Genomic DNA, 55,676 nt, shown 5'->3' on the forward strand with positions numbered 1-55,676 from the left:
CGCGGCGGTCGGCGCGGAAGCACGGCACTACTACCACCGTGCCCGCAGGCTGGCGGGGAGCGACCCCGTCCTCCTCGCCCTCGTCAGGGCGCTGACCCCGGACATCGACTTCCCCCGCCCGTCCGTGCCGGAGCCGCTGAAGCTCTTCGACAACCTGGCCTTCCTGAGCGCGGGCTGGGTCTCCGCCATGGCGGTGCTGACGGACGACGGGATCGTGCTCATCGACGCGCTCACCTCTCCGGCCGAGGCCGAGAGCATCCTCGTCCCCGGGCTGCGCGCGCTGGGAGCCGACCCGGAGATGATCAAGTACGTCGTCGTCACCCACGGCCACGCGGACCACTTCGGCGGCGCGCGGTTCCTCGCCGACCGCTACGGAGCACGGGTCCTGATGACGCCGGCCGACTGGGACCTCGTCGCCCGGACCCGGCCGGACAACGCCCCCGTCCGCGACCTGGAGATCGCGGACGGGCAACGGCTCTCGCTCGGCGGGACGACGATCCAACTGCACCGCACCCCCGGCCACACCCCGGGCACCGTCTCGCTGATCCTCCCGGTGCGGGCGGGCCACGAACGCCACACGGCCATGCTGTGGGGCGGCACGAACCCGCCCACCGAACTCGCGGAACTGCGCACCTACCTGGCGTCCATCCGCTCCTTCCGAAAGCGGACCCGGCAGGAGAACGTGGACGTGGAACTGTCCAACCACCCCAACGACTACGGTCTCCAACGCGCCGAGCAGCTTCGGAACCAGCCCGACGGAGTCAACCCCTTCGTGCTCGGCCGGCCGCGGACGCAGCGGTACCTGGCGGTGATGGACCTCATGCTGCGTGGGCGGATCGCCGACGCCGAAGCGGCCCAGCCCTCGGGCGGCGCCCTGCCGTAGAGAGGTCGCTCCGCAGGTTGACGGTGCGTCCCGGGACCGCGGAGAGGGCGCCTGAGAGCGCTTCCGAGGGGCCCCATCAGACCGGGCCGCAGAATGCTGCACTGGCTGGCGTTCACGCTCAGTTACTGCTTTTCCTTGGTGGCCGGAGTCGCGCTTGGAGTGTGGTTCGCCGCGCTCGTTTCCTGAGCCACTGGCCCCTCGCCGGGGCAGGGCGGGCGGGGTGTGGCGTGATCTCGTCGGTGGGGGGTGGCGCGGGGTTTGCCTCGGAGCGGGGGGTGGGCGCACGGTGGGCAGGGCCGCTTGAACGCGACTCGGGAGGTTCTCGTGACCAACCGCATCTATCAACCGCGGGCCTTCGACCTGGTCGGTGACCCGGTGCAGGTGGCCGGCGTCGGCCGGGGCTTCGAGACCGTGCTCCACTACCGCATCGGGGACGGCCACGACGAGGTGAGCGGGACGTTCCACGTCGGAGGCGGAACCGGCGAGCACGCGCAGTTCCAGCTCCAGGTCGACCTCGGGGACGCGGAGCTCCGGCAGGACCGGGTCTTCGTGCAGGTCTTCGAGCGCAGCGCCCGGGACGGCAGCGAGGTCAACAAGGTGACCGTCCCGGCGATCTACGGGCCGCGCATCGTGCCGGGGTACCTCGGGTACCGCGAGCACGAGGTCGAGAAGGGCGACACCCTGTCCGGCCTCGCCAGGACCCACTACGGCGACGCCGACCGGTACCGGCGGATCGTGCGGGCCAATCCCCAAGTGGAGGACCCCGACCGCATCTTCCCCGGCCAGATCCTGCAGATTCCCATCGGCTCCCCCTGAGAGCACGCCGTGTGCACACCCCTGAGGCCGCCGTTCGCGCCCCGCCGGGGGCGCGGACGGCGGCCTCCCGTGCGCGGCGCGGACCCCCGGCGACGCCCGGCAGAGGCGGCCGGGAACGGCCGTGAAGGCCGGTGCGGCCGCGAGTCGGCGGGCACGGCCGGAGGAGGGCGGGAGCGGGCGACACGGGTGGGCGCGAGCAGCACCGCCGGGCGCGAACACCCCCGCCGCGAAGCGGCGGCGGCACGGGCGGCACGGGCGGCACGGGCGGGAATTCGGCGGGCACGGCTGGGGGCCGGTGAGCAGCGCTGTGCCCGGCCGGGAGCCGCTGGCCACCGCCGGGCGCGGTCGGGAGCCGGTGGGCGCCGCTGGTGTGGTCGGAGCCGGCGGAAGCGGCCGGGGGCCGAGGGGTGAACAGTTGCTGACCGGTTGTCAACGCCTGTTCTCCGGCGGTGGTTTCGGTCCTAGGTTGGCCCTCCCACTGCTCGTTGACGGGGGAGGCGGTCGTGGGGGGTTTTCCGTGGGAGGTCCTGCTGGCGGTGCTCGGTGTGGTCGTGCCGATCTTCGCCGCGCTGTACGAGTTCGTGGTGGTGGGGCGGAAGCGGCTCGGCTACCGGGTGCAGATGGACACCACCGCGACGGACGAGGTGCACTCGCAGTACGCGGACGCGTTGCAGGAGCTGCGGCAGGCGGACGGCCGGTCGCTGGTGGACCCGTCCTTCGTGCTGCTGCGCGTGGAGAACAACGGGGCCACGCACATCGACACCAGCGACTACGCGGTGCTGGACGACGACAAGGTCGGGGTCCGCGTGCGCTTCCCGGGGCGCCGGGTGGCCGGGATGGTCGTCACGGAGCTGAGTGACGCCTTCCTGCGGCACTCCTTCGGTCCGGAGTCGGGGCTCAGCGTGCGGGACGGTGTGATCGAGCTGCCGAAGGTGCCGCTGAACCGGTCGGCGCACTACAAGGTGCTGGCGGTGCTGGAGCGGCTGCCGGAGGAGCCGGTGCCGCCGGACGGGGAGTTCCGCGCGCCGGAGGTCGTCGGCGGGATCAAGGGCGGCGTCGGCAACGGCGGCGTGCAGGAGACGCGAAGTCAGACCGGCACGTCCAAGCAGGCCGTGGCGCTGGTGGGCTTCCTGGTGCTCGTCGTCCTGGGCCAGTTCGCCGTCTCCCTCGGGCGCGAGGGGCAGGGGGCGCCGCTGGACTGCGCGGAGGGGCGCCTCACCCTCGTCGGCTCCACCGCCTTCTCGCCGGTGCTGGAGGACGCGTCCGCGGCGTACGCGGGCACCTGCCCGGGCGCCGCCTTCACCCTGCGGACGCGGGGCAGCACCGAGGGCCTGCGCGCCCTGGAGAGCGCGGGCCGGGAGGCGGAGGGAAAGCCTCCGGCCATGCTGGCGTTCAGCGACGGGGCCAAGGGGGAGGGCCACCCGGCGCTGCTGCCGCGTCCCATCGCGTTCTCCTTGTTCACGCTGGTCGTCAACGAGGACGCGGGCGTGCGCGACCTGTCCCCGGAGCAGATACGGCGGCTGTACGCCGGCGAGGTGGGCAGTTGGTCGGAGTTCGGGGGCGCGGACGTGCCGGTGCGGCTGGTGGGCCGGTACTCCGACTCCGGCACCCGCAGAACCTTCGAGCAGCAGGTCCTTCAGGGCCGCCGGGAGCCGGGCGACACCTCGGACGACTGCCGCGAGCCCGCGCCCGGGGCGCCGCGGGGCGTCATCCGGTGCGCTCGCGGCTCCACGGGCGAGGTGCTGGACGCCGTCGCGCGGACGCCGGGCGCCCTGGGCTACAGCGAGGCCGGGGCGGCGGAGGCACACGAGGGCGTGCTGCCGGTGCGCATCGACGGCCACGCGGCCACGCTGGAGAACGCCGACCACGGGGCGTACCCGTTCTGGGAGACGGAGTACGCCTACACCTACGGCGAGCCGGCCGCGGACTCGCCCGCGGCGAGCTTCCTGCGCTACCTGACGAACGAGGTCGGCCGCGACGTGATCCGCGCGCACGGCCACCGCCCCTGCGCGGAGCTGCGCAACCCGGTGCTGTGCCGTCCGACGTGAGCCACCCCGCCGGGACGGCGCCGACACCCGGCCGAAGCGTCGCCGACGCCGGCCGAAGCGGCGGCGCCGACGCCCGGCCGCACCGGCGCGGCCCCGGGGCGTCCGACGTGAGCCACCCCGCCGGCGCGGCACCCCGGGTCAGGCCCAGCGCGCCAGCATGCGGGCGACGGCGTCCACGGCGTGCCCGGCGCGCTCGGGGTCGTCGCGCACGCCGCGGCTGAGTTCCAGGTGCACGAAGGGCACCCCGTGCTCGGCCGCGGTGCGCCCCTGCCGGTTCGTGCGCCCCTCCAGCTCGCACCGGCTCGCCCAGGCGCGGCAGACGTCCAGGCCCCGTTCGCGCAGGGCGTCGGCGAGCGCGCGGGCGTCGGGCAGGGCGTCGTCGCCCCGGCCGGTGGAGACCACGGCGTCCTCGCCCGGCACGGAGTCGTCGGCGAAGCCGTGGAGCTGCACGCCGGGCAGGCCGCGCCGGACGAGTTCGCGGCACACGGCGTGGAAGACCGTGTCGCGCCGGTGTGCGGCGTCGGCCTCGCCGTCCCGGCCGGCGTCGCGGTGGGTTCCGGCGAGGACGAGGACTCCGCCCGGCCGGGACCGCAGGACGTCGACGCCGAGGTCCTCGGTGGCCACGTCGGCCACGGGGTGGGGCACCTGTACCGACCAGTGGACGGCCGCGCCGAGGTCCACGTAGACCCGGCCCCAGCCCCGGGTCGCCTCGCCCCCGTCGGCCGCGTCGGCCACCTCGGCCGTGCGGCGCCCGGTGGCGGAGTCGGTGAAGGTGCGGACGGTGAAGTCGACGTCGGCCAGGCGGCGGGCCGCGCCGTCGAGGTCGCCGTCGAGGACGTGGCCGACGCCGTCGGCCACGGCGTCCCGCTCCGCACGGGCGGGCCCCCGGTAGCCGTCGCGCGCGGTCATGCCGGAGGTGAAGCCCCCGACCCGCTCGGCGAGGTCGGCGCGGGGTCCCGCGGCGCTGCGGCCGGGCCCGCTCCCCCGGTCCGCGGTGCCGGACTGGCAACCTGTGAGAGTTGCCACAAAGGTCACCAGGACGGCCACCACCAGCGCTGTTGTCGGGATCGTTACCTTCGCTGTCCGGGGCGCACTCATGTTCGTAGGAAGATACCCCGGTGAACAGAAGTACCCGTGCCACCCGACTCGCCCGTGCCGCCGCCTGCGCCCTGCTGGCGGTTCCCGTCGCCGGCTGCGGCCTCGTCGGCTCCGACGAGGCGGGCGCGAGCGGGGAGGCGGAGCCGACGTTCACCGTCGCGGCGGGCGGGGACATCCTCCTCCACACCCAGCTCGTCGAGCAGGCCCACCAGGACGCCGGCGGCCAGGGATACGACTTCTCCGAGATCATGGCAGGCATCGAGCCCGTCATCAGCGAGGCCGACCTCGGCATCTGCCACCTGGAGCCGGTCCTGGGCGAGCCGTCCGGCCCCTTCCAGACCTATCCGGACTTCCTCGTGCCGCCGCAGGTCGCCACCACGATCAAGGACATCGGCTACGACACCTGCTCGACGGCCTCCAACCACACGCTCGACCACGGCCCGGAAGGCGTGCACCGCACGCTGGACGTGCTGGACGAGGCGGGGGTGCGGCACACCGGGTCCGCCCGTGACCAGGAGGAGGCGGACACCCCGCTCGTCATGGACGTCAACGGCGTGCAGGTGGCGCAGCTCTCGTTCGCCTTCGGGTTCAACGGTCGCGAGGTGCCGGAGGACCAGCCGTGGCTGGCCAACGAGACGTCGTTCGACGCGATCGCGGCGGCCGAGGAGGCCGCGCGCGCGGCCGGTGCCGAGGTGGTGCTGCTCAGCATCCACTGGGGGCGCGAGCACCAGCCGGGTCCGAGCAGGTCGCAGCTCAAGCTCGGGCGGCGCATCGCGCAGGACACCGGCATCGACCTGGTCATCGGCCACCACGCGCACGTCGTGCAGCCGATGGAGAAGGTGGACGGCACGTGGATCGCCTACGGGCTGGGGAACCAGCTCGCGCGGCACGACGTGCCCACCGGGCTGACCGAGGAGGGTGCCATCGGCTGGTTCGAGTTCACCCGCGCGGGTGACGGCTGGGCCGTCGAGGCCCGCTACGTGCCCACTCTGGTGGACATCCCGCCGGACCCGGAGGCGGGCGCGGCCGGGCTGGCCGGTGACGAGGCGGCGGAGCTGCCGCCGGGCCCCACCGACCACCGGCTCGTGGACGTCGTCGACCAGCTCGCCGACGGTGAGGGGCTGACGGCCGAGCAGCGTGCCCGTTACCTGCTGGCCTACGAGCGCACCCTGGGCACGATGCTCAACCGCGGCGCCGCGCGCGACGGGCTGGGACCGCTGAAGGAGCTGCCCGCCGGATGAGGCGCGGCCCCACGGCGGCTCGCGGGCGTGGCCCCGCCAGGGGCTGCTCAAACCCTTTGACGCCTCGTCGTGTCCGAACTGTTACTCGTGCGGGGCACAACCATTCGACGCCCAGCGCCGTCTAGGCAGCGGAGCCCACGCGGCACGCCCCGCCCCGGGGCATTCCCGCACGTCCACACATCTGAGCAGGAGAGGAGCGCCCTGGTGGCCGCTTCGCAGTCGAGGCGACGACAGAAGGCCCGCCGGCGGGCCGACATGTCGTTGCTGGGCGGTATCCGACCGCCCATCGCCGCGTTGTCGGCGCTGCTCCTCTCGCTCGTCGCGGTGACCGCACTGTCCCTGGGCAGCGTCTCCCAGGGGAAGATGTCCGACGCCGTCCTCACCTCGCAGCAGCACTTCGCCGAGGACGGCGCCATCGCGCTGCGGGCCTCGCTGGACGAGAGCGTCACGGACCTCACCCGCGCCGCCGCCCTGTTCAGCTCCTCCGCCGAGCCGGCGGCGCCCGACGCCGTGCTGGACAAGATCGGCAGTGTCTACCAGAAGTGGCGCGGCACGGCGATCATCGAGATCCGCTCCGGCAAGCTGCTGGCCGCGCGGGGCGAGAACCTGCCGCTGACGGTCATCGACCGCGGCAAGCTGTCCGAGGAGAACGGGCTCAGCCCGCGCATGGTGCGGCTGGCCAACGGCGAGACGCGGCTGCTGAGCTTCGCCCTGCTGTCCTGGGACGGCGAGCCGCAGCAGTTGCTCGTCGCCTCCAGCAGCCTGCGCTTCCCCGGCATCAGCCTGGGCCAGTTCCGTTCCATCGCCGTCATCGACTCCACCGGCGAGGTGCTCAGCAGCGACGGCATCCCCGAGCCCGAACAGGTGCTCACCGACCTGCAGCGCGAGCAGGTCAAGGAGCAGAACCGGCAGCTCGCCGAGTTCGCGCGGGAGGCGTCGGCCCGGGCCGAGCGGCATCCGCTGACCACGAAGGAGCCCGGCTCCGGCGGCTTCCCCGGCGTGAGCGGCAGCCTGCTGGGCGACACCTACCGCGGCGAGCAGGCGGCGGCCGGGTACGCGGCCCTGGCGGCGCCGCAGCCCGGCGAGGGGACCTCCGCGACGAGCCTGGGCCTGACCGTGGTGGCCATGGTCAACGTCGGGATCGACCCGACCCGCACCACCGAGCCCCTGGCCGGGCTGGCCGCCGCCGGCGCGCTGCTGCTGATCGGCGCGCTGGCGGTCGGCGTCCTGCTGTCCACCGTGCAGCGCCCGATCCTGCGCATGTTCCTGGAGAGCCGCCGCCTGGTGCGCGGGGACCTGCGGCGGCCGGTGCGCGTGCCGACCTACGGGGAGGCCGCCCGCATCGGCGCGGCCCTGGAACGGCTGCGCCAGCAGCTCCTGGACGACGGCGAGCAGCGGCCCCCCGCGCCGCGCCGCCCCCGCGGCCGGCTGCGCCGCGTCGGCACCCGCGGCGTCCTCATCGCCTGCGGCGCCCTGCTCGCCGCCTGGGCCGCGCCCATCACGCTGCTGCTCAACCAGGCCGACACCACCGCCGTCATCCCCCAGCAGCTCGTCGACGACCAGCGGGAGCGGACCGACACCCTCACCGACCGGGTGCGCCGGGCGTTCAACGAGGGCCACGCCGACCTCATCTCCGTGGCCACCCTCATCGGCGACGAGACCTCGCGCGAGGACATGACGACGGTGCTGGAGCGCACGGCCACCGAACACCTGCGCTACGCCTCCCTGTACGTCCTGGGCGCCGACGGGACGGTGCTGGCCGAAGCCGGCGACGCGCCCCGGCACCCGGCGGGCGAGGGGCCGGGCACCACGCCGGTCACGGTGCTCAACGACAGCGGGAAGGAACCGGTCATCGTCGGCTACGCCGAGATCCCCGGCCGCGAGGGGGCCGCGGTCGTCGGCGAGTTCCGCGTCGACTTCCTCAACTCGCTGCTCAAGCGCCCCGGGCTCGGTGAGATCCGGGTGGTGGACGCCGAGCGCCGCGTCGTCGGCGGCAACACCGGCTACCTGGCCTTCGAGTCGCTGCCGACGGAGCGGCTGGACGCGCTGGTGGAGGGCACGGCGCAGCAGGTGGGCATGAGCCCGCGGCCCAGCGGCGTGCTGTACCGGGACGGCTCCGGCTCGCAGATCGCCGCCGCGGCCCCGTTCGTCGGCGGCGGCGCCGCCGGTGACCTCGGGTGGACGGTGGTGAGCTGGCAGCCGGCGGACGTGCTGGCCATCCCCGAGTACAAGCTGGAGAACCGCACCGTGCTGGCCGGGCTCCTCGTGCTCACCGCGACCGTGGCCTGCCTGGGCTGGCTGCACATCATCGTGGGCCGGCCGCTGCGGGAGCTGGCCCGGCAGGCCGAGCGGCTCGCCGAGGGCGACCGCCGCACGGTCCTCTACCCCCGCCACCACGACGAGGTGGGCGCCGTCACGCGCAGCCTGGAGCTGCTCCGGCAGCAGCTACACGAGCGAAACCGCCGGGCGGACGCCGTCCCGGCCGGAGGGAACTGATCGGCCGTGCTCTTCCTCTATTCCGTCCTGGTGATCGCCTGCGCGATCCTGCTGGTGGCCGGGGTGCTCGAACAGCGGCGCCACTTCACCAACCTGGAGCTCATCCCGTCCCGCGTGCTGGTCAACGGCATCCGCGGCAAGAGCTCCATCACCCGGCTGTGCGCGGGCGCGCTGCGCGGCGGGAGCCTGGTGACCGTCGCGAAGACGACGGGGACCGCCGCGCGGTTCATCCACCCGGACGCCACCGAGGAGCCGGTCTACCGGAAGTTCGGCATCGCCAACGTCGTCGAACAGGTGGGCATCGTGCGGCGGGCTGCCGCCTACCAGCCGGACGCGCTGGTGATCGAGTGCATGGCCGTCATGCCCGCGCTCCAGGAGATCAACCAGAGCAAGCTCATCCGCTCGACGATCGGCGTGCTGTGCAACGTCCGTGAGGACCACCTGGAGGAGATGGGCCCCACCCTGGACGACGTCGCGCGCTCGCTGTCCCGGTCGATGCCGGAGGACGGGATCTGCGTGACGGCGGAGAAGGAGCGCTTCGCCATCCTCCAGGAAGAGGCCGACGCCCGGAACTGCCGGCTCGTCTACGCCGACCCGGAGACGGTCACCGACGAGGAGCTGCGCGGCTTCAGTTGGTTCACCTTCAAGGAGAACGTCGCGATCGCGCTGACCGTCGCCGAACTGCTGGGCGTGGAGCGGCAGACGGCGCTGCAGGGCATGTACGACGCGCCGCCGGACCCGGGTGTGCTCTCCGTGGAGCGCTACCGCACGCCCGAGGGCCAGCGGCTGCGGTTCGCCAACGTCTTCGCCGCGAACGACCCCGAGTCGACGCTGATGAACATCAACCAGCTCCTGGACCTCGGAGCGATCCGCCGGCCCCTGCACGTGCTCATCAACTGCCGCCCGGACCGGGTGGAGCGCAACGGGCAGATGGGCGAGATCATCCCCGACCTGGAGCCGGACTCGGTGTTCCTCATCGGGCACCCCACCAAGAGCGCGCTGGACGCCATACCCGCCGCGTGGCGCGAGCGCGCCGTCGACCTCGGCGGTGACCGGCGGTCCCCCGAGGAGCTCATGGCCGGGATCTTCGCGAAGCTGGGCCCGGAGGCGTCGCTGGTCGCCATCGGCAACATCCACGGGCAGGGCGAGGTGCTCCTCGAACACCTCGCGGAACTCCCGGCGGACGACACGGCGGACGACGCCGTGACCGGCCCCGCGGACGACACGGCGGCGGGCGCGGCGGGCGCGGCGGGTCCGATGGGCCACGCGGTCGACGACACGGCGCCGCAGCCGCGGGTGGCCGTCCCGGCGCACGCGCACCACGGGAACGTGGAAGCCGACGGCGCGCCCTACGGGGCCCACGGGGGCGGCCCCGCCCACCACCACGAGCCGTACGCGCCGTACCTGGACCCGTACGCGCCCTACCCCGAGGCCTACGAGGCGCGCTACCAGCCCTACCCCCTGCCGGACCCGCACGGTGACCCGTCGGCGCACGGAGGGCCGGCCGCACACCACGGTTACGAACCGCAGGAGCCGTACCAGGCGCAGGGCGCGCACGAGCCGCGGTTCCCCCACGAGCCCCAGCACCCGCACGAGCCGCAGCACCCGCACGAGCCGCAGTTCCCGCACGAGCCGCGGCACCCGCAGCTCCCGCCGGCGGCGCACACGCAGGAGCACGAGCCGCAGCACCCGTACCAGCCGCACGACCCGGGCGCCCAGGACGAGGCGCCACACCACCACAGCCCGCACCCCGATTCGTGGCACCGCCCAGGAGAACCCCGTTGATCCCCGCCGTCCTCACCCCCGAGATCGCCGCCATCGGCATCGCGCTCGGGCTGCTGTTCTCGCTGGTCTGCTACCTGACGACCAACCTCTCCCCCGGTGGCATGATCACCCCCGGCTGGCTGGCGCTGACGCTGGTGGAGGACCTCCAGCACGCGTCCATGGTGGTCGGCGTGACCGTTCTCACCTACGTCTGCACGCTGCTCGTCCAGCGGCACGTGATCCTCTACGGCAAGCGGCTGTTCGCCGCCGTCGTCCTGATCGGCGTGGTGCTCCAGGGCACGCTGACCATCGTCCTGCAGCGCGAGTTCCCCCTCATGTACTCCAACCAGACCCTCGGCTTCATCGTGCCGGGGCTCATCGCCTACCAGCTCGTGCGCCAGCCCAAGGGGGCCACGATCCTCGCCACCGGCTCCGTGACGCTCATGACGTACGTCGTCCTGACCGCCGGAATCCTGCTCGGTTTCATGCCCACGTCCTAAGAGCCACGTCGCACGCGACCACCCGCCGACCCAGACCGGGAGCTGACAGATCCGATGAGTGCCACGACCAAGCGCAAGTCCCGGCCCGTCCTGCACGCGGCCACGGTCCTCGCCCTGCTCGGGGCCAGCGGGTACCTCACCGTCGCCCTGCGCGCCGACGAGCAGGCGAAGGTGCCCGCGGTCGCCGCCGTCACGGACACCCCGAACCTGAAGAACGCGGGGGTGGGCCAGGACACCGGGGAACGGACCTGGGAGCGGCTGAAGAACCCGGACCGCAGCGTGCTGCGCAGCGAGGACGGCCGGGTCCTGGCCACCTTCACCGACGGCTCCCGCACGGCCACCCTCACCGGCCCGAGCCGCACCTTCACCGAGCCGACCTCCACCCAGTCCCGCGTGGTGACCGAGAACTGGGTGCGGCTGATGCCCGAGCACTGGCGCAAGGGGGCGGAGAAGGAGAAGTGGTTCAAGGACTGGTTCGGCGAGTACTTCGGCAGCGAGGAGGACGACCTCTTCGCCATCGCCTTCCAGTACGTCGAGGGCGCCCCGGTCAAGAAGGACGACGAGGGGCTGGCCTACGCCGGCGACGCCGACTTCGGGCCGCTGAACCCCGAGGGCGAGGAGGGCGCGGACCTGCGCCTGGAGCAGTCGGACTTCTACGACTACCTCGGCATCCCCTACACCTTCCGCGACGGCACCACGCTCCAGCCCGAGGCGGCGCGCCACCGCGCGATGGACTGCTCGGGGTACATCCGCGCCGTCTTCGGCTACCGCGCCCGCTACCCGCTGGCGCCCTCCGACGAGACGGGCGACGGCCTGCCGCGCACCGCGAACGGCATGGCCCGCTCCGACCTGGGCACGGACGTCATCGAGCTGGGCGGTAAGGCCCCGAGCTACGAGCGCCCCGCCAACATCGACGTCCTGCAACCCGGTGACCTGGTGTTCTTCTGGCTGGACGAGCGCACCGAGTCGCGGCTGGACCACGTCGGGATCTACCTGGGCCACGACACCGACGGCCACAAGGTGTTCATTTCCAGCCGCGAGGAGGTCAACGGCCCGACGATCGGGGACAAGGGCGGCACGTCCCGGCTGGACGGCAACGGCTACTACGCCACGGCCTTCCGCAGTGCCAAGCGCCTGTAGCGGGGTGTCGCGCGGCGTAGTGCCGGGCGGTGGGGTGGCCGGATCTGGTCGGTGGGTGTCCGGGTCGGCTCCTAGCATGGCCGCATGGCAGCACTCGACAGCGACTCCCCCGACGTCGTCGCGGACGTCCCCGGCCAGGTGACCGGTCAGGCGCCCGGCGGCGTACCCGACGGCGCGCCCGGCGGCGCACCGGCCGACCTCTTCGGCGACGGCCCGCCGGACGAGCCGGAGGAGGCGTACGGCGAGATGTACGGCGAGATGCCCGACGAGGTGTTCGACGGGGCGTTCGACGACCTCCCGGCCGACCCCGGCGGCGGGGCGGCGGGCGCCCCCGCCGGGGCGGCGGACTCCCTCTTCGACGCCGCCGGGCCGGGCGGTGCGCCGGGGGCCCGGGGCGGTGACGCGCTGAGCGTGCTGCGCCGCGTCTTCGGCTACGACGCGTTCCGCGGGGAGCAGCAGGAGATCATCGAGCACGTCGTCGCCGGTGGCGACGCGCTGGTGCTGATGCCCACCGGCGGCGGCAAGTCGCTGTGCTACCAGATCCCGGCGCTGGTGCGGGACGGCGTCGGCGTGGTCGTCTCCCCCCTCATCGCGCTCATGCAGGACCAGGTGGACGCCCTGCGCGCGCTCGGCGTGCGGGCGGGCTTCCTGAACTCCACGCAGGACTTCGAGGAGCGCCGGCTGGTGGAGGCGGAGTTCCTGGCCGGGGAGCTCGACCTGCTCTACCTCGCGCCCGAGCGGCTGCGCAGCGAGGCGACGCTGGCCCTGCTGGAGCGCGGCACGGTCTCGGTGTTCGCGATCGACGAGGCGCACTGCGTGGCCCAGTGGGGCCACGACTTCCGCCCGGACTACCTCACGCTCTCCCAGCTCCACGAGCGCTGGCCCGAGGTGCCGCGCATCGCGCTGACGGCCACGGCGACGCAGGCCACGCGCACCGAGATCGCCACCCGGCTGAAGCTCCAGGACGCCCGGCACTTCGTCGCCAGCTTCGACCGGCCGAACATCCAGTACCGCATCGTGCCCAAGGGCGAGCCGAAGAAGCAGCTCCTGACGCTGCTGCGCACCGAGCACGCCGGGGAGGCGGGCATCGTCTACTGCCTGTCGCGGGCCTCGGTGGAGAAGACGGCCGAGTACCTGACGCGGCACGGGGTGGAGGCGGTGCCGTACCACGCGATGCTCGACGCCCGGGTGCGCGCGGAGCACCAGGCCCGCTTCCTGCGCGAAGACGGCCTCGTGGTGGTGGCGACGATCGCGTTCGGCATGGGCATCGACAAACCCGACGTGCGCTTCGTCGCCCACCTGGACCTGCCGAAGTCGGTGGAGGGCTACTACCAGGAGACGGGCCGCGCGGGCCGGGACGGGCTGCCCTCCACGGCGTGGCTCGCCTACGGCCTCCAGGACGTGGTGCAGCAGCGCAAGATGATCGGCGGGGGCCAGGGGGACGCCGCGCACCAGCGCCGCCAGGGAGCCCAGCTCGACGCCATGCTGGCGCTGTGCGAGACGGTCGAGTGCCGCCGGGTGCGCCTGCTCGCCTACTTCGGCCAGGAGTCCGGCCCGTGCGGCAACTGCGACACCTGCCTGTCGCCGCCGGAGACCTGGGACGGCACGGTCGCGGCGCAGAAGGCGCTCTCGACGGTGGTGCGGCTGAAGCGGGAGCGCAACCAGAAGTTCGGCGCGGGGCAGATCATCGACATCCTGCTCGGCCGGAAGACGGCGAAGGTGATCCAGTTCGACCACGACGCCCTCAGCGTCTTCGGTGTCGGCGAGGAGCTGACGGAGGCGCAGTGGCGGTCGGTCGTGCGCCAGCTGGTCGCGCAGGGCCTGCTGGAAGTCGAGGGCGAGTACAGCACCCTCGTGCTGTCCGAGGCCAGCGCCGAGGTGCTCGGCGGCGGGCGCCGGGTCACCCTGCGCCGCGACCCGGCCCGGGCGAAGGCGGCCCGGCCGGCGAGGGAGACGGCGGGCAGGCAGCGGGCGGCCGCCGCGGAACTGCCGGCCGAGGCGGCCCCGGTCTTCGAGGAGCTGCGCGCCTGGCGGGCGGCGACGGCCAGGGAACAGGGCGTCCCGGCGTACGTCATCTTCCACGACGCCACGCTGCGCGAGATCGCCGCCCGGGCCCCGGGCACGCTGGCGGAGCTGGGCGAGGTCAGCGGGGTGGGCGAGAGCAAGCTGGCCAAGTACGGCGAACGCATCCTGGAACTCCTCACCGCGCGGTAAACCGGGTGCGCCGCCGGGCCGGCGTCCCTAGCCTGTGCCGCATGGTGGCGACAGAGCTGGTCGAGGGTGTCCCGGTGCTGACGCTCCCCGCCGAGGGGGAGCCGATCCGCGGGGAGGGCGACGTGCTCGACCTCATCGGCGACGCGGGGTACCAGGGCGCCGAGTGGGTCGTCGTGCCCGTCGAGCGGCTGGACGCGGCGTTCTTCCGGCTGCGCACGCGCGTGGCGGGCGACATCGTCCAGAAGTTCGTCACCTACCGCATGGGCCTGGTGGTGCTCGGGGACGTCTCCCGGCACACCCGGGACAGCCCGGCGCTGCGGGACTTCGTCCGCGAGTGCGACCGCGGGGGTCACACGTGGTTCGTGACCGACGCCGCCGAGCTGCGGGACCGGCTGGCCCGCCGGGGCCCGGGGCGGCGCTAACCGGCTGTCCGGCGCGTCCATGCGCCGCAGGGCGGCGATGGCCCGTTCCCTCGTCGCCGCTGCCCGCTCGCGGGCAGCGGCGATGATGTGCTGGGAGTCGTCAGCCCGCATCGGCGGCCTCCTGCGGCCCGTCGGCTTCGAGTTCGGTGATCATCCGGTCGAGGTTGACCACGACCTGCTCGTTCATCTCGGCCACCCGCTGGTGGCCGCAGCCCTTGGCGTTGCCCAGCCGATACGCCCCCGGCGACCACACACGGTGAACCGCGACGACGCTCCCTCACTCAGGGGACGAAAGGCCCAGCTCACGCAGACGGGGCAAACACGCTGCGAGGCATTGCCGGCGGCCCCCAGGGGAGCGCCGGGAGCGGTTCGGGGGCGGTTTCCCCTGGGGCCAGCCGGAGTACGGCAGAAACGCGCTGACCTTCCCTCCCCCGGTGGTCAGGGTTTGCGGGCGAGGTAGCCGTGCTGGTCCAGGGGTGGGCCGTCGGCGTGCCAGCGGGTGATGGGGCCGATTCCGGGGGGCAGGATCTCCAGCCCCGCGGCGGTCGCGGCGAGCTGTTCGGGTGTGCGGGCGGTGTAGGGGGCGGCGCCGGTGGCGGTGTAGGCGGCCTCGCCCTGGGGGGTGCCCGCGCCGGTGACGGTGTCGCACACCGCCAGGTAGGAGCCCGGGGCCAGGCGCTGGGTGTAGGCGCTGACCAGGCTGGCGCTCGCCGCGGGGTCCAGGTGCCCCAGGACGGACAGGAACAGCAGCGCGACGGGCTGGTCCAGGTCCAGGGTGCGGGCGGCTTCGCGCAGGACGGTGGCGTGGTCGCTCATGTCGGCGTCCACGTAGGCGGTCGCGCCCTGGGGGGTGCTGCTGGTGAGGCGGGCGCGGGCGTGGGCGAGGATGCGCGGGTCGTTGTCGACGTAGACGATCCGCGCGTTTGGGGCGGCGCGCTGGGCGATCTCGTGGGTGTTGTCGTCGGTGGGCAGGCCGGTGCCCACGTCCAGGAACTGCCGGACGCCGGCCTGGGTGGCCAGGTGGTGCACCACCCGGGCGAGGAAGGCGCGGGAGGCGCGCGCGAGGTCGGCGACGGCCGGGTAGTGGGCGAGCACGTGCTCGGCCAGATGCACATCGGCCGCCGAGCCGTCCTTGCCTCCCTGGAGCACGTTCCAGAATCCGGCGCTGGAGGGGGTGCCGGGCTGGATGTCGCCGTAGTCGTCGCTCATCTCGTTACCTCCGCGGTGCGGGTGGTGGGGGCAGGGGGGTCTGTGGCGGGGGAGCGGTCAGCGCGGCGTGGTCCATGGCGGCCTGGTAGGTGCGCACCGTGTCCACGTCGGCGGTGATGGTGGTCGTCTCCGGCCGCAGCCCGCGCAGCAGCAGGCGGTCGGCCAGCGCCGGGTGGGCCAGGCGCATCAGGTCCGCGGGGCCGGACGCGGCGAGCTGGTGCACCGGCCCGCCGGCGGGCAGGACCTGGAGGGTGATGTGGCGGCGCTCGGCGATGATCTGCTCCAGGCGCTCGCGCTGGGCGGCCATTACCGCCCGGTCGCCGACCGTGCGGTGCACCGCGGCTTCGTCCACCAGCGCCCACAGCCGCAGCGGCCGGGCCCGGTCGAAGGCGTGCCGCTGCCGGGCGGCCAGGAGCTCCGCGCGCCGCTCGATGCGCTCGGGGCTCTCGCCGGGGTGGCGCAGACGCAGCAGCGCGCGGGCGTAGCTGGGGGTGCGCAGCAGGTCGGGCAGGACACCGGGGGCGTAGCAGCGGATGTAGGTGGCGTTGTCCTCCAGGTCGATCGCGCCGGTCAGGTGGTCGGGGAGCACGTCGCGGTACTCGTGCCACCACCCCGGAGCGTTCGCCCGCTCCAGCCCGGCCAGGATGGCGCGGGCCTGGGCCTGCGGGGTGCGGTAGATCCGCAGCAGGTGCGCCACGGTCGCCGGGCGCAGGCCCGTGGCCGCCCGCTCCACCCGCAGCACCGTGTCGCGGTGCGCGCCGAGCTCGGCGGCCGCCGCCTCCAGCGTCAGCCCCGCCGCCTGCCGCCGCGCCCGCAGGTCTGCCGCGATCACACGCTGGGCCACCGTCGGACCGGACCGCGGACGAGACATGCTGCTCCACTTCTTTCCCGGGGGAGGGCGAGGGGGCCACCGGCGCTGCACGGCATCCTCCCACCCCCGCCCGGGGACCGGCACCCCGTGCGCGCCCGCGCGTCCGCACATTCTGCGACGTTGCATAGTGCCGTGGGCGGGGTGATAGTGGACAGCGGGGCCGCCCCCGGCGACCCGCGACCGCACCCGGCTCCGCCCGCCTACGAGCCCCGACCGGCAGCCGCCACCCGGCTCCCGGCCCCGGAGGATCCGATGTACCTCTCCCTGCCCTCAGACCCCGCCCGTCTCGCGCTCGCCCGCCGCGCGGTGCGCACCGAGATGACCCGCCAGCGCTGCCTGCCCAGCCAGATCGCCGCCGCCCAGCTCGTCGTCACCGAGCTCGTCGCCAACGTCATCCGGCACAGCACCGCGCAGTCCTACGAGCTGGGCGTGCACCGCACGGGCACCACCCCCGGAGCGATCACCGTCAGCGTCGCCACCACCGGCACACCCCCGCCGCCGGCCTGCGTGCCCGCGCAACCGCCGACCGGGGACGTGCCCGACGGCGGCTGGGGCCTGGAAATCGTCGACGCCCTGGCCCACCGCTGGGGCGTGGCCAGCGGCCCGGTGGGCCGTCACACCACCTGGGTCGTCCTGGCCCCCACCGGCGCCCCGGTGCCCCGCCGCCGCACCCCCTGCACCGACGCCGTCCCCTGCCCCGACCCCGCCTGAGACCACACGGCCCCGGCCAGCGCCCGCGCCACCACGCGAGGCGGCGAACGGGCGGCGGCGGGAGAGCCGGGGCGCGGCGGCCGTCTTCGTGGGCCTCTGTCCGCGGCCGGCCGGCGGCGCTCTGCGCCTGCTGGGCGACCCGGACGCGCCGGAGCTGGACGAGGATGACGACGGGGGCGAGCCGGATCAACCGTGGCCGACCAGGGCGGTGATGAGCTTGCGGGCCCTGGTTTTGGTCAGCCGCTTCGCGGCCGTCGCGCAGCGCTGCCGGGGAGCACGCGGAGCGATGTCGCTGCCCTTGATCGCCTTGGCGTATTCGGCGTCGAACCGTTCCTTGCCGACCCTCTCCGCGAGCGTGGTCAGGTACCTCACCTGCGCCTCGGTGGCCGGCTTGGTCTTCGCCTGCTTCCGCCGCTCCTGCGCAGGGGCGTAGATCTGCTCGTAGTGCTCCTTGCGGGCCGCCTCCGACTCCGGGCTGCGGCAGGTGACGTGCACGGACTCGTACCAGGTCTGGGTGCCGGGCTTGCCGGTCACTGCCTCCCAGAGGGCGGCGGCGTTGATAGCCGGCCCGGCCGGGGCCGCGGTCGGTGGGGGTGCGGACTTCGCGTTCGGCACGGAGCTGGGGGATGAGCATGAAGCGGGGCGTGTGGTACTTCCTGGCTACTTTGCCGCCGCGGGTGCGGCAGGTGCTTCCGGCGGGCGCTTCACAGGTGGGGCAGTCGAACTATTCGACTGCGGCGGCCGGTTCGGCGAGTGCTGAAATGTCTCAGAACCTATCGCGGAGGGCATTTGTGCGAACGCTGTTTTGCGAGAGGTGAGAACGAAGACCAGGGGCAAATCGGAAACGCTTCAGCGGTGCTCGCAGTTTCTCACGGAAAGTGTGTCCCGTGACCTTCTGTTACAGCTGGGTACTCGTGTGCGAGAGCGGGGAAGCGTGGAAGAGCCCGCCCTCATGGCCCGAGGGCGGGCTCGGTGTTCCGTCGAGGTGAGTCAGCTGCCGAGGTGTCCGTTGCGGACGCCGTCGATGAAGCGTGCGAACGCGTCGGCGGGGATGACCATGGCGGGGCCAGCTGGGTTCTTGGAGTCGTGCAGGCCGATGCCGTGGTGGGCCGTGTGGGTCAGGTCGGCGACCATGATGCAGGCGTTGCCGCTGCCGCTGGCCTTCGCCTTGAACCAGGCGTGGGCGGGGGCGAGGTCGGATGCGGTGAGGTAGTGGGCATGAGGGGTCATGTCATGATCTCTCGCGATAGTTGGTGCAGGAACCCCCGCGTGTCCTCCGGCGGGAGCGCGGAGGCACGCAGGGCATCGAAGGACCGGGCGAACCGCCCGACCTCGCGCGGCTTGTCCGTGACTGAGACGGCGCCCCACGCGGTGTCTGTCTGGACCGTCGGCGGCAGTCCCTCCCCCAGGTCCAGGAGCATGAAGTCGTGGGAGGCGCGGAAGCCCGTCGAGCGGTGCGGCAGGATCTGCACCGTGACGTGGTCCAGGGCCGCCAGTTTCATCACCTCGTCGTACTGGTCGCGCATCACCTCCGGGCCGCCCAGGACCCAGCGCAGCGCGCCCTCGCCGAGGATCACCCACAGCCGCGGCGTCCCGTCTCCGCTCAGCAGCGCTTCCTTGCGCTTCATGCGCAGGGCGACGTGCTTGTCCACGAACTCGCTGGTGGTCTCTTCCACGGGTTTGGCGACCTCGTGGACGGCGCGGGCGTAACGCTCGGTCTGCAGCAGGCCGAGTATGAGTGAGGGGTGCCAGGCGCGGATGGAGGTGGCGGTGGACTCGATGCCGACGAAGCGCTGCATGCCCGAGGGCATGACGTCCTTGTACTCGGTCCACCAGTCCTGGCTGGCGGCCTCCCGCTGGATCTCCAGCAGGGATTCCACCGCTTCGTCGTCGGTGACGCCGTAGCGCCCCAGCAGCTTGCGCAGCTCGCCGGCCTGGCGGAAGGACATCAGGCCCTTCTCCACCCGCTGGAGCTTGGTCTCGGAGAACGGCATGCCCCGGGCGGCGTCCTCGATCGTGAGCCCGGAAGCGGTGCGCAGATGCCGCAGATGCGCGCCCAGCTCGATGCGGCGCGCTGTCGGCCTGGATCTGGCCATGTGCTGGCCTCCTCGGTGTTTCTGATCGGCGCTCGCGGCGATATGCGCGGCTGTGGCGGCGCAACTGCCCGCCACAGCAACGCGGATGCATCATCAGGCATGTGCCAATTCCGGGGCAAGCGCTGAATTTCTGCCGATGCGCTTGCCGCTGCACTCTGCCACACGCCACCGTGAGAGAGCCCTTCAGCTCCACCCCCGCGAAGCCGCTGCGGCCCCGGTTGTTCACCTCCCCCACACCCGCCGAGGACCTGCGGCCACCACCCATGAGGGACCCCGCCATGACGGCTACGACCGCAACCCCCACACCCGCCGGCGTCGCCCGCGACGTCGAACTCGCTCTCGCCTGGGCACGCAGCCCGCACCAGGCCCAGGCGCCGGCCGCCGCCGCACTGCGCCGCCGTCTGGCCGGCTACATCCGTGCCTTCACCGCCGACGCCGAGCGGTACGCGGCCGGGCTGGAGGACGGTCTCCAGCGCACCACCGCGGTGAGCACCGTGCGGCACGCCAGGCAGCTGGCGACCGCGCCGGGCGGCGACCCTCGGGCGATGCTCACCCTGCTGGCCAAGAGCGTGGACATCCTCCAGCGCTACGCCCGCGCCGCCGGGCCGGGTGCGGGCCAGTGAGTGGACGTCACGCGGCCAGCGGCCGGGACCGGGTCGGCGCCGTGGCCGCGCTGGTCTGGGGCACCGGCCACCTCGCCGCGATCGCGCTGCTCGGCTCAGTCGTCCACGACCAGGCTGGTGCGGCGCCGGCCACCGAGGTGGTGGCCGGCGGCGGGCCCGAGGAAGAGGACCGTCCGGAGAGGCAGTGAAGTTCGCGCCACGAGGCCGTGCGGAGGAGAACCCCGGAACAAGCGCCCGCGGCCGGACGCGCGGCGAACAGAAGGCAACGACACACAGGGAAGGGGGGACGCGCATCGTGTACGTGTTGAAGCTCCACACGGCTGCCGGCGCGGTAGGGGTGACCGTCAGGTCACCGCACCGCGGCGTGATCGACTGGATCGCCCGCTACGTCGGGCCGTGGTGGCACACGAGCCGCGCCGACGACGTGATGGGCGGTCCGGTGGTGACCGCGACGGCGACCGGATTCAACGAGCTGGCGGCCGAGGTGGAAGCCGCCCGGTGGCAGGAGGTCGGCTATCCCCGGGCGGCGACGCGCTACACCCCGGGCCGGGACGAAGGCACGGTGATCGCGGTGACGCCTTCCGACCGGGTCGGCTACCGCTACACCGCCGCTACCGACCGGATGGGCGTCCATAGCGAGCAGCCGCGATCGCTGGCGCGGGCCGCCGTCCGGGTGGCGCGGGAGCTGGTCCGCGCGCAGCTCGTGGTCGACGGGTGGGTTCTGCTGCACGCCTCGGCCACGGTCTGGCCCAGCGGCGGGGCGGTGCTGGCGCTGGGCGGGCGCGGAGCGGGCAAGTCCACCCTCGCCTTCACCCTCGCCGCCGCAGGGGCTGGGTTGCTGGGCAACGACCGGGTGTTCGCCCGGCCCGCGCCCGAGGGCGGGGTGGAGCTGGCGCCATGGCCCTCGGGCGCCGCGATAGGGCTGGGCCTGCTGGGCGCGCTGGGCTGGACCGAGGTGGCGCGCGAGTACCTGGCCGCCGGGGCGCCGCCGCATCCGTCGCAGGACGCGCGGGCGACCGCCGCGATCCTGGCCGGCCACACCACGGCCCTGTTCGATAAGGGGCGGGAGGTGAAGGCGCACATCCGCCCCGAGGACTTCACCGGCTGGTTCGGCCTGTCCGGCGCCGCCTGCGGGCGGGTGACGGCGGTGGTCTTCCCCGCCATCCGCCACGGCGTGCGGCCCGGCCTCGACGGCACGCGCGACGTGGCCGCGGTGGGGGTATCGGAGGCGGACTTCATGATGGGCGCCACGGAGGACTCCTACCCCGACATCTTCGGTCTGACCGGCGGACGCGGGGCGGGCACGGCGCAGGCCCGCGCCGAGGTGGCCGCCCGGCTCGCCGCGGTGCCGGGCCACGCGGTTGTCCTCGGGCACGACCCGGGCGCGAACGCCGCGTTCCTCACCCGCCTCGTCCCGGCGCCTAGACCGGCTGTGGAGCGCGGCTGATGGGCGGTGAGGAGCGGTGCGTGGTGGAGCTGCGCAGCGCGGGGCGGGGGCTGGCGGTGGACGCCCCGGCGGCCCTGGTGGGGTCGTGGTGGCCGCAGGTCGCGCCGCACCTTCCCGGCGTTGCCCCCGGCGGTGTTCCGGTGGCGGCCCGGGCGGGAGTGCGGCCGGTGGCGGTGCCCGGCGGGGCGGGGATGGCGGATGTGCGGCGGTGGCTGGGCGCGTACCTGCACCGGCTGCACCTGGCGCACGGCACGCTGTGCGCGCACGCGGTCTGCGTCCAGCCGCCGGACGGGGGCGGGGCGGTGGTGCTCCTGGGCGGGCACGGCGCGGGCAAGACGCTGGTCGCGCTCGCCTTGGCCGGGCATGGCTGGCGGGTGCTGGCGGGCGATGTCGCCCTGCTGGACTGCTCCGACGGCGACCGGCCGTCGGTGCTGGGCGGCACCCGCGCGATGGTGGTCCGCTGCCGCGCGACCGCACGGTGGTTCGCCGAGCTCGGCCTGCCTCCGGAGGGTTCTGCCGTGGTGGAGGTGAGTGACCGGCCGGGCCTGGCCGTCGCCGCCCCGGGTGGGCCGGTTGCGGTGGCGGCCGGGCTGGTGGTCGACGTCGACGGCGGCCTGTCCGCGGCCGATGCCGCGCCCGAGCCGGTCGACCGGCACACGGCCGCCAACACCTGGCTGCGGGCGAGCGGCCATCTGCTGGACCGGGTGCTGGAGACGCCAGTCGGCCCGGCGCTGCGCGAGGTCGAGGACCACCCGGCTCACCTCCGCCGCCTGGCCTTCGTCCGCACCCTGGCCGGGCGCCTGCCGCTGTACGCGGTGTCGGGCACACCGGAGCGGATCGCGGCTCATGCCGCGCGCCTGGCGGCCGGACACCAGCGGGCACCGGGGGTGTGCTGATGTCCCATCGGTCAGACGCCGCAGTGCGCCGCCGGCACGCGGGCGCGCGGATCAGGCTGGACGGCGGGCAGGCGTGGCTCCAGCCACCCGCGCCGGGGCCGGTGCCCGAAGGCTGGGTCGCGGGGCGTTGGAGCGTGCTGTCCCCGGGGACGGAGCGGCGGCATCTGGCGGCCAGCCGGACCGGGGTACCGCGCGAGGCGGGATACATGACCTTCGGCCGGCAGCACGATCGGGCTCGGTGGGTGCTGGCGCCGGTGCCGCACGGCGCCGCCTTCCCTCTCGACTGCGAGGACGCGGTGACCGCGCCGTCCGGTGTCCCGGCGGCGACGGCGGCGGTGGCCCGGTTCCAGCAGATCGCCCTGTTGGGCCTGGACCGGCTCGGGCCCGGGGTGGCGTTCGACGGCGCGGTGGTGGTCGGCTCCGGACCGGTCGCACTCGGTGCGGCGCTGGAGCTGGCGCGGCGCGGCGCCACCACGGTCCGGGTGGCCACCTCCCGTCCGCGTCCGCCGCTCCTGGCCGTGCCCGGCGCTACCCGCCTGCCCCCGGACGCCGGCGTGGCGGGCGGCGCGTCGCTGGTTATCGACGCGGCCAGCACACCCGAGCGGGCAGCGCGTCTGCTCGCCCCCGGCGGGGTCCTGGGCCTGCTGGGCACCCCGCCGCCAGCTTCCGGTGTCGCGGCGCTGGCCGCGCACCGGGGCGGCTGGACGGTGATCGGGATGCACGAGCTCGCCCCCGCCCCGGTCGGCGCGTACCAGGCTGCCTACACCACCGCAGCTACGTGGCTGGAAGGACACCTCGACCCCCAGCTGGTGGCGTCCTGGTGCGCCACCGTGCCCGGCCACCTCGCCCCGTACGCCTACCGGCTCCTGGACTCGCCCGCCCGGCTGGCCGAGCCGGTCATCCTCTTCGACTGGGGAGCGCCATGACCACGGTGGGCCTGTACAGCATCTCCGTGCGCGGCCTGGACGTTCCCAGCCTGCTGGCCTGGGCCGCACGCGAGCAGATCCCCCTGCTCCATCTGCGCGGCGGCCCCCGCGGCTTCGACCTCGCCCGCCGCGCCCCGGCCCTGCTGGCTACCTGGCGGCAGCGGGCCGACGACGCCGGGGTGCCCATCACCGGGATCACCGCCGACCTCGACCTCGCCGACCTCTTCACCGGCCCGCCGAGGGCGCGCGCGGCGGCTCGCGCCGAGCTCGGCCGTCTCGCTGAGGCCGCCACCGTGCTCGGGGCCGGCTGGGTGCGGCTGCTGACCCGCAGGGAGCCGGCCGGCACCTACCTCCACGCGCTGTACGACCAGCCTGTGCCCGGCCTGCCGGTGGGTCTGCTGGTCGAGCCGCACCACCCCGCCTGGCTCCAGCCCGCCGCCCGTACCGCGCTCGCCGCGCTGCTGGCCCGCACACCCCGGCTGCGGCTGCTGGCCGACACCGCCCAGCTCACCACCGCCTCCGCCCGACACGGCGGCGACGGGGTGTTCGCGCCCCTGCTGGACGACGTGGGGGTGCTGCACCTGTCGGACGACGGAATCGGTCTGGACGGGCACCGCCGCGTCGCCGCCCACGTGGCGGCCAGGGTCGCCGCCGGGCGGCGGATCGAGGTCGCAGTGGAGTGGACCGGCACCGACCGCTCTCCGGCCGCCTGCCTGCACCGGTACCGGGCTGCCCGCGCCTGGTGGGACCGCGTCCTCCACCAGCAGGCCGCCGAGCAGGCACCACCCCCCAACCCCGCTAGGGTAGTGGGCCGCTCACCAGCCGTGATGACCGAGAAGGAGCAGCCGACCATGCCCACCAGCACCACCGAGCCCCCGGCCACCGCGCAGATCACCGACCTCCTCGCCGACGCCTACGGCCTCGCCGGGGCCCGCCTGACCCGGCTCGACGGCCAGGTCGCCATCAACTACCGCGCCACCACGGCGGACGGGCGGGTCGTGTTCGTCAAGCACTACCAGCCCACCGCCGACCTGGCCGCCGAGGACGACGTAATCACCCAAACGCGGCTGGCCGGCCGGCACGGCGTGCCCGTCGCCACCGTGATCACCAACAACTACGGCGAGGCCATCACCCGCCACGCCAGCACCGCGCTGTCGGTGTGGCAGTGGATGCCCGGCCACACCATCGACAGCGGGCTCACACCCGCTCAGCAGGCCGCCGCCGGCCGCATGCTCGGACGCATCCACGCCGCGTTCGCCAGCCACACCGCCAGCTCCCACCCCTCGCCCAAGGCCAGCAAGTGGCTCAATCCGGACCTGGCCAAGCGCGAGGCCACGATCAGCCGGCTGCTGGACACCATCAACGAGCGTGCGGAGCATGACGCGTTCGACCGGCAGGCCGCCGCCACCCTCGCCGAGCGCCGCACCCAGCTTGGGCGCCTGCCCGAACTCCTCGCCGGGCTCCCGCCCCTGCACACCCAGGTCCTCCACGGCGACTACTCCCCGAAGAACATCCTCTTCGACGGTGACGACATCACCGCGGTGGTCGACTTCGGCCCCGCCGAGCCCTACCTGGCCGCCTTCGAGCTGGGCCGGATCGCCTTCGACCCCCGCTCCATCGTCCACAGCCCGGACTGGATCGCCTCCGGCCTCACCCTCGTGACCGCCTACCGCGAAACCAACCCGCACCTGCCCGCCGCCGACATCACCGCCTGCGCCCACGTCGCGCTCATCCAGCTCACCGTCAGCCTCTACGGCGTCAAGGAGCACTACCTGGCGCCCGGCCTCGACCAGGACGACCTCGACCAGTTCTGGCTGCTGCGCCACCACGCGGCCACCGCGCTCTTCGACCGCATGGCCGAGGCCGAGGCCGCGCTGGCGCAGGTCGCCCACACCAGCAACCCGCCCAGCCGGTAGCCCGGCCCCAGCCCCGCCACGCGGGGCTGGTTGTCCACCCGCAGGGAGGCGACGTATGACCACTCCATCTTCCGAGCCCGGCTCCGCCCCCTGGGCGGTCCTGCGCGGACCGCTCACCGATCACCAGATCCACACCATCATCCGCGGCCTCGCCACAGCGCACCAGCTGGCCGCCGACCACCTGGGAGACCATGCGATCCGGCTGGCCGACCCGGCCCGCGACGGCGCGGCGGTGACGGTGCGGTGGAAGCCGCTGCCGACCCAGCCGCCCCGCTCCCTCGGCTTCCTCGCGGATCCGCCACCGACCGTCGAGATCCTCATCGACCCCGGCCCCGCCGGGCAGATCGCGGGGGAGCTGCACGAGCGACTGACCGCCGCCGCCCTGCCCTACACCCGTGGCGAACTCGACGGCATCCGCGACTCCATGCCCCTCCTGCACCGCTACAGCACCCCCACCCCCGCCTTCGACGGGTGGGCGCTGATCTTCCGGGACCACTTCCTCGAACACAGCGTCGGCTTCATCCTCGCCATGGAACGCGCCGGGATTCCCCCCGAGTGGATCTACACCCTCGACAAGGGCGACCGCACCGCGGGCCGCGACCGGGTACGCGCCACCTTCGCCGCCCGCGGCTACCGCACCGGAGCGCTGGACAACACCGCCGTCAACGCCCCGGCCGATCACGCCGCCGCCCTGGCCGACGCCGAGGCGGCCATCGAGGCGTTCATCGAGGCCGCCCACAACGGCGGCCGCCGCGTCCTCGTGGTCGACGACGGCGGCCTGATCGCCCGCGGCTACGGCCACGCCACAGCGCCGCGGCGGGCCGATGCCGCGCTGGAGCTGACCGTCTCCGGCGTCAAACGCATCACCGCCGCCGGACCTCCCGCCATCCCCGTGCTGAACATGGCCCGCTCCCAGGTCAAGACCCGGCTCGGCTACCGCGAGATCGCCGACTCCTGCCTGCGCCGCCTGCGCACCATCCTGCCCGACCGCAAGATCATCGGCCGCCCGGTACTCCTGATCGGCTACGGCACCCTCGGCTCGCGCCTGGCCCCGGCCCTGCGCACCCTCGGCTGCCGCCTGACCGTCGTCGACACGAACCTGCTCACCCTGATCGACGCCGCCGAAGTCGGCCACACCACCTACCGCACCGCAGGCCAGGCCCTGCGCGCCACCGACCCGTTCCTGGTGATCGGCACCACCGGTGAGATGGCGCTGACCGAGGACGACTTCGCGCACCTGGCCGACGGCACCCTGCTGGCCCCGTTCGCCACCCGCGACTTCTCCCTCCTGCCCGAACACGCCAAGACCCGTGCCGAGATCCCCGGCGTCGGGCTGCGCTTCGGCCTCGACAACGACCGCCATGTCACCCTGCTTGGCGACGGACGGAGCCTGAACCTGTTCGAGGCCGACTCCATCCCGAACCAGGGCTACGACGCCTACCGCGCCGGCACCCTCATCGCCGCCGGCCACCTGTGCGCGCACCACGACAGCATCCCGCCCGGCCTGCACACCGCCCCCGCCGACCAGGCCATCACGGACGCCGGTCTACTCGATGCGTACTACGACCTCCACCTCGCCCCGGCAAGCGCCCGCCACCGACTCGGCCCCCCGGCCGCAGCCACGGTGCGCGAGCGGCCCGTGGCCCACGCCTGCGTCGTCGGCTACGGCGTCGCCGGCCGCCTCCACACCACGATCCTCGAAGACCTCGGCGCCGACCTGACGATCATCGACCCCAAACACCAGGACCTGCCCCCCGCCCACCGCACCTTCACCTCCCAGGTCAGCGAGCTCCCCAGGGACGTGGCCGACAAGATCGGCCTGTGGTCCGTGTGCACCCCGACCGCCGACCACCTCCCCGTCCTGCGCGCGATCCTGACCCACCAGCCCGCCGCCCGCATCCTGCTGGAAAAACCCGCCTGCCGCGGCCACGAGATCGACGCCTTCACCGACCTCCTCGCCCGCCACCCCCAGGCCCGGATCGTCGTCAACGACCAGTACCGGCACTCTCGCGCCCTGCCCGCGCTCACCGACCTCATCCGCCGCACCGAGCCCGACGCCCCGATCAACCAGATCACCATCACCTTCACCAAGGACCGCCGCGCAGACATCGACACCGGCAGGTTCATCGACCGTGACTACGGCGTACTCGGCTATGAGTGGCTGCACATGCTCGCCGTCCTTGCCGGCATCCTCCCCGCCCCCGTGATCGACGCCTACCTCGCCGGCGACCCGGCCGCCAGCCAGCTGTGGGCGACCTACGACCCGAGGCTGTTCGTCGCAGCCCTCACCGAACGCACCACCCTCAGCCAGCACCCCGGCGCACCGCTCCACCTGGAACTGGCCTCCTCCATCCTCGGCCCCAGCATCCTCCTCGGCCGTGTCCCCGAACCCCGTCCCCCCTGGCGCCACAACATCCGGCCCGCCGACGACCGCCACCGGCACATCGCCGTCCACGCCGGCACCACCCACTTCGCCCTGCACCTCGAACCCGTCACCGCCCCCGACGGCTGGCAACTGGACCGCAACGACCACCGCCTCACCGCCGTACGCGACGGCCAACCCCTCCACGACGAAGTCCTCCACGACTTCCCCCTGCAGACCTCCATCCGCCACGCCATCGACCAGCTCACCCACACCACAGCCCCCGCCCCCGACCTCGCCCCCCTACGACGCATCGCCGCCCTCGCCAACACCCTGCGCCACACAGCCCCACCCACCAGCCAGGTCAGCGCATGAACCGTGCCGATCCCCACAAGGGCGCAGCCGCACCCGGGCCCCGCCGCGGGGCATCCCCCGCTCGCCGCTTGGCCAGCGACAGCCCCCGGCTCTGACAAACCCGGGCGCGCAATGTCGGTGCATCTGGGCGGAGAGCACGCTGGCTCCCGCCCGGGCGCCCGCTCGTCCTCGAGCCGTCTCCGTCGGCCCCGGCCCGCGCCCGCGCCACCACGCGAGGCGGCGAACGGGCGGCGGCGGGGAACCGTGGCGCGGTGGGCGTGCACTTCGCGGCTCAACGTCCTGCTGGATGCCGCCCGCCCGTACCGCACCGCCGACGTGGATGAGGTCCGCACCCGCGCGCTGGATCTCGCGGCAGCGCGTCCGACGCCGGTCGCGGCCTGAGACCATCGAGCCCATGGGCAAGCACTCCCGACCCGGACCGCCGAACCAGCCCTCCCGCGCGATGCCGCGCGTCGAACCCGACGATCCGCTGGCGCCGTACGAGAAACGGCGCTGTCCGCCGCTGGACGTCTGGCGGCGGCACCGTCCGCTTCACGGCGGCGGCGGTCACCTCCGTCCGGACCAGCCGCGGGTCCTGGAGGAGTGGAACGGGTTCTCGTACGAGCCAGCGGGCACCGCCGCGAACCTCGCGGATGCCCAGCGGTGGGTGAACGGACAGGCGCCTGGCGACGAACCAGCGGCATGACCGCAGCGGGCCGCCGCGTCAGCCGACCGGGGTGAGAGCGGCGTCGTCCTGCTCGATGGCCCACGGGCAGGATGACGCAGGCCAGCAGAAACCGCGGGGGGTACCGGTGCAGGTCCCGTTCCTCGACGGGGAACCGGAAGCCAACGTCCCCGACGCCGAGGATGCTCTGCCGCCCATCCACCCGGGCGGGACCATCCCGATCCCGGCCTGCGACCCGTGCTGCACTCCCGGCGCCCGCCCCTGCCCCGTCCGGTCGTCAGCTCGCTCGCCGAGGCCCGGGCCGTGGCCGGCTGGAGCCCGGAGTACAGCCCCTACGGCGACCCCGTCGGCTGGACGCCGGTCGGCGAAGGCGCGCACCGCGCCGTCATCCTCAACCCGGCCCGCACCATCGTGTACAAGGTCGAGAATGAGGCCGGGCGCAACCGGCGCGAGCACCGCACCCTCGGCGGGCTCCGCGACCAGGGCCACGTTCATGCCCCGCCCACCACACTGTGGGCCGTGCCCAATCCGGCGCACGGCACCGGAGGCGCCATCGAGGTCCTGGCGATGCCGTACCTCCCCAACGATGGCACCGCGCCGCACACCCCGTACCCCAGGCCGGCGTGACCGACCTCAACCCGGCGAACATCACCGTCTGCCGCAGCCAGTACTGGCTGATCGACGCCAGCGGCATCTGAGAGGCGAACGGACCAAGGCGCGGCGGGCTGCCTCCGGCTCCGTCGGCCACTGCTCGTGCCCGGACGGGTGGGGCACCGCCCCCGCCCGTTCGCCAGCGGGCGCGGAGCGGACAAGGGGCGGCGGCAGGGTGCGCGGGGCGGGGGTCACTTCCCTCCGCGCGAGCCCTTGGCCGCGGCGGACTGTGCATGTGCCGGAAAACCGGTCTGCGCGGTCCGGCTGCCCGGGTTCTTTGCACCGGCGGACTGCACCCGCGAGGCGGCACGCGGAGTCATGGGCGCCCGCTGGCCACCGGTGCCTTTGCCGCTGTTCTTTCCCATGCCGATCACCTCCTCTGCCAGCATGCACGGAGGTCAGCGAGGCCGCCGCCGGGCCTTCCTGTCGGCTTGCTCGTTGACCAGCACTGACAGCGCCGAGCCGGGCACGGACAGACTGCTGGTCGCGGAACTGGCCGGGCTGCTGGGCGACGCCGAGCACCACAGCGGCCCCGGCGCCGCCTCGGACAGCAACGCCGTCGCCCCCGCGGCGAGGCACCACGGGCCCGGCTCGCCCGGTTGGCCACACAGGTGACCCAGCGGCGCGCGTCGCCGGGCGCCAGAAGGTACCCGTGGCCGGGGCCGGGGGGCAGGCACGCGTTCAGTGCACGTCCCACCGCGCTTCCTGCTCGCCGCGCTGGAGGGTGCCGAGGCGGTGGGTGAGCTGGTCGCGGGCGTCTGGGTCGCCGGTGTCGGCTCGGCGGATGAAAGCCCCCAGGGTGTGGAGGTCGCGCAGACCCGTCAGGGTGCGTAGCGTCCGCGGTTCGACGGGGGGCCCGCCGTAGGCCGCTGCGAACTCGCGCAGTTCGCGCTCCGTGCGGCCGAAGCGGACGCCCTGGAAGGTGTTCGCCAGGTCCAGTTCTCGCGGCCCGGTCCCGGCTTCGTCCCAGTCCCCGAGCCGGACCGCGTCGCCGTCCCACAATGTGTTGCCGGGGTAGGCGTCTCCGTGGACGAGGCCGTGGCCCAGGGGGAGGTCCAGGGACCGGTACTCGGCCACGCGGGCGTCTATGGCCTGGAGCAGCCATGCCCGCGCCGCTGCCGGCAGCCGCTGCGCCATGGTCACGGTCTGGCGAAGGGCCGCCAGCGGCTCGTAGGGGGCCAGGGGCACCGGGGGCGGCGGGAGGTCGTGCAACGAGCGCAGGAGCGTGCCCAGGTGTCGGGCCGGCGGCGTGGGGCGGGGCTGGGGGTAGTGGCGCCAGATCGTGAGGACGGCGGCGAGCGACGGCACGGCGACCGGCTGCTGCACCTCCAGCTTCAGCGGCTCGGTCGCGGGGAAGCCCTGTTCGAGAAGCCAGTGCACCAGTCGCATCGTGGTGGTCAGGGGGCCTTGGGTGGCCAGGGGGCTGCACCGCACGACCGCTCCCGCACGGGGCAGCAGGTAGATGGCTGTCGCGTGCTGGCGGAGCGGCACGATGTCGCGGCTGTCCAGGCCGAGGGCGGCGCACGCCTCGGCGACGGCGGGCAGGCGGGGGTCAGCTTCAAGGGTGCTCACGGCACTGACGGTACTGCGCTGCCGGTGAGCGCCCTCTCGGCCCTGCGTGCGGCGTCCAGCAGGTCCGCGGCCCCGGGCATCCCCGCCACGGCGGGGCGGGCCAGGGCGGTCAGCACCCGGCGCAGGCCGGACCCGAGTTGGCTGATCCGCTGTTCCGCCGGGAGGGACAGCACGACCGTCAGGTGGCGGGCGGCTTCTTCCACGTGGCCCAGCCCCAGGTGCGCGGTGACGACATCGAGGCGGGCCAGCGCCTCGTCGCCGTAGGACCGGTCCTCCGGTAGCCCCGTTTCGTACTGGCGGATCGCGGCCGTGGCGTGCTCCAGCGCTCGCTGGTGATCGCCGAGGAGGGCGTACGTCCCGCCGGCGTAGTAGGACGCCTTCACGGCGGGAAAGGTCAGCAGCCCGCCGAAGGCGGTCAGGCCGTTGTCGGGTTCCGCGTGTTCTTGTGCCGCGCGCATCCGCTCCAGCGCGGCCGTGGCCCTGGCCGCGTCGCCGACCCGGGCCGCGGTGCGGGCCTCGATCGCCGCGATCCGGACCCTGCCCGGGCCGGCGGGGGCGTAGGCGTAGGCGTCGGCGGCGAGGCGCAGTGCCAAGTGCCGCTGGGGCGACCATTCGGCGATCAGGGCGCTGGTGCCTCTGCCCCACGCGCGCAGCCCGTCGTGTCCGGCCTCGTCCGCGCAGATCATGGCCGTCTTGATCTGGCTGTGCGCAGCCGGTTCGTCTCCGAGGTTCTGACTTGCGTGGGCCAGGAGCAGGCAGGTGACACCGGTCAGCAGGTACAGGCGCCGGGTGTGCCAGTGCCGCTGACGGGCGCGGAGCAGGCCGAAGAGTTGGTCGCGAATTCTGACCAGGTCCGTGAACAGCGGCCACAGCGGGGCGTGGACGTAGGCCGTCGCGATGCGGGAGAGCTCGACCTCGATCTCGTCCAGGATCGCGTCGGTGGCGCTGGGCGGCGCCAGGCTGGCGACGAAGTCCACCGACTCCGCCGCGGCCCTGGTGATGACCGCCCGCCGCGACGCCGCTCCGCTCTGGGCCGGCAGCGGCAGTCGCACGTGGCTGGCCGGGACGCCGAGCCGGGTCAGGATCGAGGTGATGGTGTCGATGTTGACCAGCCGCCGCTGGCCGGACTCGGTTTTGGACCAGTCCGTCTGCGTTCGGCCCGCGAGAGCGGCGAGTTCGGCCTGTGTCCGGCCCGTACGGGCGCGCAGGCGGGTGAACAAGGCTGGCATGTCGAGGCGGTCGAGCGCTTCGCGGATCTCGGGCAGGTCCCACACCAGGGCGGGGATCGCGGCAGGCGCCGCGTCTGCCGGGCTGGCTGCTGCCTGCTGGCACGGGCCGCACAACGCCTCGGTGTTGTAGCGGCTCAAGGCTCTACCGCACTTCCCGCAGCCGTGCTGGGAAGACACAATCGCCACCCCTCTCACGCCGTCGACGCGCCCCCGGAACTGGTCGTATTCCCGGGCGGAATGCGCTCGCCGCACCGCATGGCGTTACGCCATGTGCGGAATCGTAGCTGGTCAGTAACCATCTGGTCTGCCGGTACGGACACGCGGTTCGTAACTCGCGGCCGTGCCGACGCACATCCGTCATGCACTGCTGACCAGGCGCACTTGCGGAGGAGGCCCCATGGCCCAGCACTTCACGGCCGATGAGCTGGCCGCCGATGCCACCGAACTGAGCGAGGTGGCTCGGGAGGCGTTGGGCAGGCGGCTGGCTGGTCTGCGCCGGGACGCGCTGGTGCAGGCTCTGGGTCGTCTGCGGGGTCCGCACCGGGTGGCGCTGTACGCGCGGGTGGAAGGGGAGGCCGATCCGGCGCCCGCGCTGGCCGCCGCCGAAGCTTTCGCCGTGGCGCGGGGATGGGTGGTCACCAGTTACCACGTCGACCGCTGCGGGGGTGCCGCGTACCTGGATCACCGGCCCGGGTGGCGGGAGCTGTGCGGCCGTATCCGGCGGGGGCACGCCCAGGGGGTGGTGGCCGATCACCGGGACGCGGTCAGTCCCTTGGACGCGGTGTACGAGAGCGCGCTGAAGCGGCTCGGTGAGGTGCTCGCGTTCCTGGCGCTGCCTCCCGGCGGCGACCTGCCCCGCTCGACGCCCCCTCACCGGGTGGTGCAGGCCCTCGCGGGGCCTGCGCCCCGGGAGGGGGGGTGATCTCGGTGCCGGTGTGTTCCCCGGGCGCCGAGCTCGGCGGCCACCGCCTCCAGCGTCAGCCCCGCCGCCTGCCGCCGCGCCCGCAGGTCCGCCGCGATCACACGCTGGGCCACCGTCGGACCGGACCGCGGACGAGACATGCTGCTCCACTTCTTTCCCGGGGGAGGGCCAGGGGCCACCGGCGCTGCACGGCATCCTCCCACCCCCGCCCGGGGACCCGCACCCCGCGCGCCCCCGCGCGCCCCCACACTCTGCGACGTTGCATAGCACCGTGGACGGGGTGATAGTGGACAGCGGGGCCGCCCCCGGCGACCCGCGACCGCACCCGGCTCCGCCCGCCTACGAGCCCCGACCGGCAGCCGCCACCCGGCTCCCGGCCCCGGAGGATTCGATGTACCTCTCCCTGCCCTCAGACCCCGCCCGTCTCGCGCTCGCCCGCCGCGCGGTGCGCACCGAGATGACCCGCCAGCGCTGCCTGCCCAGCCAGATCGCCGCCGCTGAGCTCGTCGTCACCGAGCTCGTCGCCAACGTCATCCGGCACACCCCCGCGCAGTCCTACGAGCTGGGCGTGCACCGCACGGGCACCACCCCCGGAGCGATCACCGCCAGCGTCGCCACCACCGGCACACCCCCGCCGCCGGCCTGCGTGCCCGCGCAACCGCCGGCCGGGGACGTGCCCGACGGCGGCTGGGGCCTGGAGATCGTCGACGCCCTGGCCCACCGCTGGGGCGTGGCCAGCGGCGTCGGCCGTCACACCACCTGGGCCGTCCTGGCCCCCACCGGCGCCCCGGTGCCCCGCCGCCGCACCCCCTGCCCCGACGCCGTCCCCCGCCCCGACCCCGCCTGAGACCACACGGCCCCGGCCCGCGCCCGCGCCACCACGCGAGGCGGCGAACAGGCGGCAGCGGGGATCCGGTGCACTGCCCTCGTCAGCCACCAGCAAGCTGGGGCACGACGGCGGCCGGGGTGAACGGCGCCTGTGGCGTGTCCAGCCAGACCGACTGACCCGCACGGTCAACGGTGAGGCCGAAGCGGTCGCGCGTGGGGGCGCCCGCGGCCTGCCACCGCCCGTGAGCGGCTTCCACCTCGTCCCAGACCTGTCGGGGACCGCCCTGCTCGACATGGAACTCGGAGTGGCCAGGCACGTAGTCCACCGCCGCCCACGATCGGCGGTCGTCGGTCAGGAGCCACAGAGTGGACTCCTTGCTGCCGTCGTCGGCCTCCACCAGCATCGGCCAGACACCGGTCAACTGGACGGCCACCGCGAAGCGCTGGTCCAGGTCCCAGTACAAGGTCTCCGGCTGGATGCGGGTGCTGCCCTGCGCTGCCGTCGGGGCGTGGATGTAATCGCGAAGGAAGCCGCGGCCAGGGCGTTGCTGCCGGGCCCACATGAACGCCGGGCGCCCGGCGAAGTGGCCCCGGGCGACGCCGTCGGCGACGTCGAGCACGGCGAAGGAGCCGGAGAAGAAGCCGTTGCCCCACGGGGTGACGATTCGCCCCGTGGGGGTCTGCTCGATCCACGGGTACGGCACCTGCTGCACCGAGCACGTGCACACAAGACGGTCGAACGGGCCATGCCCGGGAACGCCGGCGAGGCCGTCACCGCACACCACGGCTGGGTGTCGGCCCGCGGCGGCAAGGTTGCGCTGCGCCTGCGCGGCCAGAGCCGGGTCTGTCTCGACGGTGACCACGTTGGCGTCACCAAGCCGGTGCGCAAGCCAAGCGGCGTTGTAGCCGGTGCCCGTACCGATCTCTGCCACGCGGTGGCCGTCGGCGAGGTCGAGAAGCCTCAGCATCTCCAGCATCAGCGACGGCATCGACGTCGACGACGTCGGCGTCTCCAGCCCCCCGTCGTCGCCTTCCGCCCCATCGTTGACCTGCGTCGTCAGCGGCAGATCTCCGTAGACGTACCGTGCCCACGTCTGCGGGCTCTCGGCGCGGCTGATGACGCGATCCCCGTTGCGGTAGGTGTCAGGCACGAACAGGGCTCGGTCGATCTCCGAGACTGCCGCCTGCCAGTCGGGCGTCAGAGCGCCGAGGTTGGTGAGCATTTCCACCAGGCGCTTCGGGTCGCTCACGGGTTCACTTCTTCTTCGGCGGCGGCCACTGGCCGTCGGACTCCTTCGGGGACTGGCGTTTGTCGCCGTCTTCCCCGCCCTTGCCGTCACCGTGCCTGCCCATGCCGACCCCTTCCGTCCGCGTTCTGAAACCGCAGATGCTCTGCCCCAGTGAACCGCAACCTACACAGGGTCACTACGGCTTGGCCGAATCTTCGCGCCAATGCGGGCTTCGCGGTCAATGCTGCGCTGCCAGGAGGAACCGCTGCGGCCGACCGGATGTCGGTGGCGGCCGGGCGTCCCTCTCCTCACGTCGGTTGGGGAGAGGGACGCCCTGTGTGCTGCCGCTGGCCGGATCAGCCAGCGGCGTGCCCGGCCGCGAAGGCTGCGAACCTCGTCCACGCCTCACGGATGACGACGAACGCCGGCCGAGACACGTCCTCGCTGTCACGGACACCGACGCCTGCGCCGAGGTTGGCGACCTCGACGCACGCCCCGCCAGTGGACTAGGACGCCAACCGCACTGGGCGAAGCATGGCGGCGAAGCGAGGGGAGTCAGGAAAGGGCTGCTGCTCACCGATCTTCCGATACCCCCATGCTTCGTAGACGGCCTGGACCGCGCCGTCGCCGGCGGCGGGGTTGACCAGCAAGGTGACGCGTTGCTCGGAGCGCTGGGAGAGCCATGCCTCGTGCAGTTGCCAGGCCACGCCTTGCCCGCGCCAGGGCTTGCGGACAACGATTTCGTTGAGGGCGACGGTGCGGTTCCCGGTCTCCTTGGTGACGTTCTCGGGCAGCGGTGTGGTCATCGCACTCCACCAACGGGTTTCCGGAGCCAGCGGCATACCGAAGCAGAAGCCGGCGGGAGTGCCGTCCTCCCATCCACAGGCAGCGGTCCAGCCGGGCCGGGAGGCGTAGGCAGTCAACCGCTCGTCGAACCGCTCGACCGAGTAGAAGTCGCTGGTCAGCCCGAAGTCTCGGTGCCGGACCTCGGCGTGGACGTCCAGGATTGTCTGCCGGATGTCGGGGAGCTGATCGGCGCTGTAGTGCCTGATCTGAACCGTCACTACCTGTCCCTTCGCTTGGTGTAGCGCTCTGCCCAGTCTCCCGTGCAGCGGGCGCCGGGCGCGGTGGCAGCCAGCTCGCTGCTGAACCGGTCCAACAGCAGTGCGGTGCGCCCAGCCAGGGCGTCGGCGCCAGGGGCGGGGAGTACGGAGACGGCTGTCGCGCATGCCTGCTCTGCGTCGCCCTGCCGGAGTTGGGCGAGCGCCAGTTGGGCGGAGTAGTAAGCGCGGTTGCGCCGGTACTCCGGTCGCAGGCGGGCCAAGGTGCGGTGCCAGCACGCCTCTGCCTGCTGCTGGTCGCCAGTGCGGGCCATCACCAGGCCGGCGAGCCCATCGAGTTCGGCTCGGTCGTAGAAGGCCATCCAGGGTGGGCGTGGCTGTGCGGGATCGGCCCGCTCGAATGCAGCAATCGCGTGATCCAGGGTGCGCAGTGCGGTGGTGTGCTCGCCGGTGTCGGCGTGGATTCCTGCGGCCCGGGCGGCAGCCAGCGAGCGGTAGAGAGGATCGCGGCGGCAGGCAGACGACTCACGGGCGGCCCGGGCGGCGGCCAGCGCATGGTTGGGGCGCCGCTGCTGGGAGGCCAGCAACGAGGCGTGGCTCCACAGGCGGAGCTGGATCTCGGGGTTGCGGGAGAGACCGGCGAGTGTGAGGGCCCGGTGGAGGTGCTGTTCGGCCCGGTCGGGTTGGTGGGCGTCAACTGCGGCCCACAGCGCGCTGCCGGTGAAGGCCGCGGCCAGGTAGTACAGACGTGAGCGCACCCGTTCGGTGGCGTGGCCGACCCGTTGGAGTTCCATCGCGTGGTGGGCGAAGGCGAGCGCGCGGGTCTCCAGGCTGACGGTGCCGCCGATCTGGTCGTCGGCGGTGACCAGCTCGGTGAAGGCTCGCTCCAGCCGGTCGGCATCAGCCATTCCCACGCGGGGCACTGCGCGGGCGGGGGCCGCCGCTGGGAGAAGTGCGGCCGCGGTGAGGTGGGATGCTGCGGTGGTGAAGTCGCGTCGCCGCACGTAATCCTCCTGTGGCGCCGAGCGGGGGGCTGAGGCCGGTGCCGGTCGCGCTCGGGGAACGAATCCCAAAGCATGGGCTGGCGTGCCGAATTCTGCTTCCAAGGCGCGGCGTTGTCTCGCCTGCGGCCATCGGGTCTTTCCGGTAAGCCAGTTGCGGACATGCCGGTCCTGGAGTGTGCCGGACCGCCCGGTTAATGCCCCGATACGCACGTTGAGACGCTGGGCCAGCTCGGCCTGTGTCAGCCCGGCAGCCTCCATCGCCGCGCGGAGAACCACGTTCTCACTCATGCACACAACGTAGCCACGGATGCAGGTGCAGTAACCCGCGGAAGGTAAAAATCGCCGGTTGCTCGTTGCGAAGTCGGCGCGGGAATTGCCTGTCCCGGACCTTCGGGCAGGCGGTTACCTGACGGAGCCAGCTCGTCACCCGCCCATCCCGCAGGAAGGACACAGGATGCCTCTCCTTGCCGCGGGGCCCGCGGCTCCCTCTCTTACCGAGCCGCCCACGCCCTTCGCGCCGTCCCCGCCGTCCAAGGTGCTTGACGGGATAGAGCTGCGCATTGTGCGCACCGGTGACGCGGAAGCAGACCTGCGGTGGCTAGGGCGCGTGCGGCGCGTCGTACGGGCCAAACTGCGGCTGTGGCGCCACGAGGATCACGCGGCCGACGCGGCGCTGCTCGTCACTGAGTTGCTGACCAACGCTTTCCAGCACACCGAGGGCTCAGACGTGGGCCTACGCGTGACGCTGACCCCGGCGCACCTGCGGATCGAGGTAGCTGACGGCTCACCGAGGCGCCCGCATGTGAGGCAGGCCGGGCCTGACGATGAGGGAGGCCGTGGTCTGCTCTTGGTCCAGGCGCTCGCCACCGCGTGGGGAACCAGCGACGACGGCACCACGACCTGGTGCACCCTGCGCACGTCCGGAACCCTTTCGTGACCGGCCTGGCATGGCCGAGCGACGACTTCCCGGGTGAAGACCGGGGACCGAGGGTGCCGCCGAATCAGGCTGGGCGCCTGGCGAACCTGCGCCGTGCCGGATTCGAGGCAGCGACCGCTCACCTGGTTCGCCAGCCGCGGGCACTTCTATACGCGCTGGCGGCCGACGGCGGCGATCCGCACCCCGCGCTGGCCGCCGCCGAAGCTTTCGCCGTGGCGCGGGGCTGGGTGGTCACCAGCTACCACGTCGACCGCTGCGGGGGTGCCGCGTACCTGGGTCACCGGCCCGGGTGGCAGGAGCTGTGCGGCCGTGTCCGCCGGGGTCACGCCCAGGGGGTGGTGGCCGATCACCGGGACGCGGTCAGTCCCTTGGACGCGGTGTACGAGAGCGCGCTGAAGCGGCTCGGTGAGGCGCTCGCGTTCCTGGCGCTGCCTCCCGGCGGTGACCTGCCCCGTTCGACGTCCCCTCACCGGGTGGTGCGGGCCCTCGCGGGGCCTGCACCCCGGGGCGAGGGGGGTGATCTCGGCGCCGGTGTGTTCCCCGGGCGCCGAGCCGACGGCCGCCGGGTGGCGGCCGCCGAGGCTGTGCGGCCTGGTCAGCCCGCAGCCGGGGGTGGCGCCCTTCCCCCTCCCCGGGGCGCCGCCCCCTTGCGACCGTCTGTTCGTCGCGGAGCTGTCTCCGCCTGGCCTGAAGGCACCTGATGATGCGTACGACCCTGCCCTGGCTGATCCACGCGGGCCCCGGCCTTCCGGACCGGCTGCCGCCCCCGCATGCGTGGGGGGTCGTCAGCATCGGCGCCGTGCGCGGCATGGCGGCCGTCGAGCGGCTGCGGCGCCGCCGGCAGGCGGTGGGGCCGGTGCTGTGGTGCTCGGCGCACGCCGCGCTGCTCGTGCCGGTGCCCGCCTGCGCGGAGGTCTATCCGCTGGAGCTGGCGGCGGGGGTGACGGCCTGCCCGGGTGATCTGCGGCGCTGCCACCGCCACTGGCTGCTGCACGAGGGTTCGGCCGAGGTGACCGATCCGGGGGCGCTGCGGGATGCGCTGATCGCCCCGGGCCTGCACGTCGTGCCGGCGTGAGCGGCCCCACCAGACCGGAACCGGGAGAGGAAGAGATGGTGAAGCCGAGCGGGCGCGGGCGCCACTCGCGCCGGGCCGCGGTGCTGCCGGCCTGGGCCGCGGGCGTGGCGGTCGTCGCGGGCGGGGCGGTGATGGCCGCCCCGCTGGGGACCGGCCCGGCGTACTGGGCCGCCCACGGTGCGGGCGGGGCGCTGCTGGCCGCCGCCCTCGTGATCGCCCGCGGCCACCGGCGCCGGGCGGCGCAGCAGGCCGACGCTGCCCGGCACCACCAGGCCGAGCAGGCTTTGCGGGACGCGGTGGAGGCCCAGGCGCGCGAGGACGCCCTGGGCCGGGTCGCGGCGTCAGCGGCCCAGGCGGTCGACCGGGCCCGCCGTGCGCTGGCCGGCCGGAGCGGCCGCACCGCCGCGGTGATGCCCGGGTGCGGGGACGTGACGGGGGACCTGCGGACCCAGCTCGCGCTGCTGGAGGCGCAGATCACCGATCTGCCCGCGCCGGCCGATCGCGGCGGGAGCGGGGGCGAGGTGGAGGTGCTGCTGCACGTGGGGCAGCGGCTGCACGCCCTGATCGCTCGGGCGCCGGCGCTGATGGACGAGCTTCAGATGCAGACCGAGGACCCCGACCTGCTGCACGGCCTGTACGCGCTGGATCACCTGCACATGCGGCTGATGCGGTCCGCGGAGTCGCTGGCCATCCTCGGCGGCAAGACCGCCCGCGTCTTCGCGGAGCCGATCCCGGTGCCCACCGCGCTGCGTACGGCCATCGGCAGCATCCCGCACTACCGGCGGGCGCGGATCGCCTGGCCGGCCGCCGATGCCGCGATCGTGGGCTACGCGGCGAACTGGCTGGTCCACCTGCTGGCCGAGCTGATCGAGAACGGCACGCAGTTCTCTTCGCCGGAGACCGAGGTGATGGTGCGCTCCAGGGCGGACGAGCACGGGCTGCACGTGCTCATCGAGGACCGCGGGCTGCCGATCCCGCCCGGCCGGGCCGCCGAGCTGAACGCGATGCTCGCCGATCCCCAGCCGGTCAACCTCGGCCTGCTGCTGACGGGCCAGGTGGGCCTGCGGGTGGTGGCCACCATCTCCCACCGCTACGGCATCGGCGTGCGCATCACCTCCCACCAGGAGGGCAACACCGTGCAGGTGCGCGTTCCGCCCAGCCTGCTGGTGCCGGTGCCGCAACCGGCTCCGGCACCGGCCCCGGCGGGGGCGCCGGGGGCGCGGCCGCCGCAGCCACCGCCCGCACCCGCCCCCCGCGCCGGGGCCACCGCCCCGCACCCCGGCCCCGCTCCCGGGCCCGCCCCGGCTCTGGCGGTGGTCGACGACTCCGGCAGGCCGACGCTGCCCCGGCGCTCGCGCGGCGCCCGCACCGCGCCGCCCCCCGCCGCGGCCGCCGCGCCCGGCCCGCCCGACCCCACGCTGGCCGCCGGCTTCCTCACGCGCGGCCGCCGCCCCGCCGGCTCCCCCGACGGCACTGACTGAAGGAGCACCCACCGATGAGCACGACGGACCTGAGCTGGCTGCTGCGCGATTTCGTGGAGACCGTCCCCGGCGCCCGGGCGGCGCTGCTCGCTTCCGATGACGGGATGCGCACCTCCTGCCACGGGCTGGAGCCGGACACCGCGGACGCCCTGGCCGCGCTGATCAGCGGCCAGGGCGCCATGGCCGCCCAACTGAGCGCGATCACCGGCTCGGCCGGCACCGTCTTCAGCCAGATGGTGGTGCAGGCCGGGGACACCACCGAGTTCGTGATGCGGGCCGGCAGCGGCAGCAGCGTCATCTGCGTCCTGGCCGACTCCGGCGCCGACCCCGGCGTGGTCGGGCACCGGCTGGCGCAGCTCGTCGCCCAGGTCGATGAGCACATGGCCGTGCCTTCCCGGGCGGTGTGAGGTGGACGCCCCCTGGCGCCGCGAGCCGGGCCAGTCGCTGCGCCCCTACCTGCTCACCGGCGGCCGCACGCGGCCGGCTCTGGTCCTGGACGTCGCCGATCTGCTCCAGGCCCGCGCCAGCCCCGCCGCGGACGCGCCCGGCCCCGAAGCCCGGCAGATCCTCCAGGTGTGCGGGCACGGGCCGCGTTCGCTGGCCGAGGTCGCCGCCTCGATCCGCCAGCCCCTGCACGTCACCCGCGTGCTCACCGCCGACCTGGTGGCCGCCTGCCGGCTCACGCTCCTGCCCGCCACCACCGGGGCCACCCCCGGGGCCGGGCCCGCCCCGGGCCCGGACGCCGACGCCCTACAGAGAGTGCTCCATGGACTGCGCAACCTCGCCTGAGCAGCAGCTCCCGCCGCCCGCCCCCGCGCCCGCGCCCGCGCAGGCGTTCAAGCTGCTGATCGCCGGGGGCTTCGGGGTGGGCAAGACCACGCTGGTCACCACGGTGAGCCAGACCCCGCCGCTGTCCACCGAGGCGCTGATGACCGAGGCCAGCAGGCCCGTGGACGACCTGCACCTGGTCCCGGACAAGCAGACCACCACGGTCGCCTTCGACTTCGGCCGGCTGGACCTGCCCGGCGACGGGGACCGGGACCAGCCGGTGCAGCTCCTGCTGTTCGGCGCCCCCGGGCAGGCCCGGTTCGCCCCGATGTGGGACTACGTGAGCAGCGGAGCGCTGGGCGCGGTGGTCCTGGTCGACACCCGCCGCCTGCACGACTGCTTCCCGGTCATCGACTACTGCGAGCAGCGGCGCCTGCCCTTCGTCGTCGCCGTCAACCGCTTCGCCGGCGACCGCCACCTCTACAGCCCCCACGAGATCACCGAGGCCCTTCAGCTCGGTCCCCGGGTGCCGGTGCGCACCTGCGACGCCCGCGACTGGCCGTCGTGCAAGGCGGTCCTGATCACCCTGACCCAGCACGCCCTGACCCACAGGAGCTACACGTGAGTGACCTGATGCGGCCGCCCGCGGCCGCGCCCACCGGGCCCGCCGAGCGGATGGAGGCGCTGCGCCGCAGCGGCCTGCTGGATGCCCACCTGCGGCCGGCACCGGGACTGCGGCCGCTGCTGGACGAGTTCGCGAGCGCCACGGCCCGCCAAGCGCGGACCCCGCTGGCCATGGTCAACCTCATCACCGACCAGCAGCAGCATTTCGCCGGCCTCCACACCGACCCCCGCCTGGCCCCCGGCGGACTGGGCCGCACCATGACCCTCGAGGAGGGCTTCTGCCCCGAGGTGGTGCGCCGGGGCCGGGCGCTGTCCCTGCCGGACGTATGCGCCGCCCCCCGCTTCTCCTCCAACCCGGTGGTCGACGCGCTGCGCATCCGCGTCTACGCCGGGGCCCCGCTGATCGACCCGGCCACCCACATCCCCATCGGCACCGTCTGCGTGGTCGACGTCGGCGACCCCCGCCCCCGCGAGGACGCCGCCGGGATGCTGCACCTGATCAACCGGCGCCGCGATGAGCTGGCCGCCGTGCTCGCCCCCTACCTGGCAGGCGGCCGGTGACCGGCGATCCCCTGACCGGCGACCCCCTGGCCCGGCCCGAGCACCGGGAACTGGTGGCCGCCGCCGAGGACTTCGCCGCCGGCACTCTCGCCGGGCAGGTGGAGCGGATGGAGCAGACCCGTGCCGTGGAAGAAGACCTGGTCCGGCAGATGGCCCGGCGCGGCTGGATGGGCGTGACCATCTCCCCGCGCTGGGGCGGACTGGGCGCCGGGCACCTGGCCAAGACCCGGCTCCTGGAGACGATATCGGCCGTCTCCGGCGCCATGGGCGCAGCCCTCCAGGCATCCCAGCTCGGCGCCGCCATGATCATCAACTGGGGCACCGAAGAGCAGCAGCGCACCTGGCTGCCCGCCATCGCCGAAGGCGCGTGCCTGCCGACGATCGCGGTCACCGAGCGCGGCTCGGGCGGGCACGTGGCGAGCATGGAGACCACCGCCACCCCGGTGCGCGGCGGCTGGACACTGACCGGGCACAAGATCTTCGTCGGCAACAGCCACATCGGCGACGTCCACGGCGTCATCGCCCGCACCGGCCCGCGCCGGCTGACCGCCTTCCTCGTCCCCGCCGGCAGCGACGGCCTGTCCCTACAGCCCCACCAGCCCGCCCTGGGCCTGCACGGCTTCTCCTTCGGCGCACTCCACTTCGACCGTGTCTTCGTGCCCGACACCCACCGGATCGGTGCGGTCGGCCAGGGCCTTCAGGTGGCCTACTCCTCCTCGGTCCTGTACGGGCGGCCCAACCTCACCGCCGTCGCCCTCGGACTCCACCGCGCGCTCGTGACCGCCGCGGTGACCCACGCCCGCACCACCCACCGCTCGGGCCGGGCCCTGGGCGAGCTGGACGTGGTCCGTGCCCGGCTGGGCCAGATGCGGGCCCGCCTGCTGGCCGCCCGCAGCCAGGCCCGCCACGCCGCCCTCCTGCTGGACCGCGGCGTGCCCTGCGACGAAGAGCTGATGGCCGCCAAACTGATGAACACCGACCTGGCCCGGGACTCGGCGGCCGACGCCATGAGCATCTGCGCCGCCTCCGGGCTGACGCCCGGCCCCGTCGAACGCGCCTGGCGCGACATCGCCCACCTCGACCCGCCGGCCGGCACCAGCGACATCCAGCGACACCGCCTGGGCCAAGCCGCCCTGCACCCCGGCGGCCCCACCCCCTGGTCCGCCCGCCTGCCCACCCCCGCCGAACCGGCCGCCGACCGGGCATGAACCACCCGCTGACGCACCACCCCGCCCGACCAGGAACACCCATGACACCCCCACCACCGCGCCGCCCCACCCACCCGCAGGCCGCACCCGGCCCCACCGCACCCGAGCGCCCGGTGCCACACCCACACCCGCCACCGGCGACCCCGCCATTCACCCTCCCGGAACAGCGCGTGCTCGCCGGCATCGCCCACGGCCTGTACACACCCGAGATCGCCGACCGGGAGCGGCTGCCCTTCCCGTACGTACGCGCCTGCACACAAGCCCTGCGCCACGCGCTCGGCGGACGGAACCACGCCGCGATGGTCCACCGCGCCTACCTCACCGGCGCCCTGCCGCCCCCGGCGCCCGACCCGGCCCCGGTACGCCCCTGCCCGGGCCAGCGGCTGCTGCTGCCCCACATCGCCGCCGGCGACGACGTCGAGGAGATGTCCACCGCCCTGGGGTGCCCGGTCACTGCCGTACGCCGGGACGCCCGCGCCCTGCTGGCCGTTCTGGGCGCCGTCAACGCGCCCCACGCCGTCACCCGGGCCCACCAGCTCCGGCTCCTGCCGGGACCAGCCCCCGACCGGCCCTGAGCCGCTACACCGAAGCACGGAGACATGGGCAAGCACTCCCGCCCCCAGCCCTCGGACGAACCGCCCGCGGCCGACCCCGGCAACGAAGCCGCCGGCGAAGCCGGCGAAGCCGCCGACCCGCTGGCCGCCTACCACCAGCGCCGCCGCCCGCCCCAGGGCGCCCACCGCCGCCACCACCCGCTCCACGGCGGCGGCTGGCACGTCCTGCCCCACGCACCCCGCGCCCTGGAGGAGTGGAACGGCTTCTGGTACGAGCCCGCGGGCAGCGCGCCGGATCTCGCCCATGCCCAGCGATGGGTGAACGAGCACCCCGGCACCCACAGCCCCGGCGATCACCCGTAGCAGCGCGAAGCACGCGCGAAGCGCCCGGTGGGCTCTGCTTCGCTGAGCTGCCGACCAGGGCCTTGGCGGCGTGGCCGGGCGAGTGCGTGGCGCCGCGGCGGGTGGCAGCCCGCGAGTCCGGGGGTGGCTGAGGACGAGGCACCCCGGACCCGCGGGCTGCTTGCGGGCTACTTCGTGGCGATGACGTAGACGCTGCCCCAGCGGCGCTTCGGGTTGGCCAGGCTGGGGTCGAAGGTCCAGGGTTCGACGGTGGTGAAGCCGGCTTCGGTGAAGAGCTGGACGAGCTTCTCGTGGTCGTAGGCCCACAGGTGCGGGGTGTACGTGGGGTCGTCGTCCTGGTCGCGGAAGACCAGGTTGACGAGGTCGAGTCGGGTGTTGATGTCGTCGCGGCAGTCGCGCTTGGCGTACCAGCGCTCGATCGTCTCGTCGGGGGCGTCCAGTGGGCGTGGGTACTGGTTGAGAGCGAAGGCGGCGTCAGGGACGCCGGTGATGATCCGGCCGCCCGGCATGAGGACACGGTGAGCCTCGCGGACGTAGTGCTTGGCCGAGCGGGGATAGTCGATGTGCTCCAGAAAGTGCTCGGAGAAGATCTCGTCAGTGCTGTCGTCCTGGAGGGGGATGCCCTCGCGGATGTCCCAGAGGAGGTCGGCCGGCGGGACGAGGTCGATGTTGAAGAAGCCGTCGATGCGGTGGCCTCCCCCGCCGATCTGGACCTTGGCGGGCTTGTCGTCGATCCGGCCGTTGGGCCAGGCGCGCCGACTGGCGTGGTGGTAGCGGTGGAGTTCGATCTCCTTGGCGACGGCCCGGAGGGCGCGGGCGAGGCCGTGAGTGGTGGCGGGGTCGGCGAGGACGGAGGCAATCTGCTCGCCGAGGAGGTCGACAGAAAGCATGCCGGAGGGACTCATCACGGATCTCCTGCGTGTGAGGTAACTCGGAGTGGGGTGGGCCGCGAATGACGGCGGCGGTGATCAGGCGGCGCTGGGCGCGGGGGCCTGCTATCCGCTGGGGGTGCACACCTAGAATCTCCCTGTGGTCGTCTGGCGCTGTCGCGCCTCGCATACGCCTCCCAGGGACTGAGCCTTCGGCGGGTGACTCCTTGGCCCCTGGTGACTCCGATTCTTCCGGGGCTCTTCACGCGTGACCATGAAGTGCCAGTGCAGTGGGAGTGCACTTTCGGCGCGCGGGTTCCTGCACCAGGGCGGCGACGAGGGGGCAGTCTTGTGGACGTGATCGAGCACTGGAGCGGCCGGTACGCCTGCCTGCTGCAGTCCGCCCTACGGCTCGGCAACGAACAGTTCGCCGCCCACCTGGGCATCGCCGTGAGGACAGTGGCAGCCTGGCACTCCGACGCGTCTGTTGTGCCTCGCAGGGAGATGCAGCAGCTCCTCGACACGGCCCATGAGCAGGCCCCTCCGGCTGCGCGACAGCGCTTCGCGCTCCTGATGGCGAAGGAGCGTGCCTCGGTGGACTCGACGCCGCCCGGCGCGCAGGCGCTGCGGGTGGCCATCGCGGTGGTCGTCCGCGACAGCGATGTCCTCCTGGTGTGCCGGCGAGACGACGACGCTGCCGGCATCACGTGGCAGTTCCCGGCCGGGGCCATCAAGCCGGGAGGCAAGGCGGAGACCACCACCGTGCGCGAGACCCTGGACGAGACGGGAGTCCACTGCGCGGTCCGGCAGCACCTCGGGAACCGCCTTCACCCTACGACCGGCGTGCTGTGCGAGTACTTCCTCTGCGAGTACCTGGCTGGCGAGGCCACCAACAGCGACACAGCCGAGAACATCGACGTGATGTGGGTTCCCAGAAACGCAGTGCCCCGCTTCATCCCCGTCGATACGATCTTCCCACCCATCGTGGCCGTCCTGGAGGAGCAGACGTGACGCAGCAGAAGACGGACGAGCGACCGGGTATCGCCGCCGCCATCGTCGTTCACGGAGGCCGTGTGCTCATGGTCCGCCGCCGGGTCAGAGAGGGACAGCTCTCCTGGCAGTTCCCGGCCGGAGAAGTCGAGCCAGGCGAGGAGCGCGAGGACGCCGCCGTGCGGGAGACCCAAGAGGAGGCTGGACTGACCGTGGCGGCTGTGAAGCTGCTCGGCGAGCGCGTCCACCCGAAGACGGGCCGGCTGATGTCGTACACCGCTTGCGAGATGTTGGACGGTACCGCTCATGTCGCGGACACCGAGGAGCTGGCTGAGCTCGCCTGGGTCGCCCACGAGGAGATCCCGCAGTACGTGCCGTACGGCCTGTTCGAGCCCGTTCAGCAGTACCTGGACGCAGCCCTGCTCTCCTGACTGGCCCTGGGGGCCAGGGCCCATGTCCCCCTGATCACCACCATCTTCGACTCCGAGGCCGCCCCGGCCACCGAACTGGCCGCCCGCTACCACCAGCGGTGGGAGTTCGAGAACGCGCTGGATGAGCTAAAGACCCACCAGCGCGGCCCCGCCCAGGTCCTGCGCTCCCGTTCACCCGGCGGAGTCGAGCAGGAGGTCTGGGGACACCTGCTGGTCCACCACGCCATCCGCGCCCTGATGCACGACGCCGCCGGGACCGCCGGCCTCGACCCCGACCGGCTCTCCTTCACCCGTGCCATCCGCCTCGCCCGCCGCCAGGTCACCGCGCAGGCGGCCTTGTCCCCCTGACCACCTGGCCACGGCGCTGACCGACGGACTCCGCGACATCACCGCCCGCCTGCTGCCCCCGCGACGCAGGCGCTCCAACCCTCGCGTCGTCAAACGCAAGATGTCCAACTTCGGCGTCAAACGCGCCGAGCACCGCACCTGGCCCCAGCCCACCCGCGACCCCGCCGACGCCGTGACCATAGCCCCGCACTGGCGCACCGCCCCGATCAACCCACCAACCAAGACCCGACCGAGCAAACCTTGAGTCACCGGTATTGGGCCTAGGCCCGGCCTAGCCGCGCAGCAGCGCGTAGGTGCCGGCCGCGACGGCGGCGCCCAGGGCCGTCCCGGCGAGGACCTGGGCCGGGGTGTGGTCCCGCAGCGCCACCCGCGACCAGCCCACCAGCGCGACGAGCGGGTAGGCGGCCAGCAGCCACGGCCCGTAGGCGAGCGCGAGCAGGGCCACGCTGCCGGAGGAGACGGCCGCGTGCACGGAGACCTTCCACACCACGGTGATGGCCATCAGCACCACCAGTGTGGAGATCATCGCGGCGACCAGCGCGATCATCGGACGCGGGGCACCGAGCACCCCCATCAGCGCCGTACCCGTGGCCACCGAGGCGACGATGAAGACCATGACCACCAGCCGCTGCTGCCGCACGCCCAGGTGGCGGTCGGCCCAGGTGCCGCGGCGGATGCCGAAGGTGATGAACAGCACCGGTATGACGGCCGCGAACAGCGCGCCGAACAGGCCCCAGCCGACGCCCGCGAGGCCGTCCACCCGCCAGCCGACGAGCAGGGTCAGCGCGATGATCCAGTTCTTCGGCTCGAAGCCGTCGGTGACCAGCCGCGCCGCGCGGCGCGAGCCGGGCCGGGCGCCCCGGCGCGGGGCGGCGTCGGACGCCCGGCCGGGGGCCGGAGGCGGCGGAGCGGTCCCGTCGGCTTCGGCGGCGGCCGGGGGCGGTACGGGGGGCGGCGTCGTCACGGCTGCGCGGTCTCCTGGGTCGAGCCCGCGGCGCGGGCGGTGAACTCCTGCACTTCGGGACGGAGCCGGGCGGCGGCGAGCGCGTGCAGCACGCGGGCCTCGGCGTCGAGGTCGCTGGGGTCGCCGAGCCCGGGCCGGTGCCCGGGGCCGGGGAACACGGCGTCCGGGGCCGCGCCGAGGCGGTCGGCGTCACCCGCGTCGCCCTCGCGGCGGCGGGGTGCCTCCGCGGGCGGGCGGCCCGCCAGCTTGGCGTGCCGGGCGGCCTCCAGCCGGCAGGCGTCGGCCAGGGCCTGCCGTGCGGAGCCGGTCAGTCCGCTGCGCGCGGCCACGGCGTCGGCCTCCGCCCGGGCTTCGGGGGTGAGGTAGGGCTGCAGGGCGAGGAGGGCGTCACGGATCTCGACCATGCGGCGGTGCAGCCGCATCCGCAGCTCGCCGCGGCGCAGCTCCTCGTGCAGCACGACCTCGGGCACGGCGGCCGTGAGCGTCTCCCACAGCGGCGTCAGCCCGCGCAGGTGGCGCGCGTACCGCCGGGCGCTGCGGGCGACGCCCACGGCGGGCAGCACGCTGCCGGCCAGGATGAGCACGATGGCCAGGTGCTTGGCGACGTCGGTCCAGTGGGTGACGCCCGCGTCGGCGGTGTCGCCCGCGAGCCCGGTCAGGCGCAGCACCAGGTAGGCGGCGCGGACGAGCGCGTAGCCCACCCCGGCGGCCGTGCCCGCGCCGAGGAAGAGCAGCCCCGCGCGCAGCCACCCCGCGCCCGCGTGCCGCCGCGCGCCCCAGAACAGGGCGGTGGCGACGGCCATGGCCAGGCCCAGGTAGGCGTACCAGACCATGAGGTAGGCGGTCACCGCGGCGCCGCCGCCCGCGTGGAACTCGAAGAACTCCTCCGCCTCGGCCTCCCTGGGCGTCAGCGCGAACAGCGCGGCGAGCGCGAGCAGCGTGGCGCCGGCCAGCGCCACGCGCAGGCGCCTGCCGTCCCGGCTCGCGGGGCGGGTGATGCCGAAGACGAACTCCAGCAGCGCGGCGCCCGCGGTGATGCCGAACACGTGCTTGAGCAGCGTGGAGAGGTTGTTGACGCCCGTGCCCCCGTCGATGGCGCGCATGAGGTCGGGCAGCCGCAGGGTCATGGACAGGGTGAGGGCCGCGAACGTCACCCACAGCGCGCGCTGCCGGGGGGCGCGCAGGGCGGCGGGGGCCCGCCACAGGACCATGGCCCACAGGAGGATCAGGACGGCGGTTTCCACAGGTGCCTCACCAGCGTGTCGGGTGCCCGAAGGCGTCGTTGAGCCGGTCGAGGACGCCCGCGGCCCGGTCGGAGGTCGCGGGGGCCTCCTTGCTGAGCGCCCGGTCGCTGAGGATCGTGGCCAGCAGTTCCGCCTCGCGCTCCTGGTCGTCGGTGTAGCTGGTGCGGCCCAGGATGTGCAGGAGCTGGTCCATGTCCAGGTCCTGCTCGGCGTCCTCGTCCCACGGCTCCCGGGCCTCGGCGGCGTCCGCCAGGAGGCGGGTGGCGTAGGCGGGCCGCCGGGCGTCCGGGGCGCCGTGCCCGAGCAGCAGGTGCGCCAGCTCGTGCAGCACGATCTGGAGCTTGTGCACACCGCTGGTGGCGGGCTCGAAGAAGATCAGGTCGGCGGTGCTGGTGGCCACCCACACCCCGCAGGGCGTGCTGCCGTCCGGCGCGCCCTCCAGCGGCACCAGGCGCAGCGGACGGCCCCGGCGGGCGGCGATGCGCTCGCACAGGACGTCGAGGTCGAACGGGCGGGGGAGGTCGAGCGCGTCGGCGACGGCCTCGCAGCGGGCACGGCGGCTCGTCTTGGGCATACGGACTCCTTCGGCCCGTAGTTTAGGCGGCGCCGGAGGCCCGCACCCAAATTCCGCGGGCCGGTTCCGGGGCGTGCGGGTGGCCGGTGGGGGCGTCACCGCGGCCGAACCGGGGGGCGCTCGGGGGCGGGAGGCGCTCGGGGGCGGGAGACGTGCGCATGCGTGGGAGCATGCCGCACCGCCGCGGGCGTGGCCATGGCCCGGCCGCACGGTGCCGCCGCGTGCCACCGACGCCTCCCCCGTGCTCCCGCGTGCGCCGGCGCGAGCGACGCGGCGCGGCGCGGACCGCCGCGTGGGGCCGGGGCGGGCGCGCGCCGTACGGGCCGCGGGGGCCGCTCGTCGGGCCGACCGGCGTGGTCCCCGGCGGGTGGGCGGCCCGGTGGGCGGGGCCCGCCGCGGGGGGGGGCGGAGCCCAGGGGCCGGGGGTCAGGGGCGGCGTCTGGGCGCCTCCGGGAGCCCTTCCAGGCGGCGGGCCTGGTCGACCACGCCACGGATGGCGCGCAGGCTGTCGGCGGACAGTCCGTTCATCCGCACGGCCACGTCGCGCACGTCCCCGTCGCCCAGCATGTCGGCCAGTTCGCGCTGGGCCCGGGTGAGCTCGACGCGCTCCTTCACCTTGGCGATCTTCGCGTCCACGCGGTCGGCCACGGTGTCGTCGAAGAAGTACGTCACCGGCACGCCGAAGAAGCCGGCGATCACCGTGAGCGTGGAAACCTTCGGATCGGTGATCTCCCCCTTGCGGATCTTCTGGATCGTGGCGTGCGACACCGTCTGGCCGCCCGTCCCGGCCCTCTCCTTGATGCCCTCCGCGATCTCCATGTAGCTGAGCGGTCCGCGCTCGGGCGGGTGGATCGTGCGGATCAGGTGGTCGAGCCTGTCCGCGATGGTGCGCCCGTCTCCGGGGTTCCCCCTGGCCACCCCATCACCCCTCGTGGTCGATCTGCGGCTGGTCAACCGCAGCCGGTCTCTCATGGAGTTTACGCGTACGTAGCCTTCCTATCCCATCGTAAATCCGTCTTGACAAGGGGGGCCGTACCGGCCGTAGTCTCTCCGTAGCCCGTAAAACGGAATAGACGGTGCGGCGTACGGCTACGGGGGTTCGTATGACGCGCCCAACGGGGGCGACGGCCCGGCCCGCGGCAGGCGACTGACGCGGGCCGGGCCGTCGGCGTGCCGGGCTCGCCGCGCACCACGGGCACACACCACAGCCGCGCGCACCCTGTGAGGGTACGCGCGGCCGGTGATCACGTCCTGCGGACCGTTACCGCCCGGCGGCCACGCGGGGGGAGGGGAACGCGTGGCCGCCGGTGGCGGTACGGCCCCGGGCCCCCCGGCCGAGACGGAGCGGCCCGGCCGGGAGGACCGGCGCCGTACCGCGCCGGGAACGGTCGATCCCGGCTGAGGCTCAGCCCCGGCCCAGGACGCCGGAGTCCACGGCGCTCACGAAGGACGTCCAGGACCCCGGGGCGAAGGCGATCGAGGGGCCGAGCGGGTTCTTGGAGTCCCGCACCGCGATCGCGCTGACGACCGGCGACTTCACCTCGACGCAGGCGCCGTTGCCGCCCGAGTAGCTCGACTTCACCCAGTCCGTGGTCCTGCCCTGCCGGATTGCCATGGTTCTTAGCTCCCGTCTTCCCCACAAGTCCCACCACGTCCTGATGGATGGGGATATCGCGTGAGAAGCCAGCGTTCTTACTGGCACGGGCTCGACCGTACTCGCCTCGGAGCGCAGGGGAAGCGACCGTTCACTCGACCGGATGGCATATTCCAGGAGCTCCTTCACCGGTACGGCCCCGGGGTGTACGGTGCCCGACCGCGCCGGTCGGAAGCGGGCCCCGCCCGCCTCGGCGCAGGCTTCGCCCGGGCGCTCGGGCGCCCGGGCGTCCGAGCGGGCGACGACGGGAGCCGCACGGGTCGGAACCGACCTCGTCCGGGCCCCGCGGACGAGCGCCGGGGAGGCACGGGCGGGCTCCGCACCGACCCACGAGCGGAGGCCCCACACCGGGCCCGAGGCCCGTGGGCGTGCCCCGCCCGGCCGGAGCCGCCCCACCCGGCCGCCTGAGCGGCACCACCGGATTCGGGCCGGGCACCGCGCGAGCACACGGGCACCCCCCGGGCGACGGGCACCACGGGCCTGCGCGCAGGCCACCGCCGGGGGGACGGCACACCGCGCGGCACCGGTACGCAAGCGGGCACCAAGCGGGCACCAAGCGGGCTCGGGAGCGCGAAACGCACGGGCGCGGGACGGTCAGGGCGCCCGGGGGCCGACAGGGGCCGGGACCCCGGTGTTCCGGCCGGGGGCGCTCGGAACACCGGGTGTCGCCGGTGCTGCGGGCGGGCGGCGAGCGGTGGGTGTGCGCCACCCCGGGAACCCAACGCCCCGGAGGGCGGGCCGGGTGCCGGGTGGCGTCGTACGTGACACGCGGCGCCGGGTTTCGTCGTCCCCCACGCCCGGGCTCCGGGCGCCGCGTCCGCGACAGGGCGGGGCGGGTCGGGACGGGCCGGACGCACCCCGCGCGTCCAGCGCCCCCCGGTGCGTGCGGGACGCGTCCGGCGGGTGTCCGGGCGGAGCCGTGGGGCGGCTGGCGGGGCAGCGCGCCCGGAGCGGCTGGCGGGGGCGAGCGCCCGGGGGCCGTCACGTCTCGCGCGCGTACTCCTTGGCGACGTCCTCGATGAACGCACGGCTGTCGTCCGCGTTGAGCGCCTGTGCTCGCAGGTGTTCGTACATCACGCCGTAGCTCTGCACGTCCTGGGCCTTCTCCAAGTACAGGTCGCTCGTCACGCCCTCCAGGTACACCACCGTGGAGTCCGCGGTGTCGGGGAACTCCAGGATCGCGTACTGCCCGTTCACGCCGGGGTGCGCGCCCATCGCGAAGGGCATGACCTGCACCGTCACGTGGGGGAGCTGCGAGAGTTCCCCCAGGTGCTCCAACTGCTCGATCATCGTCTGCCGGCCGCCGACGCGGCGGCGCAGCGCGGCCTCGTCGAGCACGGCCCACAGCCGCAGCGGGTTGCCCGGCGCCGACACCCGTTCCTGGCGGCGCATCCGGACCCGCACCCGCTTCTCCACCTCCGTGGGCGACGCCTCGGGCAGCGCGCCCGCGATGACCGCCTCGGCGTAGGTCTGGGTCTGGAGCAGGCCCGGGACGATCTGCGGTTCGTAGATGCGCAGGGACGCGGCCTCCGTCTCCAGGCCGATGTAGACGCTGTACGGGATGTCGCCGAAGGCGTGCCACCAGCCCTGCTGCCGGGACTCCTTGGCCATCTGCATGAGGGACTCGACTATGCGCCGGTCCGCGACCTCGTAGACGCCGCACAAATCCCGCACGTCACGCTGGCTGATGCTGCGGCGGCCGTTCTCCAGCCGACTGATCTTGGACTGCGACACGAGCAGGCGGTCGGCGACCTCCTCGGCCGTCATCCCCTTCTCCTCGCGGAGCTTGCGCAGCTCCTGGCCCAGTCGGCGCCTTCTCACGGTGGGATTGACGTTGGACGCCACGGAACGTGCACCTCCGCTGGTCAGCTCTGCTCGTTCTCAGCAGAGTGCCAGCAACGGGGCGCCCCCACCCGGCGTTTGCCGGATTTCGACCACCGGGCGTGCTCGAACACCTGCGCCGGGTGGCGCACGCGCGCCGGGTCGCCACCGCCGGCGCGGCCGGTGCCTTCGGACGCCTCCGCATCCGCGGGCGTCCGGCCCCGGTGACCGCGCGTCCCGCCGCGTGGGGTGGCCGGGGCGCGCGGCGCGGGCGCCCTCCGCGAGCCCGTGGGCCGGGCCGGAGGGCGCCCGCGACACCGTGGTGCCGTGCGCGCGGGCCGAACGCCGGGGCGCTGCGGACGCCGACCCCGGCGGCGCCTAGCGGACGCCGGCGACGCGGGCCATTCCGGCGCCCCGCCGCGGCTGTTCCGGCACGCCGCCCGCCCGGCCGGACGCCGCGGGTCCGGAGCGCTGGCCGCGTCCGGAACCGGCCGCGGCACGCCGCGGCCCGGCCGCCGCCACGCCGTTCTGCACATCCATCACCGCGTGGGCGACGAGGCCGCCCATCGGGTCGTGCCGGATCAGGTCGCGCAACCGGGAACGGCACGACCGCCCCTCGTTGCCGGGGTAGAGGTGCTTGCCCAGTCCGACCGCGTGGGCCAGGGCGGCCAGCGCGGCCGTCCGCGGGTCCGGCGGTACGCCGGTACGGATGGCGGTGTCCAGCCGGGTCCTGATCTCCCGGCTGATCGCCGTCTCCGTCGCCTGGTAGCGCGTCGTCGGCAGTACCCCGCACATCTGGCCGTTGACGGCGTGCACCATGCCGCAGCGTTCCAGGTGCGTGAGGTACGTCTGGCGCAGCCCCAACCTGGGGCCGCCGATCCAGTGGACCGCGCGCACCGGGCTGCCGCGCCTGCGCAGCAGTTCCAGTGCGGAGTCCAGTGTCGGATCTCCGGTCGGCCGTGGCAGCACCACGGCGATGCGATCCCCGTCCGGGGCTATCCGCCCGGCCATCGCCAGCTCGACGAGCTGTGCTCCTGCCAGGCCGAGGTCGAGCGACTGCGGCTGTGCCGTGGTACCCGTAGCCGGGTCCAGCGCCAGCAGCAGCAACTCCTCGGGAATTGTTCTGCGGCTCCTGCCCATCCATGCCTCCCCGCGTGGATGCATGACAGGGTGACCCCTCTCACAGAGATCTGTCGAGAGTGCCTGCCCGCTATGTGCGGGAACCAGTAGGTATGTCGTACCCGTCTGCCCTGGGGAGGACGCTGTCAGAGGCGCCGGTCCGTTCGGATCCGCGAGGGCGGGCGGCGACACTGGTGCCTGGCAGGGCGCAGAGCATTTCAGCGGATTTCAGGAGGCACGGTGGCGGGCGAGTCCCCCGACAGGTCGAAGCGAGCGGGGTCATCGGGGGAGACGACGTCGGAACGCCCGGCGGTTCCCGGCGACCGCGCGGACACCGACCCCCGGACGGCGTACCGCCCGGCGGCGGAGGAGTCGCCGGGACCGGGGTCGGCAGCGCGCGGGACCGGCCCTGACGACCCCGCTCCGGACGCGGCGACGCGGCCGGAGGCCGACGGCGACGGCGACGGCGCGCCCGGAGGCGAGGCCCGCGCGGGCGAGGAGGCCGCCCCGGGGTCACCCGGCGCGGCCCGGCCCGGCCGGACCCAGGCCGCCGGAGCGGGCACCACCGCGGAGGCCGACGAGGCGGAGGCGGGCCCGGCCCCCACGGACGCGGGCGGCGCCCACGCGGAGGACGCGCACCGGGACGCCCCGGACGCGGGCGGAACCACCGGAGCCCCGGCCCCCCGCCCCCTCGACGACCGCACCACCACCCTCCGCGCACCCCGCGCCCCCCGGCCCGGCGGCACGACCGGGCCCGGCACCCCACCCGAGCCCGGCAGCACGCCCGAGCCCGGCACCCCGTCGCCCGGAGGCACGCCCACGCCCGGCGGTCAGGCACGCCCCGGCGGCACGCCGCGGCCCGGCAGCGAGCCGGTCC

General features: G+C 74.1%; 57 protein-coding genes and 3 pseudogenes (1 of these 60 only partly in view). 37 read left to right on the forward strand and 23 right to left on the reverse strand.

Features of this window, described 5'->3' with window-relative positions:
• From OSB71_RS04765 to OSB71_RS04775, 3 genes are all read left to right on the forward strand, one after another.
• Nucleotides 1–883: the 3' portion of an MBL fold metallo-hydrolase gene (locus OSB71_RS04765; protein ID WP_265944513.1), read on the forward strand. The gene continues 119 nt to the left of window position 1, outside the view; only the last 883 of its 1,002 coding nucleotides appear in the window; the start codon falls outside the window, past its left edge; its stop codon occupies nucleotides 881–883.
• A 324-nt stretch (nucleotides 884–1,207) separates the two neighbouring features.
• Entirely contained in the window at nucleotides 1,208–1,699 is a 492-nt protein-coding gene (locus tag OSB71_RS04770) for a Gmad2 immunoglobulin-like domain-containing protein (protein ID WP_265944515.1), read from the forward strand.
• 503 nt (nucleotides 1,700–2,202) lie between these two features.
• Entirely contained in the window at nucleotides 2,203–3,747 is a 1,545-nt protein-coding gene (locus OSB71_RS04775) for a PstS family phosphate ABC transporter substrate-binding protein (protein WP_265944517.1), read from the forward strand.
• A 138-nt stretch (nucleotides 3,748–3,885) separates the two neighbouring features.
• On the opposite strand, the gene OSB71_RS04780 is transcribed toward OSB71_RS04775, so the two are convergent.
• Entirely contained in the window at nucleotides 3,886–4,656 is a 771-nt protein-coding gene (locus tag OSB71_RS04780) for a hypothetical protein (RefSeq protein ID WP_265944519.1), read from the reverse strand.
• A gap of 209 nt (nucleotides 4,657–4,865) precedes the next feature.
• Between OSB71_RS04780 and OSB71_RS04785 the strand changes: the two genes are divergently transcribed.
• The 7 genes from OSB71_RS04785 (at nucleotide 4,866) to OSB71_RS04815 (ending at nucleotide 14,622) form a co-directional block, all read left to right on the forward strand.
• A complete protein-coding gene (locus OSB71_RS04785; protein WP_265944522.1) occupies nucleotides 4,866–6,086 on the forward strand; it encodes a CapA family protein in 1,221 nt (406 codons plus the stop codon).
• A gap of 255 nt (nucleotides 6,087–6,341) precedes the next feature.
• On the forward strand, nucleotides 6,342–8,582 hold the full coding sequence (locus tag OSB71_RS04790; RefSeq protein WP_265944779.1) for a HAMP domain-containing protein: 2,241 nt from the start codon (nucleotides 6,342–6,344) through the stop codon (nucleotides 8,580–8,582).
• Nucleotides 8,583–8,588: 6 nt separating this feature from the next.
• Nucleotides 8,589–10,367, forward strand: a complete 1,779-nt coding sequence (gene pgsB / locus OSB71_RS04795; RefSeq protein ID WP_265944524.1) for a poly-gamma-glutamate synthase PgsB — start codon at nucleotides 8,589–8,591, stop codon at nucleotides 10,365–10,367.
• Nucleotides 10,364–10,846: a poly-gamma-glutamate biosynthesis protein PgsC/CapC gene (locus tag OSB71_RS04800; RefSeq protein WP_265944526.1), complete on the forward strand. Its 483-nt coding sequence runs from the start codon at nucleotides 10,364–10,366 to the stop codon at nucleotides 10,844–10,846. The genes pgsB and OSB71_RS04800 overlap by 4 nt, the downstream gene beginning before the upstream one ends.
• A gap of 54 nt (nucleotides 10,847–10,900) precedes the next feature.
• Nucleotides 10,901–11,986 carry a C40 family peptidase gene (locus OSB71_RS04805; protein WP_265944528.1) on the forward strand — a complete coding sequence of 362 codons (1,086 nt, stop codon included), beginning with the start codon at nucleotides 10,901–10,903 and terminating at the stop codon, nucleotides 11,984–11,986.
• Between the two features lie 84 nt (nucleotides 11,987–12,070).
• Entirely contained in the window at nucleotides 12,071–14,200 is a 2,130-nt protein-coding gene (gene recQ / locus OSB71_RS04810; protein WP_265944530.1) for a DNA helicase RecQ, read from the forward strand.
• Nucleotides 14,201–14,241: 41 nt separating this feature from the next.
• The gene (locus OSB71_RS04815) at nucleotides 14,242–14,622 is read left to right on the forward strand and encodes a DUF4180 domain-containing protein (protein WP_265944533.1); all 381 of its coding nucleotides are present in this window, start codon (nucleotides 14,242–14,244) and stop codon (nucleotides 14,620–14,622) included.
• Nucleotides 14,623–14,722: 100 nt separating this feature from the next.
• Here OSB71_RS04815 and OSB71_RS04820 read toward each other — a convergent pair whose 3' ends face one another.
• The 3 genes from OSB71_RS04820 to OSB71_RS04830 form a co-directional block, all read right to left on the reverse strand.
• A complete protein-coding gene (locus tag OSB71_RS04820; RefSeq protein WP_265944535.1) occupies nucleotides 14,723–14,875 on the reverse strand; it encodes a hypothetical protein in 153 nt (50 codons plus the stop codon).
• Nucleotides 14,876–15,060: 185 nt separating this feature from the next.
• Nucleotides 15,061–15,831 (reverse strand): SAM-dependent methyltransferase, encoded by a 771-nt coding sequence (locus OSB71_RS04825; protein ID WP_265944537.1) that lies wholly within the window; start codon nucleotides 15,829–15,831, stop codon nucleotides 15,061–15,063.
• Nucleotides 15,832–15,835: 4 nt separating this feature from the next.
• Nucleotides 15,836–16,663 carry a DUF5753 domain-containing protein gene (locus OSB71_RS04830; RefSeq protein ID WP_265944539.1) on the reverse strand — a complete coding sequence of 276 codons (828 nt, stop codon included), beginning with the start codon at nucleotides 16,661–16,663 and terminating at the stop codon, nucleotides 15,836–15,838.
• Between the two features lie 171 nt (nucleotides 16,664–16,834).
• Between OSB71_RS04830 and OSB71_RS04835 the strand changes: the two genes are divergently transcribed.
• A complete protein-coding gene (locus OSB71_RS04835) occupies nucleotides 16,835–17,413 on the forward strand; it encodes an ATP-binding protein (protein ID WP_265944541.1) in 579 nt (192 codons plus the stop codon).
• 186 nt (nucleotides 17,414–17,599) lie between these two features.
• Here the strand turns inward: OSB71_RS04835 and OSB71_RS04840 are convergent, their stop codons facing one another.
• The 4 genes and pseudogenes from OSB71_RS04840 to OSB71_RS04850 form a co-directional block, all read right to left on the reverse strand.
• The gene (locus tag OSB71_RS04840; protein ID WP_265944543.1) at nucleotides 17,600–17,947 is read right to left on the reverse strand and encodes a hypothetical protein; all 348 of its coding nucleotides are present in this window, start codon (nucleotides 17,945–17,947) and stop codon (nucleotides 17,600–17,602) included.
• Between the two features lie 67 nt (nucleotides 17,948–18,014).
• Nucleotides 18,015–18,122: pseudogene (locus tag OSB71_RS24705) on the reverse strand (zinc finger domain-containing protein); the annotation flags it as partial.
• A 281-nt stretch (nucleotides 18,123–18,403) separates the two neighbouring features.
• Nucleotides 18,404–18,643 (reverse strand): DUF397 domain-containing protein, encoded by a 240-nt coding sequence (locus OSB71_RS04845; RefSeq protein WP_265944545.1) that lies wholly within the window; start codon nucleotides 18,641–18,643, stop codon nucleotides 18,404–18,406.
• The gene (locus tag OSB71_RS04850; protein WP_265944547.1) at nucleotides 18,640–19,509 is read right to left on the reverse strand and encodes a helix-turn-helix domain-containing protein; all 870 of its coding nucleotides are present in this window, start codon (nucleotides 19,507–19,509) and stop codon (nucleotides 18,640–18,642) included. The genes OSB71_RS04845 and OSB71_RS04850 overlap by 4 nt, the downstream gene beginning before the upstream one ends.
• Before the next feature lie 278 nt (nucleotides 19,510–19,787).
• On the opposite strand from OSB71_RS04850, the gene OSB71_RS04855 reads away from it, so the two are divergent.
• The 9 genes from OSB71_RS04855 (at nucleotide 19,788) to OSB71_RS04895 (ending at nucleotide 29,345) form a co-directional block, all read left to right on the forward strand.
• Complete coding sequence (locus OSB71_RS04855) at nucleotides 19,788–20,132, forward strand: hypothetical protein (protein WP_265944549.1); 345 nt, start codon at nucleotides 19,788–19,790, stop codon at nucleotides 20,130–20,132.
• Nucleotides 20,129–20,320 carry a hypothetical protein gene (locus tag OSB71_RS04860; RefSeq protein WP_265944551.1) on the forward strand — a complete coding sequence of 64 codons (192 nt, stop codon included), beginning with the start codon at nucleotides 20,129–20,131 and terminating at the stop codon, nucleotides 20,318–20,320. The genes OSB71_RS04855 and OSB71_RS04860 overlap by 4 nt, the downstream gene beginning before the upstream one ends.
• A gap of 176 nt (nucleotides 20,321–20,496) precedes the next feature.
• Nucleotides 20,497–21,579: a hypothetical protein gene (locus OSB71_RS04865; protein ID WP_265944553.1), complete on the forward strand. Its 1,083-nt coding sequence runs from the start codon at nucleotides 20,497–20,499 to the stop codon at nucleotides 21,577–21,579.
• Complete coding sequence (locus OSB71_RS04870) at nucleotides 21,579–22,475, forward strand: hypothetical protein (RefSeq protein ID WP_265944555.1); 897 nt, start codon at nucleotides 21,579–21,581, stop codon at nucleotides 22,473–22,475. The genes OSB71_RS04865 and OSB71_RS04870 overlap by 1 nt, the downstream gene beginning before the upstream one ends.
• On the forward strand, nucleotides 22,475–23,401 hold the full coding sequence (locus tag OSB71_RS04875) for an MDR/zinc-dependent alcohol dehydrogenase-like family protein (RefSeq protein ID WP_265944558.1): 927 nt from the start codon (nucleotides 22,475–22,477) through the stop codon (nucleotides 23,399–23,401). Before OSB71_RS04870 ends, OSB71_RS04875 begins: the two co-directional genes overlap by 1 nt.
• Nucleotides 23,398–25,317: a phosphotransferase gene (locus OSB71_RS04880; protein WP_265944560.1), complete on the forward strand. Its 1,920-nt coding sequence runs from the start codon at nucleotides 23,398–23,400 to the stop codon at nucleotides 25,315–25,317. The genes OSB71_RS04875 and OSB71_RS04880 overlap by 4 nt, the downstream gene beginning before the upstream one ends.
• Before the next feature lie 55 nt (nucleotides 25,318–25,372).
• Nucleotides 25,373–28,054 (forward strand): hypothetical protein, encoded by a 2,682-nt coding sequence (locus OSB71_RS04885; protein ID WP_265944562.1) that lies wholly within the window; start codon nucleotides 25,373–25,375, stop codon nucleotides 28,052–28,054.
• A gap of 394 nt (nucleotides 28,055–28,448) precedes the next feature.
• Nucleotides 28,449–28,739 (forward strand): DUF6087 family protein, encoded by a 291-nt coding sequence (locus tag OSB71_RS04890; RefSeq protein ID WP_265944564.1) that lies wholly within the window; start codon nucleotides 28,449–28,451, stop codon nucleotides 28,737–28,739.
• Nucleotides 28,740–28,955: 216 nt separating this feature from the next.
• Nucleotides 28,956–29,345, forward strand: coding sequence for a hypothetical protein (locus OSB71_RS04895; protein ID WP_265944566.1), 390 nt, complete (start codon nucleotides 28,956–28,958; stop codon nucleotides 29,343–29,345).
• A 215-nt stretch (nucleotides 29,346–29,560) separates the two neighbouring features.
• On the opposite strand, the gene OSB71_RS04900 is transcribed toward OSB71_RS04895, so the two are convergent.
• Nucleotides 29,561–29,758, reverse strand: coding sequence for a hypothetical protein (locus OSB71_RS04900; protein ID WP_265944568.1), 198 nt, complete (start codon nucleotides 29,756–29,758; stop codon nucleotides 29,561–29,563).
• Nucleotides 29,759–29,807: 49 nt separating this feature from the next.
• Here OSB71_RS04900 and OSB71_RS04905 point away from each other — a divergent pair, with 49 nt between their 5' ends.
• Entirely contained in the window at nucleotides 29,808–29,984 is a 177-nt protein-coding gene (locus OSB71_RS04905) for a hypothetical protein (RefSeq protein WP_265944570.1), read from the forward strand.
• A gap of 66 nt (nucleotides 29,985–30,050) precedes the next feature.
• Here OSB71_RS04905 and OSB71_RS04910 read toward each other — a convergent pair whose 3' ends face one another.
• Nucleotides 30,051–30,941, reverse strand: a complete 891-nt coding sequence (locus tag OSB71_RS04910) for a phosphotransferase (RefSeq protein WP_265944572.1) — start codon at nucleotides 30,939–30,941, stop codon at nucleotides 30,051–30,053.
• On the reverse strand, nucleotides 30,938–32,308 hold the full coding sequence (locus OSB71_RS04915) for a helix-turn-helix domain-containing protein (RefSeq protein ID WP_265944574.1): 1,371 nt from the start codon (nucleotides 32,306–32,308) through the stop codon (nucleotides 30,938–30,940). Before OSB71_RS04915 ends, OSB71_RS04910 begins: the two co-directional genes overlap by 4 nt.
• A 259-nt stretch (nucleotides 32,309–32,567) precedes the next feature.
• Here OSB71_RS04915 and OSB71_RS04920 point away from each other — a divergent pair, with 259 nt between their 5' ends.
• Together OSB71_RS04920 and OSB71_RS04925 are read left to right on the forward strand one after the other, a co-directional pair.
• Complete coding sequence (locus OSB71_RS04920) at nucleotides 32,568–33,092, forward strand: hypothetical protein (RefSeq protein ID WP_265944576.1); 525 nt, start codon at nucleotides 32,568–32,570, stop codon at nucleotides 33,090–33,092.
• 271 nt (nucleotides 33,093–33,363) lie between these two features.
• Nucleotides 33,364–33,939, forward strand: a complete 576-nt coding sequence (locus OSB71_RS04925) for an ATP-binding protein (protein ID WP_265944578.1) — start codon at nucleotides 33,364–33,366, stop codon at nucleotides 33,937–33,939.
• An 82-nt stretch (nucleotides 33,940–34,021) separates the two neighbouring features.
• Here OSB71_RS04925 and OSB71_RS04930 read toward each other — a convergent pair whose 3' ends face one another.
• The 4 genes and pseudogenes from OSB71_RS04930 to OSB71_RS04945 form a co-directional block, all read right to left on the reverse strand.
• The gene (locus tag OSB71_RS04930) at nucleotides 34,022–35,170 is read right to left on the reverse strand and encodes a methyltransferase domain-containing protein (RefSeq protein ID WP_265944580.1); all 1,149 of its coding nucleotides are present in this window, start codon (nucleotides 35,168–35,170) and stop codon (nucleotides 34,022–34,024) included.
• 335 nt (nucleotides 35,171–35,505) lie between these two features.
• A pseudogene (locus OSB71_RS04935) lies at nucleotides 35,506–35,637 on the reverse strand (DUF397 domain-containing protein); the annotation flags it as partial.
• 18 nt (nucleotides 35,638–35,655) lie between these two features.
• The gene (locus OSB71_RS04940) at nucleotides 35,656–36,213 is read right to left on the reverse strand and encodes a GNAT family N-acetyltransferase (RefSeq protein WP_265944581.1); all 558 of its coding nucleotides are present in this window, start codon (nucleotides 36,211–36,213) and stop codon (nucleotides 35,656–35,658) included.
• Nucleotides 36,213–37,502 (reverse strand): helix-turn-helix domain-containing protein, encoded by a 1,290-nt coding sequence (locus OSB71_RS04945; RefSeq protein WP_502362173.1) that lies wholly within the window; start codon nucleotides 37,500–37,502, stop codon nucleotides 36,213–36,215. Before OSB71_RS04945 ends, OSB71_RS04940 begins: the two co-directional genes overlap by 1 nt.
• Before the next feature lie 166 nt (nucleotides 37,503–37,668).
• Between OSB71_RS04945 and OSB71_RS04950 the strand changes: the two genes are divergently transcribed.
• The 10 genes from OSB71_RS04950 (at nucleotide 37,669) to OSB71_RS04995 (ending at nucleotide 44,785) form a co-directional block, all read left to right on the forward strand.
• A complete protein-coding gene (locus OSB71_RS04950; protein ID WP_265944583.1) occupies nucleotides 37,669–38,151 on the forward strand; it encodes an ATP-binding protein in 483 nt (160 codons plus the stop codon).
• Nucleotides 38,152–38,851: 700 nt separating this feature from the next.
• Nucleotides 38,852–39,226 carry a hypothetical protein gene (locus tag OSB71_RS04955; protein ID WP_265944584.1) on the forward strand — a complete coding sequence of 125 codons (375 nt, stop codon included), beginning with the start codon at nucleotides 38,852–38,854 and terminating at the stop codon, nucleotides 39,224–39,226.
• 35 nt (nucleotides 39,227–39,261) lie between these two features.
• Nucleotides 39,262–40,707, forward strand: a complete 1,446-nt coding sequence (locus OSB71_RS04960; RefSeq protein WP_265944586.1) for an ATP-binding protein — start codon at nucleotides 39,262–39,264, stop codon at nucleotides 40,705–40,707.
• 14 nt (nucleotides 40,708–40,721) lie between these two features.
• Nucleotides 40,722–41,114 carry a roadblock/LC7 domain-containing protein gene (locus OSB71_RS04965; RefSeq protein WP_265944588.1) on the forward strand — a complete coding sequence of 131 codons (393 nt, stop codon included), beginning with the start codon at nucleotides 40,722–40,724 and terminating at the stop codon, nucleotides 41,112–41,114.
• A gap of 1 nt (nucleotide 41,115) precedes the next feature.
• Nucleotides 41,116–41,496: a DUF742 domain-containing protein gene (locus OSB71_RS04970; RefSeq protein ID WP_265944590.1), complete on the forward strand. Its 381-nt coding sequence runs from the start codon at nucleotides 41,116–41,118 to the stop codon at nucleotides 41,494–41,496.
• Nucleotides 41,474–42,100 (forward strand): GTP-binding protein, encoded by a 627-nt coding sequence (locus OSB71_RS04975; RefSeq protein WP_265944592.1) that lies wholly within the window; start codon nucleotides 41,474–41,476, stop codon nucleotides 42,098–42,100. The genes OSB71_RS04970 and OSB71_RS04975 overlap by 23 nt, the downstream gene beginning before the upstream one ends.
• The gene (locus OSB71_RS04980) at nucleotides 42,097–42,660 is read left to right on the forward strand and encodes a GAF domain-containing protein (RefSeq protein WP_265944594.1); all 564 of its coding nucleotides are present in this window, start codon (nucleotides 42,097–42,099) and stop codon (nucleotides 42,658–42,660) included. Before OSB71_RS04975 ends, OSB71_RS04980 begins: the two co-directional genes overlap by 4 nt.
• Nucleotides 42,657–43,868, forward strand: coding sequence for an acyl-CoA dehydrogenase family protein (locus OSB71_RS04985; protein ID WP_265944596.1), 1,212 nt, complete (start codon nucleotides 42,657–42,659; stop codon nucleotides 43,866–43,868). The genes OSB71_RS04980 and OSB71_RS04985 overlap by 4 nt, the downstream gene beginning before the upstream one ends.
• Nucleotides 43,869–44,038: 170 nt before the next feature.
• The gene (locus OSB71_RS04990) at nucleotides 44,039–44,443 is read left to right on the forward strand and encodes a LuxR family transcriptional regulator (RefSeq protein WP_265944598.1); all 405 of its coding nucleotides are present in this window, start codon (nucleotides 44,039–44,041) and stop codon (nucleotides 44,441–44,443) included.
• 24 nt (nucleotides 44,444–44,467) lie between these two features.
• Complete coding sequence (locus tag OSB71_RS04995; RefSeq protein WP_265944600.1) at nucleotides 44,468–44,785, forward strand: DUF6087 family protein; 318 nt, start codon at nucleotides 44,468–44,470, stop codon at nucleotides 44,783–44,785.
• A gap of 167 nt (nucleotides 44,786–44,952) precedes the next feature.
• On the opposite strand, the gene OSB71_RS05000 is transcribed toward OSB71_RS04995, so the two are convergent.
• Entirely contained in the window at nucleotides 44,953–45,690 is a 738-nt protein-coding gene (locus tag OSB71_RS05000; RefSeq protein WP_265944602.1) for a class I SAM-dependent methyltransferase, read from the reverse strand.
• A gap of 315 nt (nucleotides 45,691–46,005) precedes the next feature.
• Between OSB71_RS05000 and OSB71_RS05005 the strand changes: the two genes are divergently transcribed.
• The 4 genes and pseudogenes from OSB71_RS05005 (at nucleotide 46,006) to OSB71_RS05020 (ending at nucleotide 47,667) form a co-directional block, all read left to right on the forward strand.
• Entirely contained in the window at nucleotides 46,006–46,665 is a 660-nt protein-coding gene (locus OSB71_RS05005; RefSeq protein ID WP_265944603.1) for an NUDIX hydrolase, read from the forward strand.
• Nucleotides 46,662–47,075 (forward strand): NUDIX hydrolase, encoded by a 414-nt coding sequence (locus OSB71_RS05010; RefSeq protein ID WP_265944605.1) that lies wholly within the window; start codon nucleotides 46,662–46,664, stop codon nucleotides 47,073–47,075. Before OSB71_RS05005 ends, OSB71_RS05010 begins: the two co-directional genes overlap by 4 nt.
• A 30-nt stretch (nucleotides 47,076–47,105) precedes the next feature.
• Nucleotides 47,106–47,423 (forward strand): annotated as a pseudogene (locus OSB71_RS05015) (IS4 family transposase); the annotation flags it as partial.
• A complete protein-coding gene (locus OSB71_RS05020) occupies nucleotides 47,368–47,667 on the forward strand; it encodes a hypothetical protein (protein WP_265944607.1) in 300 nt (99 codons plus the stop codon). The pseudogene OSB71_RS05015 and the gene OSB71_RS05020, both read left to right, overlap by 56 nt.
• A gap of 27 nt (nucleotides 47,668–47,694) precedes the next feature.
• Here the strand turns inward: OSB71_RS05020 and OSB71_RS05025 are convergent, their stop codons facing one another.
• From OSB71_RS05025 to OSB71_RS05055, 7 genes are all read right to left on the reverse strand, one after another.
• On the reverse strand, nucleotides 47,695–48,387 hold the full coding sequence (locus OSB71_RS05025; RefSeq protein WP_265944609.1) for a phosphatase PAP2 family protein: 693 nt from the start codon (nucleotides 48,385–48,387) through the stop codon (nucleotides 47,695–47,697).
• Nucleotides 48,384–49,631, reverse strand: coding sequence for an MAB_1171c family putative transporter (locus OSB71_RS05030; protein ID WP_265944611.1), 1,248 nt, complete (start codon nucleotides 49,629–49,631; stop codon nucleotides 48,384–48,386). The genes OSB71_RS05025 and OSB71_RS05030 overlap by 4 nt, the downstream gene beginning before the upstream one ends.
• A 7-nt stretch (nucleotides 49,632–49,638) precedes the next feature.
• Entirely contained in the window at nucleotides 49,639–50,205 is a 567-nt protein-coding gene (locus OSB71_RS05035) for a hypothetical protein (protein ID WP_265944614.1), read from the reverse strand.
• A 426-nt stretch (nucleotides 50,206–50,631) separates the two neighbouring features.
• Nucleotides 50,632–51,123 carry a helix-turn-helix domain-containing protein gene (locus OSB71_RS05040; protein ID WP_265944616.1) on the reverse strand — a complete coding sequence of 164 codons (492 nt, stop codon included), beginning with the start codon at nucleotides 51,121–51,123 and terminating at the stop codon, nucleotides 50,632–50,634.
• A gap of 487 nt (nucleotides 51,124–51,610) precedes the next feature.
• A complete protein-coding gene (locus OSB71_RS05045) occupies nucleotides 51,611–51,820 on the reverse strand; it encodes a DUF397 domain-containing protein (protein ID WP_265944618.1) in 210 nt (69 codons plus the stop codon).
• 1,020 nt (nucleotides 51,821–52,840) lie between these two features.
• Nucleotides 52,841–53,704 carry a helix-turn-helix domain-containing protein gene (locus OSB71_RS05050; protein ID WP_265944620.1) on the reverse strand — a complete coding sequence of 288 codons (864 nt, stop codon included), beginning with the start codon at nucleotides 53,702–53,704 and terminating at the stop codon, nucleotides 52,841–52,843.
• A 354-nt stretch (nucleotides 53,705–54,058) separates the two neighbouring features.
• The gene (locus OSB71_RS05055) at nucleotides 54,059–54,820 is read right to left on the reverse strand and encodes a GOLPH3/VPS74 family protein (RefSeq protein ID WP_265944622.1); all 762 of its coding nucleotides are present in this window, start codon (nucleotides 54,818–54,820) and stop codon (nucleotides 54,059–54,061) included.
• Nucleotides 54,821–55,676 lie beyond the last annotated feature (856 nt).

The organism is Streptomyces marinisediminis (assembly GCF_026262575.1).
GTDB classification, from domain to species: Bacteria; Actinomycetota; Actinomycetes; order Streptomycetales; family Streptomycetaceae; genus Streptomyces; species Streptomyces marinisediminis.

Excerpts from the sequence above, each read along its gene's own strand:
- OSB71_RS04780 (WP_265944519.1), bottom strand. The coding sequence starts at position 4,656 with ATGACCGCGCGCGACGGCTACCGGGGGCCCGCCCGTGCGGAGCGGGAC.
- OSB71_RS04790 (WP_265944779.1), top strand. The coding sequence starts at position 6,342 with ATGTCGTTGCTGGGCGGTATCCGACCGCCCATCGCCGCGTTGTCGGCG.
- OSB71_RS04805 (WP_265944528.1), top strand. The coding sequence starts at position 10,901 with ATGAGTGCCACGACCAAGCGCAAGTCCCGGCCCGTCCTGCACGCGGCC.
- recQ (WP_265944530.1), top strand. The coding sequence starts at position 12,071 with ATGGCAGCACTCGACAGCGACTCCCCCGACGTCGTCGCGGACGTCCCC.
- OSB71_RS04815 (WP_265944533.1), top strand. The coding sequence starts at position 14,242 with ATGGTGGCGACAGAGCTGGTCGAGGGTGTCCCGGTGCTGACGCTCCCC.
- OSB71_RS04825 (WP_265944537.1), bottom strand. The coding sequence starts at position 15,831 with ATGAGCGACGACTACGGCGACATCCAGCCCGGCACCCCCTCCAGCGCC.
- OSB71_RS04845 (WP_265944545.1), bottom strand. The coding sequence starts at position 18,643 with ATGACCCCTCATGCCCACTACCTCACCGCATCCGACCTCGCCCCCGCC.
- OSB71_RS04850 (WP_265944547.1), bottom strand. The coding sequence starts at position 19,509 with ATGGCCAGATCCAGGCCGACAGCGCGCCGCATCGAGCTGGGCGCGCAT.
- OSB71_RS04855 (WP_265944549.1), top strand. The coding sequence starts at position 19,788 with ATGACGGCTACGACCGCAACCCCCACACCCGCCGGCGTCGCCCGCGAC.
- OSB71_RS04870 (WP_265944555.1), top strand. The coding sequence starts at position 21,579 with ATGGGCGGTGAGGAGCGGTGCGTGGTGGAGCTGCGCAGCGCGGGGCGG.
- OSB71_RS04875 (WP_265944558.1), top strand. The coding sequence starts at position 22,475 with ATGTCCCATCGGTCAGACGCCGCAGTGCGCCGCCGGCACGCGGGCGCG.
- OSB71_RS04880 (WP_265944560.1), top strand. The coding sequence starts at position 23,398 with ATGACCACGGTGGGCCTGTACAGCATCTCCGTGCGCGGCCTGGACGTT.
- OSB71_RS04885 (WP_265944562.1), top strand. The coding sequence starts at position 25,373 with ATGACCACTCCATCTTCCGAGCCCGGCTCCGCCCCCTGGGCGGTCCTG.
- OSB71_RS04890 (WP_265944564.1), top strand. The coding sequence starts at position 28,449 with ATGGGCAAGCACTCCCGACCCGGACCGCCGAACCAGCCCTCCCGCGCG.
- OSB71_RS04900 (WP_265944568.1), bottom strand. The coding sequence starts at position 29,758 with ATGCTGGCAGAGGAGGTGATCGGCATGGGAAAGAACAGCGGCAAAGGC.
- OSB71_RS04920 (WP_265944576.1), top strand. The coding sequence starts at position 32,568 with ATGGCCCAGCACTTCACGGCCGATGAGCTGGCCGCCGATGCCACCGAA.
- OSB71_RS04945 (WP_502362173.1), bottom strand. The coding sequence starts at position 37,502 with ATGAGTGAGAACGTGGTTCTCCGCGCGGCGATGGAGGCTGCCGGGCTG.
- OSB71_RS04950 (WP_265944583.1), top strand. The coding sequence starts at position 37,669 with ATGCCTCTCCTTGCCGCGGGGCCCGCGGCTCCCTCTCTTACCGAGCCG.
- OSB71_RS04955 (WP_265944584.1), top strand. The coding sequence starts at position 38,852 with ATGATGCGTACGACCCTGCCCTGGCTGATCCACGCGGGCCCCGGCCTT.
- OSB71_RS04960 (WP_265944586.1), top strand. The coding sequence starts at position 39,262 with ATGGTGAAGCCGAGCGGGCGCGGGCGCCACTCGCGCCGGGCCGCGGTG.
- OSB71_RS04965 (WP_265944588.1), top strand. The coding sequence starts at position 40,722 with ATGAGCACGACGGACCTGAGCTGGCTGCTGCGCGATTTCGTGGAGACC.
- OSB71_RS04975 (WP_265944592.1), top strand. The coding sequence starts at position 41,474 with ATGGACTGCGCAACCTCGCCTGAGCAGCAGCTCCCGCCGCCCGCCCCC.
- OSB71_RS04995 (WP_265944600.1), top strand. The coding sequence starts at position 44,468 with ATGGGCAAGCACTCCCGCCCCCAGCCCTCGGACGAACCGCCCGCGGCC.
- OSB71_RS05000 (WP_265944602.1), bottom strand. The coding sequence starts at position 45,690 with ATGAGTCCCTCCGGCATGCTTTCTGTCGACCTCCTCGGCGAGCAGATT.
- OSB71_RS05035 (WP_265944614.1), bottom strand. The coding sequence starts at position 50,205 with ATGCCCAAGACGAGCCGCCGTGCCCGCTGCGAGGCCGTCGCCGACGCG.
- OSB71_RS05045 (WP_265944618.1), bottom strand. The coding sequence starts at position 51,820 with ATGGCAATCCGGCAGGGCAGGACCACGGACTGGGTGAAGTCGAGCTAC.
- OSB71_RS05055 (WP_265944622.1), bottom strand. The coding sequence starts at position 54,820 with ATGGGCAGGAGCCGCAGAACAATTCCCGAGGAGTTGCTGCTGCTGGCG.